Source organism: Bacillus safensis, assembly GCF_039619585.1.
Taxonomy (GTDB): domain Bacteria; phylum Bacillota; class Bacilli; order Bacillales; family Bacillaceae; genus Bacillus; species Bacillus safensis.
Genome location: NZ_CP154909.1, coordinates 57,672 through 115,342 on the forward strand (window position 1 = coordinate 57,672; position 57,671 = coordinate 115,342).

Sequence of the window (57,671 nt, forward strand, 5' to 3'; positions counted from 1 at the left end):
GTATCTTCTTATACCATTGCACCTATTGTTGCAAACGGAGATCCGATTGGCGCCGTCGTCTTATTTTCTAAAGAGCGTTCAATGGGAGAAGTGGAGCATAAAGCGGCAGAGACAGCAGCTGGCTTCTTAGCCCGTCAAATGGAACATTAGGTCTAATAACTCTATATCATTTTGATAAAACGAAAGAATGCCGATGAAATCATTTGATTTTGTCGGTTTTTTATATGGAATGAAACAAAACGAGACATGTGCCGTCTACTCCTTAGAAAGGAACGTCTTTTTCACGTATGATATAATGAGTGCGTTTAACTGTAGATCTATTTTAAAGGAGTCATCCATGAAAAATGCTGTGAATCAGCCGCACTGGCTTTTCCAGGGTGCGGTGATTTTGACCATCGCAGGCTTGTTATCAAAGGTACTAAGTGCCGTTTACCGTGTCCCGTTTCAAAACATCGTAGGGGACACAGGGTTTTATATTTATCAGCAGGTATATCCTTTCCTTGGCATTGCCATCATGCTTGGTACAACAGGTTTTCCTGTCATGGTGTCCAAGCTTTTGAGTGAGCATGGGGAAGAGAATCGACGGATCATTACAAGGGTATCCTTGGTCTATATCACTTTACTGAGCCTGGTCTTATTTCTTTGTCTTTACATAGGAGCAGGCACAATTGCGGGTCTTATGGCAGACAGTCAATTAATTCTGCTCATCCAGATGAGTGCTTTTGTGTTTCTATTTCTGCCGCTCACTGTGATGCTGAGGGGAGTTTTTCAGAGTGACGGTCTGATGCTTCCAACGGCTGTTTCTCAGTTGGTTGAGCAGCTCATCAGGGTAGGTGTCCTGCTTGTTTTATCCTTCTATTTCGTGAGGCACGGCTATTCGCTTTATGAAACAGGGGCGGGTGCGGTGTTCTCTTCTATCGCAGGAAGTGCGGCCTCGCTCATTTTGCTTCTTTTCCTTTGGCTGACCTATCGAAAGCAGCCTGCTGCAAGTATGTCAGGCAAACAGGTGACACTTCGAAAAAAAGATGTTATGAAGAGTTTGGTGCTGTATACATTGACGATTTGTGTCAGCGGTTTGCTCATTTTATGGATGCAAATGATTGATGCTTTTCATCTGTATGCGTTGCTGCGCAGCGAGGGTCTCAGTGAAGCGGCGGCAAAGGCGGCGAAAGGTGTATATGACCGAGGCCAGCCTTTCTTACAGCTCGGAACGGTGTTTGCCATCAGCATCGGAACCTCTCTTGTGCCATTTTTATCGGCAGCCATGAGGAATGGAGAGCATGAAACGATACGGCAAAAAGTTCGGTCATCGGTTAAGACCACGTCGGTATTAGGGATAGGGTCAGCGGTTGGACTGATTTGTATTTTAGAACCAGTCAATACAATGCTTTTTCGTAATGATTTAGGCACTGATGCCTTGCAAATATTCTGTATATCGATCGCCTTTACATCGATTGCCATTACGCAGACGGCTTTACTGCAAGGGCTCGGGCATACTGTGTACCCTGCTGTTGTGGTGGTCCTCAGCGTGCTGGTGAAATGGATTCTAACGATTGCGCTTGTACCGTTATTTGGCATCCAAGGTGCCGCATGGTCAACTGTATGTGGTTTTCTCACAGCAGCCGTGCTCAATGCCGTTTATTTGAAGCATAAAGGATGGATTTCGTTGAGAGAGCTGTTCCCGGTGAAAATTCTTTTATCAGCCGCCTTCATGGCTGTGGTCTTAATAGGATATCAGGCTCTGTTATCATGGGTCATCCCCTTTGAAAAACGTCCGTTTTCCGTTTTAGAGAGCCTGACATCAGTTTTTATTGGTGGTTTCGCCTTTTTATATAGTATTCTTAAGCTAGAAGTATTTACGGACGAGGAATGGAGACTCATTCCATTAGGAGAAAAGATTTTATATTTTAAACAGATGAGAGGGAATCAAAATGGCAGGTAAGATTACCGTCGTCGGTCTCGGGGCAGGCGACATGGATCAGCTGACGCTCGGTGTATATAAGCAGCTGAAGCAGGCGAAAGAAGTATTTATGAGAACGCAGGATCATCCGCTTACCGCAGAGTTGATGCAGGAGGTCCCAGCTCTCACCTTTTTTGATGAAATTTATGAAAAGCACGATCAGTTTGATCAGGTGTATCAGGAAATTACCGAAATATTATTTTCAGAGGCAGCGGAAAAAGACATTGTGTACGCAGTACCTGGTCATCCATTTGTGGCGGAAAAGACCGTACAGCTGCTCGTTTCCGGGCAGAAAGAGCGCGGGATTGAGGTGTCTGTCGCTGGTGGACAAAGCTTTCTAGATGCGACATTCAACTCCTTGCAAATTGATCCCATCGAGGGATTACAATTCGTTGATGCAGGGGATATGAGAGCGGATGATCTGAAATTAACCCAGCACGTCCTGATTTGTCAGGTATATGATCAGATGACAGCTTCGAATGTGAAACTCACACTGATGGAAAAGCTTCCCGACGATTATGAAGTTTATATTGTGACTGCAGCTGGAAGCAGTCAGGAACAGATTACTGCCGTTCCTTTATTTGAACTTGATCGAGATGTGTCGATAAATAACTTAACGAGTGTTTATGTTCCTCCAATTCAAGATGAACAGCTGCTTTATCAACAATTTGACACCTTCCGTGACGTTATACGTACATTAAGAGGTCCGGGCGGCTGTCCATGGGATCAAAAACAAACAAATGAATCACTCAAACCATATTTAATTGAAGAATGCTATGAACTGCTTGAAGCGATAGATGAAGATGACCCAGATCATATGGTGGAAGAGCTTGGCGATGTGCTGCTGCAGGTGCTGCTTCACGCTCAAATTGGCGAAGATGACGGTTATTTCTCAATCGATGACGTCATTCAGCATGTCACAGAAAAAATGATTCGGCGGCACCCCCATGTGTTTGGTGACACGAATGTTTCTGAGGCAGCAGATGTGGTTGCCAACTGGGAAAAAATCAAGCAGCAGGAGAAGCCAGAGCGGACCGGTTCTATTTTGCAATCGATTCCGGCGACACTTCCAGCACTAACAAAGGCATATAAGCTCCAAAAGAAAGCTGCCAAGGTAGGCTTTGATTGGACAGATGTTCAAGATATTTGGAACAAATACGAAGAAGAAAAGCAGGAATTTCTCGATGAAGTGGCAGAGAAGACGGACGATGGTGCAACGAAGCAGATGAAAGATGAATTTGGAGATCTTTTGTTTGTTCTCGTCAATATTGGCCGGTTCTATCACTTAGAGCCTGAAACGGCACTCGCTTCTGCCAACACAAAATTCATACGGCGCTTTCAGCATATCGAACAAAAAGCAAAGGACATAGGCCGTTCATTAGATGACTTAACGCTAGAGGAAATGGACGATCTATGGAACGATGCAAAACGCATAGAAAGAGGTGAAGACACATGAGACTAGATAAATTTTTAAAAGTGTCCCGTTTAATTAAAAGAAGAACATTGGCAAAAGAAGTAGCTGATCAAGGCAGGATTTCTATTAACGGAACACAGGCGAAAGCAAGCTCTGACGTGAAAGAAGGAGATGAGCTGCAAATCCGCTTTGGTCAAAAACTAGTGACTGTTCAAGTCAACGAGTTAAAGGACACAACGAAAAAAGAAGAAGCGGCTGGCATGTATACTGTGCTAAAAGAAGAAAAAACAGCAGAATAGGGCTTGTTCTAAATGACCCTCTTATCACATACAATGCAGTAACATGCAAGTATGAGATATGGGGGATGTATAGATGAATCAATATTATAATCAACCTCAAGGCACGAAGCTGTCATCAGACGCGGAGCATAATGTCACAATGCGAAACAGAAAGCATTTAGATATTACTGGTGTCAAACAAGTGGAAAGTTTTGATAGTGAGGAATTTCTGCTGGAGACGGTCATGGGGATTCTCGCCATCCGCGGAGAAAATCTGCAAATGAAAAACCTAGACGTCGAAAAGGGCGTTGTGTCGATTAAAGGGCGTGTTTTTGATTTAATCTATGTGGATGAGCAGCACGGGGAGAAAGCTAAAGGATTTTTTAGCAAGCTGTTTAAATGACGCTGACAGTCCAGTTTTATACGATGCTTTCCATGGCGGCGATGGGCATCTGGCTGGGCGCATCGCTTGATACGTACAAGCTGTTTGTGAATCGGGAAAAAACAGCAAAATGGCTTTTGGTTATCCACGATCTCCTTTTTTGGATGGTACAGGGTCTCTTATTCTTTTACGTCCTGCTGCTGACAAATGAGGGAGAATTCAGGCTTTATATTTTTCTAGCCGTTGCTCTAGGTTTCTCGATGTATCAGGCATTGATGAAACATCTGTATCTTAAGATTCTCAAGTTTATCATGATGTGTGTATATCAGACCGTTCTCTTCCTGAAAAGGCTGGTCATGTCGATTGTCTTCCAGCCGATCCGCTGGATGATCACATTGGTCATAAGTGCTATACTGTTCTTGCTCCACTCGCTCTTACGTCTAGTTCGTTTTACGTTTCGGCTCGTGTGGAAGGTGCTGTCGATTGTTTGTTATCCGCTCATCTGGTTACTCAATGTGACCATTATTCATCGGATTCCCGAAAAATGGCGAACATCAATGAGATTGTTTTTCTCAAAAGGAGCAGGAATTTTACAAGGGGCCAAGAAATTATCTGGTACCATCAAAACGAAATGGAAACAATTCTGGATAAAGTGAGAGAGGAGGCCTTCAATCTTGAACAAGAGAAAAAGAAATATCGCACAAATTCAAAATGATTACCAAAAACAAATGGAACAGCAAGCGCAGCGCTTAAAACGCAAACGTCGCGGACTCCTTAGAAGGCTTACCGTGTTTGGTGTAATCGTGCTCATGTTTGCTGTCTTGGTGACAAGTGCCCTCTGGTCGCAATCGTCTTCACTAAAGGAAAAAGAAGAGAAGAAGGTTGCGCTCGAAAAAGAGTTGAAGCAATTACAAACAAAGCAGGAAGATATTTCTGATGAAATTAAGAAGCTGAAAAGCAAGGAATACGTACTCGAACTGGCACGACGGGACTATTATATGTCCAAAAAAGGCGAAAAAATATTTGATGTGGGCAATAAGAGCGATTAGCCTTGTTGACACTTAAAATTCAGTTTATGTATAATTGAACAAATGAGATTTTTTTATAAGTCTAAGGAGGAGCACTTTTTTTATGTCGATTGAAGTTGGCAGCAAGTTACAAGGGAAAGTTACGGGCATTACAAATTTTGGAGCTTTTGTGGAGTTGCCAGGCGGTTCAACTGGTCTCGTTCATATCAGTGAGGTAGCCGATAACTATGTAAAAGATATTAATGAGCATTTAAAAGTCGGTGAACAAGTTGAAGTGAAAGTGATTAACGTTGAAAAAGACGGTAAAATCGGCTTGTCCATTAAAAAAGCAAAAGATCGTCCTCAACAACAATCAAGACCAAGCAGAAATGATTTCCGTCCGAAGGAATCGTTTGAACAAAAAATGAACAAATTCTTAAAAGATAGCGAAGATCGCTTAACATCTTTAAAACGTAACACGGAATCAAAACGTGGGGGGCGCGGAGCAAGAAGAGGTTAACTTGTTGCTGCTTTCTATATATTTTCACAACAAAGCATCTGCTGTGTTCAGCAGGTGCTTTTTTTCATGATCCATACGACATTTTTTGAGATTTCGTCATTTAATTTAAAACTTTCTATTGACGGACAAGCGAATCCTTTGTATTATAGTTCTTGTGCTTCTTAGCGCATTTTCATTATGGCGGTGTAGCTCAGCTGGCTAGAGCGTACGGTTCATACCCGTGAGGTCGGGGGTTCGATCCCCTCCGCCGCTATCCTTTTAACTAGAACATAAAGCAAGGCCCGTTGGTCAAGCGGTTAAGACACCGCCCTTTCACGGCGGTAACACGGGTTCGAATCCCGTACGGGTCATCTTCGAAACAGCTTTCTATAGGAAAGCTGTTTTTTTGTGCCTTCGTAAAATTCTGATGAAAGACATCGACTTTCATGAAAGTATGCCTCTTTGACGAATAAAGCGTCGAACGTTTTATGGAAACGACAACTTCTTTTGACAAAATTTCTTTTTCACCTTCGCTATAATGACAAGCAACGAATATCAGGTGGGGGATGAGAAGATGGAAAAACTAGAAAGAAGAACTGATTTAACAGGAGCGGGGTTTGAAAGAATCAGTGCGGGATTAAAAAAGATGAAAAACCTGTTTCTTCATCACACGCATTCTCTTTTTTTCTATAAAGGGTTTATTTATGTTGTTCTAGGCTTTTTATTAGGACGAGCCTTTATATTATCTGAAATTATGCCGTTTGCTCTGCCTTTCTTTGGCTCCATGCTGCTTATTAAAAGAGATAAGGCGATGCTTGCTTGTCTAGCTTTACTCGCAGGGGCGATGACGATATCACCTCAAAATGCATTGTTTGTGTTTGCGTCGCTGCTCATGTTTCTCCTTATGTCAAAGGTGGTTTCTTTCATCATCAAAGACCCAGTGAAAACATTACCGATTGTCATTGTTCTCTCAATGCTGATCACCCGAGGAGCGTTTGTTTACTTAGAGCAAGGTGCTGTGCAAAGCTATGATTACGTCATGGCGGGTGTCGAAGCAGGACTTGCCTTCATTTTGACTCTGATTTTTCTTCAAAGCCTGCCGATTTTTACAGTCAGGAAAATTAAACACTCATTAAAGGTCGAAGAAATTATTTGTTTTATGATTTTAATTGCCTCAGTTTTAACTGGTCTTGCTGGGATCACATTTCAAGGAATGCAGGCAGAGCATATTTTGTCACGTTATGTAGTGCTGACATTTGCCTTTATTGGCGGAGCCAGTATTGGGTGTACGGTCGGTGTTGTGACAGGATTAATTCTCGGTCTCGCTAACATCGGAAACCTTTATCAGATGAGTCTTCTTGCCTTTTCAGGATTATTAGGCGGATTGCTGAAAGAAGGGAAGAAAGCAGGGGCAGCCATCGGCTTAATTGTGGGTTCCTTACTCATTTCACTGTACGGGGAAGGATCAGCAGGTCTCATGACCACACTGTATGAATCACTTATAGCGGTTGCACTCTTTTTGCTCACGCCGCAATCAGTCACCTCCAAGGTAGCGAAATACATTCCTGGTACGGTAGAGCATGTACAAGAGCAGCAGCAATATGCTCGGAAGGTACGAGACGTGACAGCAAAAAAGGTAGATCAGTTCTCTCATGTATTTCATGCGCTGTCTGAGAGTTTTGCGACATTTTACGAATCCATTCCTGAAGAGAAGAAGCAGGAAGAGGATGTAGATCTTTTTTTAAGTACGATCACAGAACGATCCTGTCAAACGTGCTATAAGAAAAATAAATGCTGGGTGCAGAACTTTGATACAACCTATGAACTAATGAAACAAGTTATGCATGAATCTGATGAAAAAACGTATGAGCATAACCGAAAATTGAAAAAGAAATTTAGTCAGCACTGCTCAAAATCAAAACATGTCGAGGAATTGATCGAAGAGGAGATCGCTTACTATAAAGCCAATCAGACATTGAAGAAAAAAGTCCAAGACAGCAGACGTCTTGTGGCTGAACAGCTGATGGGGGTCTCGCAAGTAATGGAGGATTTTTCCCGGGAAATAAAACGAGAAAGAGAACAGCATTTTATTCAGGAAGAGCAGATGATAGAAGCGCTTCAGCACTTTGGCATTGAAATCCAGCAAGTAGAAATCTATAGCTTGGAGCAGGGAAATGTGGATATTGAAATGAGAATCCCATATTGCCAAGGGCATGGGGAATGTGAAAAAATCATTGCTCCAATGCTTTCAGATATTTTAGAAGAACAGATTTTAGTCAAAGCAGAGCAGTGTGCAGAGCATCCAACAGGCTATTGCCACGTTGTATTTGGCTCTGCTAAATCATATCGAGTGGCTACAGGCGTGGCACATGCAGCAAAAGGCGGAGGACTGGTATCTGGAGACAGCTACAGCATGATGGAGCTTGGTGCGGGCAAGTATGCTGCAGCTATTAGTGATGGAATGGGCAACGGAGCACGGGCTCATTTTGAAAGCAATGAAACGATTAAGCTGTTAGAAAAAATATTGGCGTCAGGTATCAATGAAAAAGTGGCGATTAAAACCATTAATAGTATTTTATCTTTAAGAACGACGGACGAGATCTATTCAACATTGGATTTATCGATCATTGATTTACAGGATGCGAGCTGTAAGTTCCTCAAAATTGGTTCAACACCCAGCTTTATTAAACGGGGTGATCAGGTTATGAAGGTACAAGCAAGCAACTTGCCAATCGGTATTATTGATGAATTCGAAGTCGAGGTTGTGAGTGAACAGATGAAGGCAGGAGATCTATTGATTATGATGAGTGACGGCATTTTTGAAGGGCCAAAGCATATTGAAAATCATGATCTGTGGGTGAAACGGAAAATGAAAAGCTTTAAAACAGAAGATCCCCAAGAAATTGCTGATTTATTAATGGAAGAGGTCATTCGAACAAGAGCAGGCCAAATTGATGACGATATGACAGTTGTTGTCATCAGGCTCGACCACAACACACCAAAATGGGCTTCCATTCCGACCGGTACATTCTATCTTGAGAAACAAGAGATTTCTTAAAATATCGTATAATATGAATTTCTTCTGGCGATGATGGGGATATAAGCATTCAGTTACAATCCCAGGAGGAATGAAGATGCGAAAAGGTCACGTCAACCAAATCTTATTGATTACAGATGGCTGCTCAAATCACGGGGAAGATCCGCTTGCGATTGCCTCATTGGCAAAGGAACAAGGGATTACAGTCAATGTCATTGGCATTATGGAAGAAAACAGACACGATCATGAAGCGATGAAGGAAGTAGAGGGGATTGCTCTCGCAGGCGGAGGCATCCATCAAGTTGTCTACGTCCAGCAGTTATCTCAAACAGTACAAATGGTCACAAAAAAAGCGATGACACAAACCCTGCAAGGTGTTGTGAATAAAGAATTGCAGCAAATTCTCGGCAAAGATGCTGAAATTGAAGAACTTCCACCTGATAAGCGCGGGGAAGTAATGGAGGTTGTAGATGAGTTAGGAGAGACGGTTCACCTTCAAGTACTCGTGCTTGTTGATACAAGTGCAAGTATGAAACCGAAGCTGCCGACTGTAAAAGAAGCACTCATCGACCTTTCCATCAGTTTAAATTCAAGAATTGGAGAAAATCAGTTTGGGATGTGTGTATTTCCCGGGAAAAACTCAGATGCTGAAATTGTGTTGAATTGGACGCCTCGATTCGATTCATTATCATCTATTTTCCCAAAACTGACCACTGGAGGAATCACCCCAACGGGACCAGCGCTTCGGGAAGCACTTCAGCATTTCAAATCAGTTCGTTCACGCAAAGGGCTGCTTGAAGCAAAGGAAGAGCATGATGATGAATTCGGCTTCTAACATCCCGTTAGGCACGGTGATTCAAGGGAAATGGCACCACCATCATTACCGTATTGTAAAAGAGCTTGGAAAAGGGGCGAACGGTGTTGTCTATCTGGCCGAATCGCCACATGGGCAAGCGGCCCTTAAAGTGAGTGATGACAGTATGCTTATTGCATCTGAAGTCAATGTATTAAAATCCTTTTCAAAGGCTCCTGTGAAAACCATGGGGCCTTCTTTTTATGATATGGATGATGCGATTTATCCTGGTATGCCTCAAAAACGCTCTTTTTATGTGATGGAATATGTCAGAGGCCCATTACTGCTTGAATTTGTGAAACAAAAGGGTGATGAGTGGATTGTGGTTTTAATGATTCAGCTTTTATCTAGCTTGGCTCATTTACATCAGGAAGGCTGGATTTTTGGTGATTTAAAGCCGGATAATCTCATTGTTTCTGGGCCCCCGGCCACGATCCGGTGCATTGATGTGGGAGGAACGACGAAAGCGGGCAGGGCAATTAAGGAGTATACCGAGTTTTTTGATCGAGGCTATTGGGGATTCGGTACACGAAAAGCTGAACCAACTTATGATTTATTTGCTCTGACGATGGTGATGGTGAACTGTGCGTATAAGAAAGAATTCAAAAAAGGAGCAGAACCAGAAAAGCAGCTTTATCGAGCTATTGAAGGACATCCTTTATTAAAGCGATATGAAAGGGTGTTAAAGGCTGCTCTACAAGGTAAATATCAATCAGCAGCAGACATGAAAAGTGCGATGCTGAAAGAAGGACAGCTGATTGCATCAAGGAAATCGCGCCAGAAGAAGCAGCAAAAAAACGCGCCAAAACCTGCTGTTAATCAAAATCAACAAGTGACCTCACGATCGCGGGCTGCAGCAGCAAAAAGAACGTCAGTGCGTAAAAAATCAGGCGGACTTTTTGAAACCATTCTTATCGTGTGCAGTGTACTCGCTCTTTACTGTGCATATGTGGTTTTGTTCCTGTTGTAGAGCCGGAAAAAAGCAGGCTTCTTCTTTGCTTGGAGCTACTGAAAGTGATAGGATATGTATATCTTTAAATTACCTGCTCTTTTGTGAGGAGGAAGTTGTGAGTAGAATTGAATCTTTTTTGAAAAAACATGATGTTTACCTTGAAAATACGACAGTCATTGTCGGGGTTTCCGGCGGACCGGATTCCATGCTCTTACTGCATGAACTTAACAAACGTCGCAAAGGTTCCTATCAGCTGATTGCAGCCCATGTAGATCACATGTTCAGAGGAGAAGAGTCCTTCGCTGATTTGGCATTTGTTGAGGCTTACTGTAAGGAGCACGAGATCCCTTTTGAATCGTCCCGCATACAGGTCACCCAATATGCAAAAGAAAACCGCTTAAACAAACAGGCAGCTGCAAGGGAGTGCAGATATGCTTTCTTTCGTCAATTGATGGAGCAATACAACGCTCAATTTATAGCGCTTGCACATCATGGAGACGACCAAGTAGAAACAATGATGATGAGACTTGTGAGAGGGACTGTTGGTATTGGACTCGCGGGTATCCAAGCAAAACGTCCTTTTCAAGGCGGATGGCTGATTCGTCCGCTCATTGGATACTCTAAAGACGACGTGCTAAAAGTTTGTGAAAAAGAACATGTCCCCTATGTCATTGATCAAAGCAATCATACGGATGACTACTTGAGAAACCGGGTAAGAAGACATATTCTTCCCGTGTTAAAAGAAGAGGCACCTCATGTACATGAAAGCTTTCAGTTTGTAAGTGACATGCTGACTGAGGATGAGCAATACTTGCAGGCTTTAACAAAGGAACAAATGAACCAAGTGATAACGAGTCAATCGCCTAAGCAAATTGAGATCAAAACGAAGCCTTTGCTTGACCTGCCTTTGCCTTTACAAAGAAGAGGCATTCAACTAATATTAAACTATCTTTATGAAAACACTCAATCAGCGTTTTCAAACCAGCATATTCTAGGGACTTTAGACTGGTTATCTCATACAGATCAACCGTCTGGATCATTAGATTTGCCAAAAGGTTTACAAGCTGTCAAGTCTTATGATCACTGTATGTTTACCTTTGAACGATCGCATGTATTAGACCAGTCTTATGCTCTTCACTTAAAGGCTGAGCTCGGAGAAGAGCTTTTTCTCCCAAATGGACAGTCTATCGTCGTATCAAATCATGTTCCGAAGGATGCACGGAACGGAAACCATTTTTTCTTGCTTCAAAAAGATCATGTTCGTCTCCCTTTGATCATTCGCTCACGAAAAAATGGTGATCGAATCAAACTTAAAGGGATGAATGGATCAAAAAAGGTGAAGGATATATTTATTGATAAAAAAGTGCCTCTTGCAGAAAGAGACAGCTGGCCGATCGTCACTGACTCGGATCATCAAATCATCTGGATCCCAGGTCTGAAAAAATCCGTTTTTGAAGAAATTGATATGACAAACAGCGATCTCATTGTATTACAATATAGACAGCACGAAAATTTGTAGGGGGCAAGCAAAAGCATGAAACAAGATATTGAAAAGATTTTGATCTCAGAAGAAGAGATCCAGCAAAAAGTGAAGGAACTGGGTGCAACATTAACCAGCGATTATGATGGTAAATTTCCCCTGGCTATTGGTGTTTTGAAAGGGGCTCTTCCATTCATGGCAGACCTGATCAAACACATTGATACATATTTAGAACTTGATTTTATGGATGTATCTAGCTACGGAAAGTCTACCGTATCTTCTGGAGAAGTAAAGATCATTAAGGATCTAGATACTTCTGTTGAAGGAAGAGATATTTTGATTATGGAAGATATCATCGACAGTGGGTTAACTTTGAGCTATCTGGTAGAGCTTTTCCGATACCGTAAAGCAAATTCCATTAAAATTGTGACATTGCTTGATAAACCAAGCGGCCGCAAAGCAGACATCAAAGCAGATTATGTTGGATTTGAAGTGCCAGATGCATTTGTTGTCGGCTATGGATTGGATTTCGCTGAACGTTACCGAAACCTCCCGTATATTGGAGTGTTAAAACCATCTGTTTACGAAGGCTGATCAGCATACGTATACATGAGGTTATTGGTTGTGTTGGAATGATTTTCTATGATACTATTGAACATAGTTGTGCTTACTGTGGGAGGAGGTAAGGAATGAATCGGGTTTTTCGTAATACGATTTTTTATATACTTATTTTATTACTTGTGATAGGGGTCGTCAGTTGGTTAGGATCCCCAAATCAAAAGCCTGAGAACATGTCTTACAGCAAATTTTCGCAAAATCTAAGTGCGGGAAAAGTGGAGAGTATCTCCATTCAGCCTGTAAGAGGGGTTTATGAAATTCGTGGTCAATTAGATGGCGCGAAGAAAGATCAATACTTCATTACCCATGTTCCAGATGGTCAAGGTGTTGACCAAATTTACAGTGCACTGAAGAATACAGATGTAAAAGTAGAACCAGCACCTGAAACAAATGGATGGCTGCAAGTTCTGACAACCATCATTCCGTTTATCATCATCTTTATCCTGTTCTTCTTCTTATTGAACCAAGCTCAGGGCGGCGGAAGCCGAGTCATGAACTTTGGTAAGAGTAAGGCGAAGCTTTACACAGAAGAGAAGAAACGTGTGAAATTTAAAGATGTTGCCGGTGCAGATGAAGAGAAGCAAGAGCTTGTAGAAGTGGTTGAATTCCTGAAGGATCCACGTAAATTTGCGGAGCTTGGCGCAAGAATCCCTAAAGGGGTTTTACTAGTAGGACCTCCAGGTACAGGTAAAACATTGCTTGCGAGAGCATCTGCAGGAGAAGCAGGCGTTCCTTTCTTCAGCATCAGTGGTTCTGACTTCGTCGAGATGTTCGTCGGTGTCGGTGCATCACGTGTACGTGATTTATTCGAAAATGCGAAAAAGAATGCACCTTGCTTAATCTTTATTGATGAGATTGATGCAGTGGGTCGTCAGCGTGGAGCCGGTCTTGGCGGCGGTCATGACGAGCGTGAACAAACGCTTAACCAGCTTCTTGTTGAAATGGATGGTTTTAGTGCCAACGAAGGTATTATTATCATTGCTGCGACGAACCGTGCAGATATTCTAGACCCTGCATTGCTGCGTCCGGGACGTTTTGACCGTCAAATTACGGTTGACCGCCCAGATGTTATTGGCCGTGAAGAAGTACTGAAAGTTCATGCGAAAAACAAACCGCTTGACGAGTCAGTCAACTTAAAAGCCATTGCAAGCAGAACACCAGGGTTCTCTGGAGCAGATCTTGAGAACTTACTAAACGAAGCAGCACTTGTTGCTGCCCGTCAAAACAAAAAGAAAATCGATATGCGTGATATCGATGAAGCGACTGACCGTGTCATCGCTGGGCCGGCGAAGAAAAGCCGCGTCATTTCGAAGAAAGAACGTAATATCGTGGCTTACCATGAAGCAGGTCATACCGTCATTGGTCTTATCCTAGACGAAGCGGACATGGTGCATAAAGTAACGATCGTTCCTCGTGGTCAGGCAGGCGGATATGCGGTCATGCTTCCAAGAGAAGACCGTTATTTCCAAACGAAGCCAGAGCTTCTTGATAAAATTGTCGGCTTGCTCGGCGGTCGTGTTGCAGAGGAAATTACGTTTGGCGAAGTAAGTACAGGCGCTCACAACGACTTCCAGCGTGCAACAGGCATTGCAAGAAGAATGGTTACAGAGTTCGGTATGTCTGATAAACTTGGTCCGCTTCAATTCGGTCAATCACAAGGAGGTCAAGTATTCCTTGGCCGTGATTTCAACAATGAGCCGAATTACAGTGAAGCGATCGCTTACGAAATTGACCAAGAAGTTCAGCGTTTCATTAAGGAGAGCTACGAACGTGCGAAGCAAATTCTCACTGAGAATAAAGATAAGCTAGAAATCATCGCACAGGCCCTTCTAGAAGTTGAAACATTAGATGCTGAGCAAATTAAATCTCTTTACGAAACTGGAAAGCTTCCAGAGCGTGTATACGCAGATGACGAAGAGAAAAACGATGATGTGAAAGTAAACATCAAGAAAAAAGAAGATGAGGAGATCTAATCTCCTTCTGTGAAAGCTGCCGGGATCACCGGCAGCTTTTTTTATTTCGATTCATGAATGGATCGGTTTCGAATTGTTTACAAATGGAACTCAATTCGTGTATGGTATGATAGAAAGTCGAAAAATGCTCTTTTTGAGAAACTATTCAAAGTGGTGATGAAGTTGTTACTCGTGATAGATGTAGGAAACACAAATACCGTTTTAGGTGTTTATCATAATGGCGATCTAAACTACCATTGGCGAATTGAAACAAGCCGTCATAAAACAGAAGATGAATTTGGTATGTCCATCAGGGCTTTATTCGATTATGTGGGGCTGATGTTTGACCAAATAGAAGGGATTATCATCTCGTCTGTTGTCCCGCCTATGATGTTCGCACTTGAAAGAATGTGCGAAAAGTATTTTCACATAACACCCCAAATTGTAGGGCCTGGAATGAAGACTGGTTTAAACATTATGTGTGACAATCCAAAGGAAGTCGGGGCAGATCGAATTGTCAATGCAGTAGCAGCCATTCACCTATATGGGGCGCCTCTTATTGTGGTAGACTTTGGAACAGCAACAACCTACTGTTATATCAATGAACAAAAACAATACATGGGTGGAGCGATTGCACCGGGTATTACCATTTCAACTGAGGCTTTATATACAAGAGCGGCGAAGCTGCCGAGAATTGAAATTGTCCGTCCAGATCACATTGTTGGAAAAAACACCATCAGTGCGATGCAATCCGGCATCCTTTATGGATATGTTGGCCAAGTCGAGGGAATAGTGAAACGGATGAAGCAGCAAGCCAAACAAACACCGAAAGTCATTGCAACAGGCGGTTTGTCTACATTGATAGGAAATGAATCAGACTGTATTGATATTGTCGATCCGTTCCTCACATTAAAAGGATTGCAGCTCATTTATGAACGTAATCGTGTCGGTGTATTATAGGAGGTTCAAATCAAATGGATTACTTAGTTAAAGCGTTAGCATATGACGGAAAAGTCCGTGCATATGCTGCAAACACAACAGATACAATCAACGAAGCACAAAGAAGACATCATACGTGGCCGACTGCATCAGCAGCCATCGGCAGAACGATGACAGCAACAGTCATGATGGGTGCTATGCTGAAAGGTGAGAATAAGCTAACGGTCAAAATAGAAGGCGGTGGACCAATCGGCGCCATTATTGCTGATGGAAATGCAAAAGGCCAGGTACGAGGATATGTCTCAAACCCACAAGTTCACTTTGACTTAAATGAACATGGCAAGCTGGATGTGAGACGTGCAGTCGGAACATCTGGAACGTTAAGTGTTGTCAAAGATATCGGGCTGAAGGACCACTTTACAGGACAAACGGAAATCGTCTCAGGTGAAATTGGAGATGACTTCACTTATTATCTTGTTTCTTCTGAGCAAGTGCCTTCCTCTGTAGGCGTAGGTGTCCTTGTCAATCCAGATAATTCGATCCTCGCAGCAGGCGGTTTCATTATTCAATTGCTGCCTGGTACAGACGATGCTGTCATTGAAAGACTAGAAAAGCGCCTGTCAACCATTGAACCAATCTCTAAACTCATTGAAAAAGGGATGACACCAGAACAAATATTAGAAGAAGTACTCGGTGAAAAGCCTCAAATTTTAGAAACTGTACCCGTCGAATTTTCTTGTAACTGCTCAAAAGAACGGTTTGCAAATGGCATTATCAGCCTAGGAAAAGCCGAAATTGATGATATGATTGAACAAGACGGACAAGCAGAAGCTCAATGCCATTTTTGTAACGAAACGTATGTATTTACAAAAGAAGAGCTAGAAGAGCTACGTGAAGAATTAACCCGCTAAGCTCTAAGCAGCGGGTTTTCTTTTTAGAATGGAAAGGAGACGAAAGATGAGACTAAAAGCAAGAGTGGTATGGACATTTATCCTCGTGTTGCTCATGATTAATACCGTTGTCATTGCATATGTATTAACAAAGTCACAAATGTCACAGGCTTCTTCTAACGGAAAGAGCGGTGAAGAAATTGCGTCAATTGGAAAAGAGAAGGTGACGCGTCAAGAATGGCTAAAGAAAATGGAAGACCGCTACGGAAAGGCGACACTTGAGCAAATGATCAATCAAAAGGTGGTCAATCAGCTTGCCAAGCAAAACAAGCTGGAAGTGTCTTCAAAAGAGATCAATCGTGAATTGCTTATGCTCAAAGCGGTGTCTAATAATTTCTATGAAGATGGACATACAAGTGAGAAGGAATGGAAAGAACAGATTCGTTATCAAATTTTATTAGAGCAGCTTTTAACAAGAGATGCCGTCGTTTCTGAAAAAGAAGCGAAATCGTTTTATGAAAAAAACAAGGACTTATATCAATATGATGATTCATACCGCATTCGCCATATCGTCGTGAAGACAAAGAGCGAGGCTGAAAATGTATTAAAAGATTTAAAAGGTGGGTCTAGCTTCGAAGCCGTAGCAGCTGAACGTTCAATCGACCGTTACACCTCACCATACGGCGGAGATCTTGGATTTGTGACAGAAGAGCAGGAAAGTATCCCGGCCCTATACATACAAGAAGCTCAAAAGCTTCAGCCAGATGAATGGACGAAAGAACCGATTCAGACCAAAAACGGGTATGCCATTATTCAGTTAAAAGAAAAATTAAATGGCCGCTCTTTCTCCTACGAAGAAGTCAAAGATCAGATTAAAAGGCAGATCGCTATGGAAGATCTAGGTGAAAAGGCGAATGTCAAAACCCTGTGGAAAGAAGCAAAAGTCACATGGTTTTACGATGGCGAGCAGGACTAAAAGCATTGACAAAATTTTTTGAAATTGATAATTTAATATTAATACAATAAAATTACTCGGAGATAGAGGTGTTAGTGATGGCTCGTATTGCAAATTCAGTTTTTGAACTAATAGGAAATACACCAGTCGTTAAATTAAACCGTTTAGTAGATGAAGACAGTGCGGATGTCTACTTGAAACTTGAATATATGAACCCGGGCAGCAGTGTCAAAGATCGTATTGCTTTAGCGATGATCGAAGATGCTGAAGCAAAAGGAACATTAAAAGCCGGCGATACGCTTATTGAACCAACAAGCGGAAACACAGGAATCGGCCTTGCAATGGTAGCGGCTGCTAAAGGAATTAACGCGATTTTGGTTATGCCGGACACAATGAGTCAGGAGCGCCGCAACCTTTTACGCGCTTATGGTGCGGAGCTTGTCTTAACACCAGGTGCAGAAGGAATGAAAGGTGCCATCAAAAAAGCAGAAGAATTGGCAGAGGAGCATGGTTACTTCATGCCTCAGCAATTTAGCAACGAAGCCAATGCGGAGATTCACCGTCGTACAACTGGGAAAGAAATCCTTGAACAATTTGACGGCGAGCTTGATGCATTTATTGCAGGTGTTGGTACGGGCGGTACGATTACAGGTGCTGGTGAAGTCCTAAAAGAAGCCATCCCATCCATCCAGCTTTATGCAGTAGAGCCGACAGATTCCCCTGTATTGTCAGGCGGGAAGCCGGGTCCGCATAAAATTCAAGGAATTGGAGCAGGTTTCGTTCCTTCAATCTTGAACACAGAAATATATGACGGCATCATCCAAGTGAAAAACGAAGATGCATTTGAGCTTGCAAGAAAAGCAGCGAAAGAAGAAGGAATTCTTGGCGGTATTTCTTCAGGAGCAGCTATTTACGCAGCGCTTCAAACAGCGAAGAAGCTTGGTAAAGGGAAAAAGGTTCTCGCCATCATCCCAAGTAATGGAGAGCGTTACCTCAGTACACCTCTTTATCAATTCGATTAAACCAATCACCCCAGCATTTGCTGGGGTTTTTTCATGAATTCTGAAGATGGAAAGCAAATACTGTTTTCTAAATAAATTGGATTGCATTACAATAAGATTAATGAAAATGAAAAAGGATGATAACATGACACAACGCAGGCCGATGGGCATCAAAATTCCTTTTACGAAAGATGCATTCTTGAAAAGATACGAACAATTAACTGCTCGTGAAACACATCATGTGCTTCTTGAAAGTGCGCGCGGCGGTTCATATAGCATCGCTGGTATTCACCCGATTGCTAAAGCGAAGGGGAAAGATGGGATGACGACCATCCATTATCAAGATGAGGTGCTGTTCAAAGAAGGTGATCCATTCAGAGCGTTTACGGATTGGTTTCAAACCCTTCAAACTGAAACGAACGACGAATACCCCGACTTTCAAGGCGGAGCGATTGGGTTTTTAAGCTACGATTATGCTAGATACATCGAGCATTTTAAGATGCTGGCAATTGATGATCTACAAACACCAGACCTTTATTTCCTCGTGTTTAATGATGTTGCAGTTTTTGATCATGAAGAAAACGCGCTGTGGCTGATTACGCACATAGAGGAAGCGGAATCAGGGAGTGAAGCGAACCAAAGGCTTGAGGAATGGAAGCAAAAATGGACAAGCTCTTCAGAAGAATCAGCACAATCACCTGTCAATGAATCTTCCACAGAATTTGTACCAGCAGCACCTTTCACTGAAGAAACCTTTGGGGAAGCAGTAGAGAAAATTAAGCAATATATCGCAAACGGTGATGTGTTCCAAGTGAACTTATCCATCAGACAAGATGAACAGCTTCACACTCATCCGTATGATTTATACAAAACGTTACGTCAAGTCAATCCATCTCCTTATATGTCTTACCTGCATACGCCTGACTTCCAGATTGTTTGTGGATCTCCAGAGCTTCTTATTAAGAAAAAAGGAACTCAGCTAGAAACAAGACCAATTGCCGGAACAAGATCACGAGGCAAAGACGACGCTGAGGATCAAGCGTTGGCAAAAGAGCTCATTGAAAATGAAAAAGAACGCGCAGAGCATGTGATGCTCGTTGATCTTGAGCGGAATGATCTTGGACGCGTATCCACTTATGGATCCGTAAAAGTGAACGAATTTATGGCGATTGAGAAATATTCGCACGTGATGCATATTGTATCCAATGTACAAGGAGAGCTGCGTGATGAATGTGACGCGGTAGATGTCATGAGAGCTGTATTCCCAGGTGGAACGATTACAGGTGCTCCAAAAGTGAGGACGATGGAAATCATAGAAGAACTTGAGCCAACAAGACGTGGGCTTTATACTGGATCTATAGGCTGGTTTGGATTCAATCAAGATATGCACTTTAATATCGTCATTCGTACTGCGTATTGTACAGAAGGAAAAGCCTTTATGCAGTCAGGTGCGGGGATCGTCATAGATTCTGTCCCTAAACACGAATATAAAGAATCGATTAAAAAAGCCTATGCAGTGAAAAAAGCATTACAGCTGAGCAAAGAAGAGACTATTTTGAGTTAGAGGTGAGCAGAGTATGATTTTAATGATTGATAATTATGATTCATTTACGTACAACCTGGTCCAGTATTTAGGTGAGCTTGGAGAAGAATTGATCGTGAAACGGAATGATCAAGTAACCATTCAAGAAATTGAAGAGCTCAAGCCGGATTTTCTCATGATTTCTCCAGGACCATGCAGTCCTGATGAAGCGGGAATTAGTATGGAGGCGATCAAGCACTTTGCAGGAAGCATTCCAATCTTCGGTGTGTGTCTAGGTCACCAATCCATCGCGCAAGTCTTTGGCGGGGATGTCGTTCGAGCAGAGCGCCTAATGCACGGTAAAACGTCAGAGATTAAACATGATGGAAAAGGTGTTTTCACAGGACTTCAAAATCCGCTCGTCGCAACGAGATATCATTCATTAATTGTCAAAAACGAGACGCTGCCAGAGTGCTTTGACGCAACAGCCAGCACAAAGGAAGGCGAGCTCATGGCGATTCGTCATAAAGAACTGCCGATTGAAAGTGTGCAATTCCATCCTGAATCGATTATGACGTCCTTCGGCAAAGAAATGCTGAAAAATTTCATTGAAACCTATCGTAAAAAGGGGCATGAAGTAAACGCATGATCATTTATCTGAACGGTCAGTATATAGAGGAGAAAGACGCGACTCTTTCTCCTTTTGATCATGGTTTTCTATATGGCATCGGTGTATTCGAAACATTTACCAGCCTGGCAGGACAAGTCTTCCTGTTAGATTGGCATCTTGAAAGGCTCAATCAATCATTACGTGACCTTTGCATCGAATCCACAATAGAGAAACCATTTGTACTCGACATCATTCATACTTTACTAAATAAAAACCAAATAGCCGGCGGCCATGCGAGAATTCGCTTGAATGTTTCTGCGGGCAGAGGCAATGGGTTTTCTGCAGACCCTTATGAAGAGCCTGTCGTTTTTGTCATGATCTCTCCATTCCGTCCAGAAATTATTTTGGATGAGAAAAAGGGATTCGTTCTTCAAACAAGAAGGAACACACCGGAAGGGCCAAGGCGCCTCAAGTCTCATCACTATATGAACAACCTGCTCGCGAAAAGAGAAGTGGGGAACGACCCGGCGTTAGAAGGCATCTTTTTAACAAAAGAAGATGATGTGGCAGAAGGCATTACCTCGAATGTATTTTGGCGAAAAGATGATGTGGTCTATACACCGTCACTTGATACAGGCATTTTAAATGGGGTCACTCGTCGATACTGTATGGAAACGCTCCACGCGATGGGGGTCTCGCTAAAGGAAGGACGATACCCAGTCTCACATTTGCTCTCAGCTGATGAGGCATGGATGACCAATTCTGTTCAGGGAGTTGTACCTTTCGGGTGTATAGGAGACATCCACTTGCCCACAAACAGCCGGATCATCTCAACAAAGTTAAGAATGCAATACACAAAAGAACGTCAAGACCATAAAGAGTAGGTGGACACAATGACACAACAATTGATAAAACAGCCTAAAATCATTCAGGCCAAGCATCACACCCTTAGTTATGAAGAAAAGACATTGGTCATGGGCATTTTAAATGTCACTCCTGACTCTTTTTCAGATGGAGGAAAGTTTAATCAAGTAGATAAAGCGCTGGCTCATGCAGCGCAGCTGATAGAAGACGGGGCGCATATTATTGATATTGGCGGAGAATCGACTCGCCCGGGAGCGGCACTTGTCTCGGAAGAAGAGGAGCTTTCAAGGGTCATTCCTGTCATTGAGAAAATCACAAAAGAATTAGATATCCCTATCTCTATTGATACGTATAAAGCCCGTGTTGCAGATGAAGCGGTGAAAGCTGGAGCCTCCATCATTAATGATGTATGGGGAGCGAAGGCAGATCCCCAAATGGCACATGTGGCGGCGAAGCACAATGTCCCAATCATTTTAATGCACAATCGGCCAGAACGAAACTACACACATCTGATTTCAGATATGATCGCCGATTTGAAAGAAAGTGTCCAAATTGCCCAGCAAGCGTGTGTCCGTGATGACATGATCATATTAGATCCAGGTGTAGGATTTGCGAAAAATAAAGAGGACAACCTGAAGGTCATGAATGAACTCGAACATTTTTGTCACCTTGGGTATCCACTGCTGCTGGCTACATCTCGAAAACGATTCATTGGTGCTGTCTTAGACCTGCCGCCTGAAGAACGTACTGAAGGAACAGGTGCGACGGTCTGCCTTGGGATTCAAAAGGGCAGTGCGATGGTCCGTGTACATGATGTCAAAGAAATAGCAAGAATGGCAAAAATGATGGATGCCATGCTGAATAAGGGAGGCGCTTATCATCGATAAAGTATATGTAAGCGGAATGGAATTTTACGGGTACCACGGTGTATTTGCAGAAGAAAATAAACTGGGGCAGCGATTCCGCGTGGACTTAACAGCTTCACTTGATTTAAGTAAAGCCGGACAAACTGATGACCTCAATGAGACCATCAACTATGCTGAGCTTTACCAAATCTGCAAAAGCATTGTAGAAGGCGAGCCGGTCAATCTTGTTGAAACACTGACAGAAAGAATTGCAAACCAAGTGTTAAAGGACTTTCCGACAGTTCAGGAATGTACAGTGAAGGTGATCAAACCAGATCCCCCAATTCCAGGACATTATCAGTCCGTTGCAATTGAAATGACGAGATCGCGCACATGAACAATACAGCATACATCGCATTAGGCTCAAACATAGGTAAAAAAGAAACCTATTTAAAAGAAGCCGTCAAAAAACTGCATGAACATCCAGAGGTTCAAGTGGAATTAATCTCATCGATATATGAAACAGCACCTGTAGGCTATGAAAACCAAGATGACTTTTTAAACATGGCCGTGAAAATTACCACTTCACTTCGTCCGGAGGAACTACTGTCTCTTACTCAGAAAATCGAGCAGGAGTTAGGCAGAACAAGAGAAGTGAGATGGGGACCGCGAACGGCTGACCTTGACATTTTACTTTATAATCGTGAAAATATTGAAACAGAACAACTTGTAGTGCCGCATCCCAGAATGTACGAACGTTTATTCGTTCTTGTCCCGATGAGTGAGATTTGCCCAGAAATCGGCGAAGTACAAATAAATGCCGTAACAGACCAAGAAGGTGTAAGCATATGGAAAAAGACATGTGGGGTAGAAGAATTCGTGCATACCGAAAGCTAAAAGGGTATACTCAGGAAGGGTTCGCGAAAAGACTAGGCATCTCTGTCTCTGTTTTAGGAGAAATTGAGCGAGGCAATCGATTACCAACAAACCAATTGGTTGGTCAAATAGCAGATGCTTTAAATATAACGGTGGAAGAACTTTCGCCAATTCTTGAAGAAGAAAGGAGGGGGAAAAATGTTTAAAATCGGGGATATCGAGATTAAAAACAAAGTAGTGCTCGCACCAATGGCTGGTGTGTGCAACTCTGCCTTCAGACTGACGGTGAAAGAGTTTGGAGCGGGCTTAGTCTGCGCTGAAATGGTCAGTGACAAAGCGATCCTGATCAACAACGCGAGAACAATGGGTATGCTATACATTGATGAACGGGAAAAGCCTTTGAGCCTTCAGATATTTGGAGGGGAAAAAGATACACTCGTCGAAGCGGCAAAGTTCGTAGACCAGAATACCACAGCTGATATTATTGATATCAACATGGGCTGTCCTGTACCAAAGATTACGAAATGTGATGCAGGAGCGAAATGGCTCCTTGATCCAAACAAGATTTATGAAATGGTCTCTGCTGTCGTAGAAGCTGTAGACAAACCAGTTACAGTGAAAATGAGAATGGGCTGGGACGAAGACCATATCTTTGCTATCGACAATGCCCGTGCTGTTGAACGAGCTGGTGGACAAGCGGTTGCGCTTCACGGACGGACACGCGTGCAAATGTACGAAGGAACAGCGAATTGGGATATTATTAAAGAGGTTAAACAATCTGTTTCAATTCCTGTCATCGGCAATGGCGATGTCAAAACCCCTCAAGATGCAAAACGTATGCTTGATGAAACAGGTGTGGACGCTGTTATGATCGGAAGAGCCGCACTTGGAAACCCGTGGATGATTTATCGAACGGTTCATTATTTAGAAACGGGTGAACTGAAAGAAGAGCCAAACGTGCGTGAGAAAATGTCAGTGTGCAAACTTCACTTAGACAGACTCATTGACCTGAAAGGCGAGCATGTCGCTGTTAGAGAAATGAGAAAGCATGCAGCATGGTACTTAAAAGGGGTCCGCGGCAACGCTGACGTAAGAAACCAAATCAATCAAAGTGAAACGAGAGCGGAGCTTGTACAAGTTCTTGATGACTTTACGATCGAAGCCGAGGCAAAAGAGCTTCAAAGTATAAAAGTAGGATAAGACTATCTTTCTTTTTGTAGCTCACTGCTAGTGCATGTACTGGCAGTTTTTCTGCTTTTCTCTGCAAAATACATTATTGGAGTGATATAAATGAGTAATGAAGGGCTTAATAACGAAGAATTAAATGACCAATTCCAGGTCAGACGTGACAAAATGAATAAAATGAGAGAAGAGGGTATCGATCCATTCGGTGAACGATATGACCGTTCTCATCAATCTGCGCAAATTATCGCTGAATATGACGAGTTTTCTAAAGAAGACTTAGAAGGAAAAGCGGCTCAAGTAACAATCGCTGGTCGTATGATGACAAAGCGCGGAAAAGGAAAAGCTGGCTTTGCGCATATTCAAGACCTAGAAGGACAAATTCAAATCTATGTTCGTAAAGATAGTGTAGGGGAAGAAGCTTATGAATTATTCAAAAGCTCAGACCTAGGCGATATCATTGGTGTAACAGGAACTGTTTTTAAAACTAATGTAGGAGAACTTTCTATTAAAGCGACTAGCTTTGAGGTTCTGACAAAAGCACTTCGCCCGCTTCCTGATAAATATCATGGATTAAAAGATGTTGAACAACGCTATCGTCAGCGCTACCTGGACCTCATTGTAAATCCAGAAAGTAAGCAGACGTTTATTATGCGAAGCAAAATCATTCAATCCATGAGAAGATACTTAGATTCTAAAGGATACTTAGAAGTTGAAACACCAACAATGCACAGCATTCCTGGTGGTGCATCGGCGCGTCCTTTCATTACTCATCACAATGCACTTGATATGCCGCTTTATATGCGTATTGCGATCGAGCTGCACTTAAAACGCCTAATTGTCGGTGGTCTAGAGAAAGTATACGAGATTGGCCGCGTTTTCCGTAACGAAGGTGTATCAACTCGCCACAACCCAGAATTCACTATGATTGAGCTGTATGAAGCATACGCAGACTACAAAGACATTATGAATCTGACTGAAAACTTGATTGCTCATATTGCCCAAGAGGTGCTGGGAACAACAACCATTCAATATGGAGAAGATGAAATTGATCTCAAACCTGAATGGAAGAGACTGCATATGGTTGAAGCGGTCAAAGAAGCAACAGGTGTAGACTTCTGGCAGGAGATGTCTGTAGAAGAAGCAAAACAGCATGCTGCCGATCATGGTGTTGAAATCACGAAAAATATGACAGTAGGTCATATTATCAATGAGTTCTTCGAGCAAAAAGTAGAAGAAACATTGGTTCAGCCTACATTCATTTACGGACATCCAGTGGAGATTTCTCCATTAGCTAAGAAAAATCCTGAAGACCCTCGCTTCACAGATCGCTTTGAGCTGTTTATCGTACGCCGTGAGCATGCAAATGCATTCACAGAGCTAAACGATCCAATCGATCAAAGAGAACGCTTTGAAGCTCAATTAAAAGAACGTGAAGAAGGAAATGACGAAGCACACCTAATGGATGACGATTTTGTTGAAGCATTAGAATACGGCATGCCTCCAACAGGTGGTTTAGGAATCGGGATCGACCGATTAATCATGCTTTTAACAAATTCTCCGTCAATTAGAGATGTACTGCTTTTCCCGCAAATGAGAAACCGCTAATACATCAATCAAAGCGCCATTTTATCTATGGCGCTTTTTATTTTTCATAAAATGAAACTTTTTTTAAAAAAACTATTGCAAGGAAAGAATACAGATGGTATATTATTATTCGTTGCCGCAAAACAGCAACGAGGTTAAAAAAAGAAATTGAAAAAAGTTCTTGACTTTAACCGACGCAAAATGTTAAGATATTAAAGTCGCTTACGAGCGATAACGAAAATGATCTTTGAAAACTAAACAAGACAAAACGTACCTGTTAATTCGAGTTTTTATAAAAAAATCCTATGAAACTTCATAGGTAGTCAGTCAAACTGGCGAAAAGCAAAACTTCGGTTTTGTATTTTTTCGGAGAGTTTGATCCTGGCTCAGGACGAACGCTGGCGGCGTGCCTAATACATGCAAGTCGAGCGGACAGAAGGGAGCTTGCTCCCGGATGTTAGCGGCGGACGGGTGAGTAACACGTGGGTAACCTGCCTGTAAGACTGGGATAACTCCGGGAAACCGGAGCTAATACCGGATAGTTCCTTGAACCGCATGGTTCAAGGATGAAAGACGGTTTCGGCTGTCACTTACAGATGGACCCGCGGCGCATTAGCTAGTTGGTGGGGTAATGGCTCACCAAGGCGACGATGCGTAGCCGACCTGAGAGGGTGATCGGCCACACTGGGACTGAGACACGGCCCAGACTCCTACGGGAGGCAGCAGTAGGGAATCTTCCGCAATGGACGAAAGTCTGACGGAGCAACGCCGCGTGAGTGATGAAGGTTTTCGGATCGTAAAGCTCTGTTGTTAGGGAAGAACAAGTGCGAGAGTAACTGCTCGCACCTTGACGGTACCTAACCAGAAAGCCACGGCTAACTACGTGCCAGCAGCCGCGGTAATACGTAGGTGGCAAGCGTTGTCCGGAATTATTGGGCGTAAAGGGCTCGCAGGCGGTTTCTTAAGTCTGATGTGAAAGCCCCCGGCTCAACCGGGGAGGGTCATTGGAAACTGGGAAACTTGAGTGCAGAAGAGGAGAGTGGAATTCCACGTGTAGCGGTGAAATGCGTAGAGATGTGGAGGAACACCAGTGGCGAAGGCGACTCTCTGGTCTGTAACTGACGCTGAGGAGCGAAAGCGTGGGGAGCGAACAGGATTAGATACCCTGGTAGTCCACGCCGTAAACGATGAGTGCTAAGTGTTAGGGGGTTTCCGCCCCTTAGTGCTGCAGCTAACGCATTAAGCACTCCGCCTGGGGAGTACGGTCGCAAGACTGAAACTCAAAGGAATTGACGGGGGCCCGCACAAGCGGTGGAGCATGTGGTTTAATTCGAAGCAACGCGAAGAACCTTACCAGGTCTTGACATCCTCTGACAACCCTAGAGATAGGGCTTTCCCTTCGGGGACAGAGTGACAGGTGGTGCATGGTTGTCGTCAGCTCGTGTCGTGAGATGTTGGGTTAAGTCCCGCAACGAGCGCAACCCTTGATCTTAGTTGCCAGCATTCAGTTGGGCACTCTAAGGTGACTGCCGGTGACAAACCGGAGGAAGGTGGGGATGACGTCAAATCATCATGCCCCTTATGACCTGGGCTACACACGTGCTACAATGGACAGAACAAAGGGCTGCAAGACCGCAAGGTTTAGCCAATCCCATAAATCTGTTCTCAGTTCGGATCGCAGTCTGCAACTCGACTGCGTGAAGCTGGAATCGCTAGTAATCGCGGATCAGCATGCCGCGGTGAATACGTTCCCGGGCCTTGTACACACCGCCCGTCACACCACGAGAGTTTGCAACACCCGAAGTCGGTGAGGTAACCTTTATGGAGCCAGCCGCCGAAGGTGGGGCAGATGATTGGGGTGAAGTCGTAACAAGGTAGCCGTATCGGAAGGTGCGGCTGGATCACCTCCTTTCTAAGGATATATGGAGCAGCGTACGTTTTCGTCTTGTTTAGTTTTGAAGGATCATTCCTTCAAAACATGTCTCTAGCGAGACAGGATTGTTCTTTGAAAACTAGATAACAATAAGTAATACATTCACATTGAATGCAATGCAAAGTTCATCACACATAGTGATTCTTTCTAAAGTAAGAAATGGTTAAGTTAGAAAGGGCGCACGGTGGATGCCTTGGCACTAGGAGCCGATGAAGGACGGGACGAACACCGATATGCTTCGGGGAGCTGTAAGCAAGCTTTGATCCGGAGATTTCCGAATGGGGAAACCCACTGCTCGTAATGGAGTAGTATCCATACTTGAATACATAGAGTATGAGAAGGCATACCCGGGGAACTGAAACATCTAAGTACCCGGAGGAAGAGAAAGCAAATGCGATTCCCTGAGTAGCGGCGAGCGAAACGGGAACAGCCCAAACCAAGAGGCTTGCCTCTTGGGGTTGTAGGACACTCTATACGGAGTTACAAAGGAACGATATAAGCGAAGAGGTCTGGAAAGGCCCGCCAAAGAAGGTAACAGCCCTGTAACTGAAATGTTGTTCTCTCCAGAGTGGATCCTGAGTACGGCGGAACACGTGAAATTCCGTCGGAATCCGGGAGGACCATCTCCCAAGGCTAAATACTCCCTAGTGACCGATAGTGAACCAGTACCGTGAGGGAAAGGTGAAAAGCACCCCGGAAGGGGAGTGAAATAGATCCTGAAACCGTGTGCCTACAAGTAGTCAGAGCCCGTTAACGGGTGATGGCGTGCCTTTTGTAGAATGAACCGGCGAGTTACGATCCCGTGCAAGGTTAAGCAGAAGATGCGGAGCCGCAGCGAAAGCGAGTCTGAATAGGGCGCATGAGTACGTGGTCGTAGACCCGAAACCAGGTGATCTACCCATGTCCAGGGTGAAGTTCAGGTAACACTGAATGGAGGCCCGAACCCACGCACGTTGAAAAGTGCGGGGATGAGGTGTGGGTAGGGGTGAAATGCCAATCGAACCTGGAGATAGCTGGTTCTCTCCGAAATAGCTTTAGGGCTAGCCTCAAGGTAAGAGTCTCGGAGGTAGAGCACTGATTGGACTAGGGGCCCCTACCGGGTTACCGAATTCAGTCAAACTCCGAATGCCGATGACTTATCCTTGGGAGTCAGACTGCGAGTGATAAGATCCGTAGTCGAAAGGGAAACAGCCCAGACCGCCAGCTAAGGTCCCAAAGTATACGTTAAGTGGAAAAGGATGTGGAGTTGCTTAGACAACCAGGATGTTGGCTTAGAAGCAGCCACCATTTAAAGAGTGCGTAATAGCTCACTGGTCGAGTGACTCTGCGCCGAAAATGTACCGGGGCTAAACGTATCACCGAAGCTGCGGACTGTTCTTACGAACAGTGGTAGGAGAGCGTTCTAAGGGCTGTGAAGCCAGACCGGAAGGACTGGTGGAGCGCTTAGAAGTGAGAATGCCGGTATGAGTAGCGAAAGACGGGTGAGAATCCCGTCCACCGAATGCCTAAGGTTTCCTGAGGAAGGCTCGTCCGCTCAGGGTTAGTCGGGACCTAAGCCGAGGCCGAAAGGCGTAGGCGATGGACAACAGGTTGATATTCCTGTACCACCTCCTCACCATTTGAGCAATGGGGGGACGCAGGAGGATAGGGTAAGCGCGGTATTGGATATCCGCGTCCAAGCAGTTAGGCTGGGAAATAGGCAAATCCGTTTCCCGTAAAGGCTGAGCTGTGATGGCGAGCGAAATTTAGTAGCGAAGTTCCTGATTCCACACTGCCAAGAAAAGCCTCTAGCGAGGTGAGAGGTGCCCGTACCGCAAACCGACACAGGTAGGCGAGGAGAGAATCCTAAGGTGATCGAGAGAACTCTCGTTAAGGAACTCGGCAAAATGACCCCGTAACTTCGGGAGAAGGGGTGCTTCTTAGGGTGTTAAAGCCCCGAGAAGCCGCAGTGAATAGGCCCAGGCGACTGTTTAGCAAAAACACAGGTCTCTGCGAAGCCGTAAGGCGAAGTATAGGGGCTGACGCCTGCCCGGTGCTGGAAGGTTAAGAGGAGCGCTTAGCGTAAGCGAAGGTGCGAATTGAAGCCCCAGTAAACGGCGGCCGTAACTATAACGGTCCTAAGGTAGCGAAATTCCTTGTCGGGTAAGTTCCGACCCGCACGAAAGGCGCAACGATCTGGGCACTGTCTCAACGAGAGACTCGGTGAAATTATAGTACCTGTGAAGATGCAGGTTACCCGCGACAGGACGGAAAGACCCCGTGGAGCTTTACTGCAGCCTGATATTGAATGTTGGTACAGCTTGTACAGGATAGGTAGGAGCCTTGGAAACCGGAGCGCTAGCTTCGGTGGAGGCATCGGTGGGATACTACCCTGGCTGTATTGACCTTCTAACCCGCTGCCCTTATCGGGCAGGGAGACAGTGTCAGGTGGGCAGTTTGACTGGGGCGGTCGCCTCCTAAAATGTAACGGAGGCGCCCAAAGGTTCCCTCAGAATGGTTGGAAATCATTCGCAGAGTGTAAAGGCACAAGGGAGCTTGACTGCGAGACCTACAAGTCGAGCAGGGACGAAAGTCGGGCTTAGTGATCCGGTGGTTCCGCATGGAAGGGCCATCGCTCAACGGATAAAAGCTACCCCGGGGATAACAGGCTTATCTCCCCCAAGAGTCCACATCGACGGGGAGGTTTGGCACCTCGATGTCGGCTCATCGCATCCTGGGGCTGTAGTCGGTCCCAAGGGTTGGGCTGTTCGCCCATTAAAGCGGTACGCGAGCTGGGTTCAGAACGTCGTGAGACAGTTCGGTCCCTATCCGTCGCGGGCGCAGGAAATTTGAGAGGAGCTGTCCTTAGTACGAGAGGACCGGGATGGACGCACCGCTGGTGTACCAGTTGTTCTGCCAAGGGCATCGCTGGGTAGCTATGTGCGGACGGGATAAGTGCTGAAAGCATCTAAGCATGAAGCCCCCCTCAAGATGAGATTTCCCATTCCGCAAGGAAGTAAGATCCCTGAAAGATGATCAGGTTGATAGGTCTGAGGTGGAAGCGTGGTGACACGTGGAGCTGACAGATACTAATAGATCGAGGACTTAACCTATATTCTAATGTGAAGTTTGAACATTGTTATTTAGTTTTGAGAGAACATTCTCTCCATCAGGTTTGGTGGCGATAGCGAAGAGGTCACACCCGTTCCCATACCGAACACGGAAGTTAAGCTCTTCAGCGCCGATGGTAGTTGGGGGTTTCCCCCTGTGAGAGTAGGACGCCGCCAAGCTTCTATTAGGATCAGTTCCAGTCGGAACTGGTCTTTTTTGTGTTTTTGAATGACTTGCTTCTATATAATAGGTTCGTAAAGTGAGAATACGTTGTTCCTTCAATTTAACACTTCAGTCATCATATGAACCAGCAGCTCAAATTATCAAGGGTCATTAAAAGCATAGAAAACCTCTCCTTGGACTAAATAGACGTAAAGAGGTGATGTACAGGGTCACGAGATAGAAAGGCACCCTCACCCCAAAGGGGATAGTCAGCTATTGCTAAATTTTTAACTTAAAAGGAGAAAGAAACAATACTAATATTAATTCTCCTGGTAAAACTTTATATCGATGATAAGACTGTTGAGTGTTTGAAGCAGCAGAAAAATTAATGTGAAACGATTTGTTGAAAAATAGTAAAGACCAGTAATTATTTTTACACTTTTTTAGGCAAAAAAGATTTCTCAGAAAAATAAAATAATAATAGAATTTCTTTTTTGGATGTTTTTTATCCAGAGATATATGAAATAAAACAAGGATATGAAAGCTTCGAAATTGCTGTATTTGCAATGATAGAGCCATATAAGCGCTCTTTTTAACAAAAAAACATAAAAAAATGAAAAAAAGGCTTTTAAAATGATGAGACAAGTGGTAAAATTCTTTAGGTGCCTTAACGAAAAGGTGAAAAAACAGCTTTAAAATAAATTCAAAAATTATTTTAAAAAAGTCTTTACAAACAATATCTTATCGTTATATAATACTATTTGTCAGATCGAGAGACACTTCGAAACGACACAATATGGAGGATTAGCTCAGCTGGGAGAGCATCTGCCTTACAAGCAGAGGGTCGGCGGTTCGAGCCCGTCATCCTCCACCATATTTATTCTTACATAATGTTAGGATAGATAAAGCCGGTGTAGCTCAACTGGTAGAGCAACTGACTTGTAATCAGTAGGTTGGGGGTTCAAGTCCTCTTGCCGGCACCACTTTCATATGGTAAGATAGACAAGTCGTTTTTAAAGCGAGCCATTAGCTCAGTTGGTAGAGCATCTGACTTTTAATCAGAGGGTCGAAGGTTCGAGTCCTTCATGGCTCACCATGTTTCATGCGGGTGTGGCGGAATTGGCAGACGCGCTAGACTTAGGATCTAGTGTCTTTATGACGTGGGGGTTCAAGTCCCTTCACCCGCATTGCCAAATAAAATAAAGAAATCCTGTAATGCGGAAGTAGTTCAGTGGTAGAACACCACCTTGCCAAGGTGGGGGTCGCGGGTTCGAATCCCGTCTTCCGCTTATACCATCCACGCCGGGGTGGTGGAATTGGCAGACACACAGGACTTAAAATCCTGCGGTAGGTGACTACCGTGCCGGTTCAAGTCCGGCCCTCGGCATTATAAATAAGCGCCCGTAGCTCAATTGGATAGAGCGTTTGACTACGGATCAAAAGGTTAGGGGTTCGACTCCTCTCGGGCGCGCCATTAAGATCGGGAAGTAGCTCAGCTTGGTAGAGCACTTGGTTTGGGACCAAGGGGTCGCAGGTTCGAATCCTGTCTTCCCGACCATCTTTTATGGGGCCTTAGCTCAGCTGGGAGAGCGCCTGCCTTGCACGCAGGAGGTCAGCGGTTCGATCCCGCTAGGCTCCACCAATATGATCTTTGAAAACTAAACAAGACAAAACGTACCTGTTAATTCGAGTTTTTATAAAAAAATCCTATGAAACTTCATAGGTAGTCAGTCAAACTGGCGAAAAGCAAAACTTCGGTTTTGTATTTTTTCGGAGAGTTTGATCCTGGCTCAGGACGAACGCTGGCGGCGTGCCTAATACATGCAAGTCGAGCGGACAGAAGGGAGCTTGCTCCCGGATGTTAGCGGCGGACGGGTGAGTAACACGTGGGTAACCTGCCTGTAAGACTGGGATAACTCCGGGAAACCGGAGCTAATACCGGATAGTTCCTTGAACCGCATGGTTCAAGGATGAAAGACGGTTTCGGCTGTCACTTACAGATGGACCCGCGGCGCATTAGCTAGTTGGTGGGGTAATGGCTCACCAAGGCGACGATGCGTAGCCGACCTGAGAGGGTGATCGGCCACACTGGGACTGAGACACGGCCCAGACTCCTACGGGAGGCAGCAGTAGGGAATCTTCCGCAATGGACGAAAGTCTGACGGAGCAACGCCGCGTGAGTGATGAAGGTTTTCGGATCGTAAAGCTCTGTTGTTAGGGAAGAACAAGTGCCAGAGTAACTGCTCGCACCTTGACGGTACCTAACCAGAAAGCCACGGCTAACTACGTGCCAGCAGCCGCGGTAATACGTAGGTGGCAAGCGTTGTCCGGAATTATTGGGCGTAAAGGGCTCGCAGGCGGTTTCTTAAGTCTGATGTGAAAGCCCCCGGCTCAACCGGGGAGGGTCATTGGAAACTGGGAAACTTGAGTGCAGAAGAGGAGAGTGGAATTCCACGTGTAGCGGTGAAATGCGTAGAGATGTGGAGGAACACCAGTGGCGAAGGCGACTCTCTGGTCTGTAACTGACGCTGAGGAGCGAAAGCGTGGGGAGCGAACAGGATTAGATACCCTGGTAGTCCACGCCGTAAACGATGAGTGCTAAGTGTTAGGGGGTTTCCGCCCCTTAGTGCTGCAGCTAACGCATTAAGCACTCCGCCTGGGGAGTACGGTCGCAAGACTGAAACTCAAAGGAATTGACGGGGGCCCGCACAAGCGGTGGAGCATGTGGTTTAATTCGAAGCAACGCGAAGAACCTTACCAGGTCTTGACATCCTCTGACAACCCTAGAGATAGGGCTTTCCCTTCGGGGACAGAGTGACAGGTGGTGCATGGTTGTCGTCAGCTCGTGTCGTGAGATGTTGGGTTAAGTCCCGCAACGAGCGCAACCCTTGATCTTAGTTGCCAGCATTCAGTTGGGCACTCTAAGGTGACTGCCGGTGACAAACCGGAGGAAGGTGGGGATGACGTCAAATCATCATGCCCCTTATGACCTGGGCTACACACGTGCTACAATGGACAGAACAAAGGGCTGCAAGACCGCAAGGTTTAGCCAATCCCATAAATCTGTTCTCAGTTCGGATCGCAGTCTGCAACTCGACTGCGTGAAGCTGGAATCGCTAGTAATCGCGGATCAGCATGCCGCGGTGAATACGTTCCCGGGCCTTGTACACACCGCCCGTCACACCACGAGAGTTTGCAACACCCGAAGTCGGTGAGGTAACCTTTATGGAGCCAGCCGCCGAAGGTGGGGCAGATGATTGGGGTGAAGTCGTAACAAGGTAGCCGTATCGGAAGGTGCGGCTGGATCACCTCCTTTCTAAGGATATATGGAGCAGCGTACGTTTTCGTCTTGTTTAGTTTTGAAGGATCATTCCTTCAAAACATGTCTCTAGCGAGACAGGATTGTTCTTTGAAAACTAGATAACAATAAGTAATACATTCACATTGAATGCAATGCAAAGTTCATCACACATAGTGATTCTTTCTAAAGTAAGAAATGGTTAAGTTAGAAAGGGCGCACGGTGGATGCCTTGGCACTAGGAGCCGATGAAGGACGGGACGAACACCGATATGCTTCGGGGAGCTGTAAGCAAGCTTTGATCCGGAGATTTCCGAATGGGGAAACCCACTGCTCGTAATGGAGTAGTATCCATACTTGAATACATAGAGTATGAGAAGGCATACCCGGGGAACTGAAACATCTAAGTACCCGGAGGAAGAGAAAGCAAATGCGATTCCCTGAGTAGCGGCGAGCGAAACGGGAACAGCCCAAACCAAGAGGCTTGCCTCTTGGGGTTGTAGGACACTCTATACGGAGTTACAAAGGAACGATATAAGCGAAGAGGTCTGGAAAGGCCCGCCAAAGAAGGTAACAGCCCTGTAACTGAAATGTTGTTCTCTCCAGAGTGGATCCTGAGTACGGCGGAACACGTGAAATTCCGTCGGAATCCGGGAGGACCATCTCCCAAGGCTAAATACTCCCTAGTGACCGATAGTGAACCAGTACCGTGAGGGAAAGGTGAAAAGCACCCCGGAAGGGGAGTGAAATAGATCCTGAAACCGTGTGCCTACAAGTAGTCAGAGCCCGTTAACGGGTGATGGCGTGCCTTTTGTAGAATGAACCGGCGAGTTACGATCCCGTGCAAGGTTAAGCAGAAGATGCGGAGCCGCAGCGAAAGCGAGTCTGAATAGGGCGCATGAGTACGTGGTCGTAGACCCGAAACCAGGTGATCTACCCATGTCCAGGGTGAAGTTCAGGTAACACTGAATGGAGGCCCGAACCCACGCACGTTGAAAAGTGCGGGGATGAGGTGTGGGTAGGGGTGAAATGCCAATCGAACCTGGAGATAGCTGGTTCTCTCCGAAATAGCTTTAGGGCTAGCCTCAAGGTAAGAGTCTCGGAGGTAGAGCACTGATTGGACTAGGGGCCCCTACCGGGTTACCGAATTCAGTCAAACTCCGAATGCCGATGACTTATCCTTGGGAGTCAGACTGCGAGTGATAAGATCCGTAGTCGAAAGGGAAACAGCCCAGACCGCCAGCTAAGGTCCCAAAGTATACGTTAAGTGGAAAAGGATGTGGAGTTGCTTAGACAACCAGGATGTTGGCTTAGAAGCAGCCACCATTTAAAGAGTGCGTAATAGCTCACTGGTCGAGTGACTCTGCGCCGAAAATGTACCGGGGCTAAACGTATCACCGAAGCTGCGGACTGTTCTTACGAACAGTGGTAGGAGAGCGTTCTAAGGGCTGTGAAGCCAGACCGGAAGGACTGGTGGAGCGCTTAGAAGTGAGAATGCCGGTATGAGTAGCGAAAGACGGGTGAGAATCCCGTCCACCGAATGCCTAAGGTTTCCTGAGGAAGGCTCGTCCGCTCAGGGTTAGTCGGGACCTAAGCCGAGGCCGAAAGGCGTAGGCGATGGACAACAGGTTGATATTCCTGTACCACCTCCTCACCATTTGAGCAATGGGGGGACGCAGGAGGATAGGGTAAGCGCGGTATTGGATATCCGCGTCCAAGCAGTTAGGCTGGGAAATAGGCAAATCCGTTTCCCGTAAAGGCTGAGCTGTGATGGCGAGCGAAATTTAGTAGCGAAGTTCCTGATTCCACACTGCCAAGAAAAGCCTCTAGCGAGGTGAGAGGTGCCCGTACCGCAAACCGACACAGGTAGGCGAGGAGAGAATCCTAAGGTGATCGAGAGAACTCTCGTTAAGGAACTCGGCAAAATGACCCCGTAACTTCGGGAGAAGGGGTGCTTCTTAGGGTGTTAAAGCCCCGAGAAGCCGCAGTGAATAGGCCCAGGCGACTGTTTAGCAAAAACACAGGTCTCTGCGAAGCCGTAAGGCGAAGTATAGGGGCTGACGCCTGCCCGGTGCTGGAAGGTTAAGAGGAGCGCTTAGCGTAAGCGAAGGTGCGAATTGAAGCCCCAGTAAACGGCGGCCGTAACTATAACGGTCCTAAGGTAGCGAAATTCCTTGTCGGGTAAGTTCCGACCCGCACGAAAGGCGCAACGATCTGGGCACTGTCTCAACGAGAGACTCGGTGAAATTATAGTACCTGTGAAGATGCAGGTTACCCGCGACAGGACGGAAAGACCCCGTGGAGCTTTACTGCAGCCTGATATTGAATGTTGGTACAGCTTGTACAGGATAGGTAGGAGCCTTGGAAACCGGAGCGCTAGCTTCGGTGGAGGCATCGGTGGGATACTACCCTGGCTGTATTGACCTTCTAACCCGCTGCCCTTATCGGGCAGGGAGACAGTGTCAGGTGGGCAGTTTGACTGGGGCGGTCGCCTCCTAAAATGTAACGGAGGCGCCCAAAGGTTCCCTCAGAATGGTTGGAAATCATTCGCAGAGTGTAAAGGCACAAGGGAGCTTGACTGCGAGACCTACAAGTCGAGCAGGGACGAAAGTCGGGCTTAGTGATCCGGTGGTTCCGCATGGAAGGGCCATCGCTCAACGGATAAAAGCTACCCCGGGGATAACAGGCTTATCTCCCCCAAGAGTCCACATCGACGGGGAGGTTTGGCACCTCGATGTCGGCTCATCGCATCCTGGGGCTGTAGTCGGTCCCAAGGGTTGGGCTGTTCGCCCATTAAAGCGGTACGCGAGCTGGGTTCAGAACGTCGTGAGACAGTTCGGTCCCTATCCGTCGCGGGCGCAGGAAATTTGAGAGGAGCTGTCCTTAGTACGAGAGGACCGGGATGGACGCACCGCTGGTGTACCAGTTGTTCTGCCAAGGGCATCGCTGGGTAGCTATGTGCGGACGGGATAAGTGCTGAAAGCATCTAAGCATGAAGCCCCCCTCAAGATGAGATTTCCCATTCCGCAAGGAAGTAAGATCCCTGAAAGATGATCAGGTTGATAGGTCTGAGGTGGAAGCGTGGTGACACGTGGAGCTGACAGATACTAATAGATCGAGGACTTAACCTATATTCTAATGTGAAGCATGAACATTGTTATCTAGTTTTGAGAGAACATTCTCTCCATCAGGTTTGGTGGCGATAGCGAAGAGGTCACACCCGTTCCCATACCGAACACGGAAGTTAAGCTCTTCAGCGCCGATGGTAGTTGGGGGTTTCCCCCTGTGAGAGTAGGACGCCGCCAAGCTTCTATTAGGATCAGTTCCAGTCGGAACTGGTCTTTTTTGTGTTTTTGGGAGGTTTGACACCATATAAATGTGGAAATAATATTGTTAGTTGAGCGATTATCTTGAAAAATTGATCGAAAAAATTTATAGTAAGATTAAAGTCAAATATAGTCAAAGTCAATGGAGGAGGAGGAGGAGTGGCACAAAATATTTCTGATATCATCGAGCAGTATTTGAAGGAAGTCTTGGATCAGAACGGTCGAGAAATATTAGAAATTAAACGCAATGAAATTGCAGATAAGTTTCAATGCGTACCTTCACAAATAAACTATGTTATCAATACACGCTTTACGAGCGAGAGAGGCTATATCGTTGAAAGTAAGCGTGGCGGCGGTGGCTATATCCGCATCATTAAAGTCAAAATGAATGATGAAGTCGACTTATTGAACAATATTATTTCCCAAATATATCATCGTTTATCACAGGCTGCATCTGATCATATCATCATGCGTCTTGTTGAAAATAACATTTTATCTGAAAGAGAAGCTAAGATGATGATTAGTGTCATGGACCGTTCTGTATTGCATATTGATTTACCTGAACGTGATGAACTGCGTGCTCGGATGATGAAAGCGATGTTAAATGCTTTGAAATTAAAGTAAAGCGGGTGAAAAGATTGATTTGTCAAGAATGTAATGAGAGACCAGCCACTTTTCACTTTACGAAAGTTATAAATGGAGAAAAACAAGAAATGCACATATGTGAACAATGTGCAAAAGAAAACAGTGATTCATATGCTATGAGTGGAAACCAAGGTTTCTCGATTCACAACCTATTATCAGGCTTATTGAATATTGATCCTAGCTTCACCACAAGTGCGAACAAGGGCTCGTCTATTTTTCAAGAAGCGAAAGAAGTGGATCAATGTCCTAAGTGTGGCTTAACCTTTCAGCAGTTCAGAAAAACAGGCCGATTTGGCTGTGCAGAATGCTATCGTACATTTGATCAGTATCTGAACCCTGTTTTACGGAAAGTCCATAGTGGGAATACAGTCCATAATGGAAAAGTACCAAAACGAATTGCCGGCAGCCTGCATGTTCGCCGGAAACTTGAGTTAATGCAGCAAGAGCTGAAGCAGCTGATTGAACAGGAAGAGTTCGAAAAGGCAGCGGAAGTTCGAGATCAAATTCGTGCATTAGAGCATGAGCAATCTCAGCAGAGGGAGGGAGATTAACGTCATGTCGCTCCAGCATTTTATTCAAGACGCTCTTAGTCAGTGGATGAAACAAAAAGGACCAGAAAGTGACATTGTTCTAAGCAGTCGTATCCGGCTAGCTCGCAATCTAGAGCATGTTCGTTTCCCAACTCAGTTTTCTCAAGCTGAAGCTGAAGCTGTTCTCCAGCAATTCGAGCAAAAGTTTGCTAGCCAGGAAGTGAAGGACATTGGAAACTTTGTTCTGATTCGAATGAATGAAACGCAGCCTTTAGCAAAGAGGGTACTTGTTGAAAAGCATTTGATTAGCCCCAATTTAGCTGAATCAAGATTTGGCGGCTGTTTGCTTTCTGAAAATGAAGAAATCAGTGTGATGCTGAATGAAGAAGACCATATTCGAATCCAGTGCTTATTCCCAGGTTTTCAGCTAGCCAATGCACTAAAAGCGGCTAATCAGGTAGATGACTGGATTGATGAGCAAGTGGATTACGCGTTTTCTGAAAAGCGAGGATACTTAACAAGCTGTCCGACCAATGTAGGTACAGGTATTAGGGCTTCGGTCATGATGCATTTACCAGCATTAGCGCTCACAAGACAAATGAATCGGATTATTCCGGCCATTAATCAATTAGGTCTTGTGGTCAGAGGAATTTATGGTGAGGGCAGCGAAGCAATAGGGAACATCTTTCAAATTTCAAATCAAATGACACTTGGTCAATCAGAAGAAGACATTGTAGATGACTTGAATAGTGTGACCGCTCAGCTCATTGAACAAGAGCGATCTGCACGAAAAGCGTTATATCAAACATCTAAAATTGAACTTGAGGACAGAGTGTACCGTTCCTTAGGAATTTTGGCCAATTGTCGTATGATTGAATCAAAGGAAACAGCGAAGTGTTTGTCAGATGTGCGGCTTGGAATTGATTTAGGTATCATTAAGGGACTTTCAAGTAATATACTGAATGAACTCATGATTTTGACTCAGCCCGGCTTCCTTCAACAATATTCAGGAGGAGCCTTAGAGCCAAATGAACGAGATATAAAACGAGCAGCGATTATTAGAGAAAGGCTGCGCTTAGAAATGCATAGGAATGGACAGGAGGATGAAACGATATGATGTTTGGAAGATTCACTGAAAGAGCTCAAAAGGTATTAGCACTTGCACAAGAAGAAGCCATTCGCCTAGGCCATAAGAATATTGGTACTGAGCACATTTTACTTGGCCTTGTACGTGAAGGTGAGGGCATCGCTGCCAAAGCGTTAGAAGCACTGGGCCTTGTTTCAGATAAAATCCAAAAAGAAGTCGAAAGCTTGATTGGAAGAGGGCAAGAGGTGTCTCAAGCTATTCCTCATTATACGCCTAGAGCGAAGAAGGTCACTGAGCTTTCAATGGATGAAGCAAGAAAGCTAGGTCATTCCTATGTAGGGACAGAACATATTCTATTAGGTCTTATTCGTGAGGGAGAGGGTGTCGCTGCCCGTGTCTTAAATAACCTCGGAGTGAGCTTAAATAAAGCACGCCAGCAAGTCCTGCAGCTGCTTGGAAGCAATGAAACAGGTGCATCTGCAGCTGGCTCTAATAGCAATGCAAATACACCAACACTTGATAGCCTGGCAAGAGATTTAACAGCTATCGCAAAAGAGGACAGCTTGGACCCTGTCATTGGCCGAAGCAAAGAAATTCAACGTGTCATTGAGGTCCTAAGTAGAAGAACAAAAAATAACCCTGTGCTGATTGGTGAGCCTGGTGTTGGTAAAACAGCCATCGCAGAAGGTCTTGCACAGCAAATTATTCATAATGAAGTGCCTGAAATCCTGCGTGATAAACGAGTAATGACCCTGGATATGGGAACTGTTGTAGCTGGTACGAAATATCGTGGTGAATTCGAGGATCGTTTGAAAAAAGTGATGGACGAAATTCGCCAGGCAGGAAATATCATTCTCTTTATCGACGAGCTTCATACACTTATTGGTGCTGGTGGAGCAGAGGGCGCGATTGATGCGTCTAATATCTTGAAGCCATCCCTAGCACGTGGAGAGCTTCAATGTATTGGGGCGACAACGTTAGATGAGTACCGTAAATATATTGAAAAGGATGCTGCGCTTGAACGACGTTTCCAGCCAATTCAAGTAGATCAGCCGTCTGTTGATGAAAGTATTCAAATCTTAAGAGGGCTTAGAGACCGGTATGAAGCACATCACCGTGTGTCTATTACAGATGAAGCCATTGAGGCGGCGGTGAAGCTGTCTGACCGTTATATTTCTGACCGATTCCTTCCAGATAAGGCGATTGATTTAATTGATGAGGCAGGTTCGAAAGTCCGTTTACGTTCGTTCACAACACCGCCTAACCTAAAAGAATTAGAGCAAAAGCTGGATGAAGTACGCAAGGAAAAGGATGCGGCAGTTCAAAGTCAAGAATTTGAAAAAGCAGCTTCTCTTCGAGATACAGAACAGCGTTTGCGTGAAAAAGTAGAAGTTACAAAGAAATCATGGAAAGAAAAGCAGGGACAAGAGAATTCAGAGGTATCTGTAGATGATATCGCAATGGTCGTTTCCAGCTGGACGGGAGTGCCTGTTTCGAAAATTGCTCAAACGGAGACAGATAAGCTTCTGAATATGGAACAATTGCTCCACTCTCGCGTGATCGGACAGGATGAAGCGGTTGTCGCTGTAGCAAAAGCGGTGAGACGTGCGCGTGCTGGCCTGAAAGATCCGAAGCGCCCAATCGGCTCCTTTATCTTCTTAGGTCCAACAGGGGTTGGTAAAACGGAGCTTGCAAGAGCACTTGCTGAGTCTATTTTCGGTGATGAAGAAGCAATGATCCGTATTGATATGTCTGAATACATGGAGAAGCACTCTACATCCAGACTTGTTGGGTCACCTCCAGGCTATGTGGGCTATGATGAAGGTGGACAGCTGACTGAAAAAGTGAGAAGAAAACCTTATTCTGTCGTTCTTTTAGACGAGATTGAAAAGGCGCATCCAGATGTATTTAATATCTTACTGCAAGTGTTAGAAGATGGTCGTCTGACTGATTCTAAAGGGCGTACCGTTGACTTTAGAAATACGATTTTGATTATGACATCAAACGTTGGAGCTAGTGAGCTGAAGCGCAATAAATATGTTGGCTTTAACGTGCAGGATGAAAGTCAAAATTACAAGGATATGAAAGGCAAAGTGATGGGCGAGTTGAAACGTGCGTTTAGACCTGAGTTTATCAACCGTATTGATGAAATCATTGTCTTCCACTCGCTTGAGAAGAAACATCTAAAAGAGATCGTGTCTCTCATGTCTGATCAATTGACAAAACGATTAAAAGAACAAGACCTATCAATTGAATTGACGGAAGCAGCAAAAGCGAAGATTGCCGACGAAGGAGTAGATCTTGAGTACGGTGCGCGTCCGTTAAGAAGAGCGATTCAAAAGCATGTAGAAGATCGACTTTCTGAAGAGCTTCTGAAGGGGAATATTGAAAAAGGTCAACATATCGTATTAGATGTGGAAGATGGAGAGATTGTCGTAAAAGCGACGGCTGCTACGAACTAATATAGTAAGAAAAAAGTGTGAGGCATACCAGTAAGGTGTATGCCTCCCTTTACTTATTTTCTGACCAGTATAAGGAGTTGTATTCTTCAATCTATGGCTAAGACAAAATCAAAATTTATATGCCAATCGTGCGGTTATGAGTCAGCCAAATGGATGGGGAAATGTCCAGGCTGCGGCACGTGGAACAGTATGACAGAAGAGGTCGTTCGCAAAGAGCCGGCAAACCGTCGAAGTGCTTTTAATCATTCTGTTCAAACCATTCAAAAACCTTCACCTATATCTGCAATTGAAACATCCGAAGAACCCCGAATTAAAACAAATTTAGAAGAATTTAACCGAGTATTAGGAAGTGGAATTGTCAAAGGTTCTCTTGTTCTCATCGGCGGAGATCCTGGGATTGGGAAGTCCACATTATTATTACAAGTATCAGCACAGCTCTCAGACAAAAATCAGAATGTGTTATACATATCTGGTGAGGAGTCCATTAAACAAACGAAGCTAAGAGCGGACCGCCTTGGCATTGAAAGCGCCTCTTTACATGTTTTGGCTGAAACCGATATGGAGTATATAACGTCTGCTATACAGGAGATGAAACCTGCTTTTGTTGTGGTGGATTCGATTCAAACCGTTTACCAAAGCGATATCACGTCAGCTCCCGGCTCTGTATCTCAAGTTAGAGAATGTACAGCGCAGCTGATGAAGATTGCCAAGACAAATGGTATTCCTATTTTTATCGTTGGTCACGTGACCAAAGAAGGCTCGATCGCAGGTCCACGCCTTTTAGAGCATATGGTGGACACAGTTCTTTATTTTGAAGGCGAGCGTCATCATACGTTTCGTATCTTACGGGCGGTCAAAAACCGATTTGGTTCAACGAATGAATTGGGAATTTTTGAAATGAGAGAGGAAGGGCTCACGGAAGTATTAAACCCATCAGAAATCTTTCTAGAAGAGCGGTCGGCAGGTGTATCTGGTTCGTGTGTTGTTGCCTCAATGGAAGGAACAAGACCTGTACTTGTCGAGATACAGGCATTAATTTCCCCGACAAGCTTTGGGAATCCGCGAAGAATGGCCACTGGCCTTGATCATAATCGAGTATCGCTGCTCATGGCAGTTTTAGAAAAACGCGTGGGGCTGCTGCTGCAAAACCAAGATGCGTATTTAAAGGTCGCAGGCGGTGTGAAGCTTGACGAACCGGCGATTGACTTAGCTATTGCCGTCAGTATTGCATCAAGCTTTAAAGATGCAGCGCCGCATCAAGCGGATTGCTTTATAGGAGAGGTCGGTCTGACGGGAGAAGTCAGAAGAGTATCAAGAATTGAACAGCGAGTGCAGGAAGCTGCAAAACTAGGATTTAAGCGAATGTTTATTCCTCAGGCGAATATAGACGGATGGAAAAAGCCGAGAGGGATTGAGTTAGTTGGTGTAGAAAATGTAGCGGAGGCACTTCGAATTTCACTAGGGGGATCATAGAAATGGAAAAAGAGAAAAAAGGAGCGAGAGAACTCGATCTCTTAGATATTGTACAGTTTGTGGCACCAGGAACACCTCTGCGGGCAGGGATTGAAAACGTCCTGAGAGCCAATACTGGCGGGCTCATTGTTGTTGGTTATAATGACAAAGTAAAGAGTGTGGTAGATGGAGGATTTCACATTAATTCAGCCTTCTCCCCAGCACATTTATATGAATTGGCGAAGATGGACGGGGCCATTATTCTTAGCGATTCTGGTCAAAAAATCTTGTATGCGAATACACAGCTGATGCCAGATGCAACCATTCATTCATCGGAAACAGGCATGAGGCACCGGACGGCTGAACGTGTAGCAAAGCAGACAGGCTGCTTAATCATTGCCATTTCTGAACGGAGGAACGTCATTACCTTATACCAAGGGAATCGTCGTTATACGCTGAAAGATATTGGCTTTATTTTAACAAAGGCCAATCAAGCCATTCAAACACTTGAGAAATATAAAACGATTTTAGATCACGCCATTTCTGCGTTAAGCGCCCTAGAATTTGAAGAGCTTGTGACCTTTGGTGATGTATTATCCGTGCTACACCGCTACGAAATGGTACTCAGGATCAAAAATGAAATCAATATGTATATCAAAGAGCTCGGAACAGAGGGACACTTGATCCGTCTGCAAGTCAATGAATTGATTACAGATATGGAGCAGGAAGCAGCTTTATTTATTAAAGATTACGTGAAAGAAAAGATCAAAGATCCGTATGTGCTGCTTAAACAACTTCAAGATATGTCGAGCTTTGAGCTTTTAGATGATTCCATTCTGTACAAGTTACTTGGATATCCAGCTTCTACAAATATTGACGAATATGTGTACACAAGAGGATATAGATTGCTCCATAAAATCCCTAGACTGCCAATGCCAATCGTCGAAAATGTGGTTGAAGCATTCGGTGTGCTAGATCGAATTATGGAAGCGGATGTACAAGAATTGGATGAAGTAGAAGGAATTGGAGAAGTAAGAGCGAAAAAGATAAAAAAAGGATTAAAAAGGTTACAAGAAAAACATTACATTGACCGTCAGCTTTAAGAAGAGAAATTTTTCTCTATTACGGTTAAAAATGGATGAATATGGGTATATTAATGATGGTTTTGTTTTCTGTTGCTCATGATAGGAAACTTAAACATATATTAATGTCAGATGAAGGTGGATTGACAGATGAAAAATAAAGGAGGTGAAGGTATGTTAAAAAGAATCGTTCAGGCGTTTTTTATCATTTTGGGTGCAGTTGTAGGGATTTTTATCATTCCAGAGTTATTTCTGCTTTTAAATGTAAAGGACATACCTTTCATAACAAATGCTTACTCATCAGCACTAATAGGGGCCGTTGTGTTCTTCATCATTGGTAAATGGTGCACAGGTTATGTGGTAAATTGGGTGAAATGGATCGAGGATTCTCTATTGAAGGCGCCTCTTCCTGATCTTATATCTGGAAGTTTCGGATTAGTATTTGGACTTATTCTAGCATATCTTATTGTAAACGTGATCCCGCTAAACAATATCCCATATCATATTTTTGGTACCATTATTCCGATTTTCCTGGCTTTCTTTTTAGGATACCTTGGATTTCAGGTAGGATTTAAGAAGAAGGATGAAATGATAGGGCTGTTCTCCCGATCTGCAAAGGTCACAAAGAAAAAGGGAGCAGCTGATGATGAACCTGAAATAGAAGATAAAAAGCTGAAAATTTTAGACACAAGTGTTATCATTGATGGAAGAATCGCAGATATTTGTCAAACTGGATTCTTAGAAGGCGTCATGGTCATTCCTCAATTTGTACTCGAGGAATTACAGCATATTGCAGACTCTTCAGATGTATTAAAGAGAAATAGAGGCCGAAGAGGTCTAGATATTTTAAATCGTATTCAAAAAGAATTGGATATCAAAGTTGAAATTTACGAAGGTGACTTCGAAGACATTCAAGAGGTTGATAGCAAGCTTGTGAAGCTGGCGAAATTAACTTCAGGTGTTGTTGTGACCAATGATTTTAATTTAAATAAAGTATGCGAACTTCAAAAAGTAGCAGTGTTAAACATCAATGATCTAGCCAATGCCGTTAAACCGGTTGTACTGCCTGGGGAAGAAATGAAGGTACAGGTCATTAAAGACGGGAAAGAGCATAACCAAGGTGTTGCTTACTTAGATGACGGTACAATGATTGTGGTAGAAGAAGGACGCAATTACATTGGAAAAGACATCGATGTGCTCGTCACTAGTGTGCTGCAGACTGCTGCTGGAAGAATGATTTTTGCGAAGCCAAAACTTCTGGAGAAGGCGCTCTAAAGGGAGAACGAACATGTATTATGAAGTAGTTATTCCGGCTGCGGGGCAGGGGAAACGAATGAAGGCCGGCCGCAATAAGCTTTTTATTGAGCTGAAAAGAATGCCGGTCATCATTCATACACTAAAGGTGTTTGACGCTCATGCGCAATGCAAACGCATGATCCTAGCGATCAATGAAGAGGAGCGTCAAGACTTTGAAAGGCTACTCAAGGTACACGCTTTTCAAACGCCTGTTTCACTTGTCACTGGCGGTGAAGAACGTCAGCAAAGTGTATACGAAGGATTAAAGGCTGTGAAAGATGCGGACATCGTGCTTGTTCATGATGGAGCAAGGCCTTTTATTAAGCATACACAGATTGACTTGCTCGTTAAAGCAGCGATTGAAAAAGGCTCCGCAGTTGTAGCGGTACCAGTGAAAGACACAATCAAACGCGTTCAAGAAGGCAAAGTGGAACAAACCATTGAACGTCAGAGCTTGTGGGCAGTCCAGACCCCACAAGCTTTTCGTCATTCTATTTTAAAAGAGGCGCATGAATATGCGGAGCGGACAGGCTTCTTTGGAACAGACGACGCCAGTCTTGTTGAACAATTACATGGCGAGAATGTGTATATTGTCCAAGGAGACTATACCAATATTAAGCTGACAACACCGGATGATTTATTGGTTGCCAAGGCAATTATGGATGCGGAAAGAGGGTACTAGATCATGTTGAGAATAGGACAAGGTTTTGATGTACATCAATTAACAGAGGGGAGACCTCTGATTATTGGCGGGGTCACCATCCCTTATGAAAAGGGACTGCTAGGTCATTCAGACGCTGACGTACTGCTTCACACAGTGGCAGATGCATGCCTGGGTGCGATTGCTGAAGGAGATATCGGCAGACATTTCCCAGACACAGATCCTGAGTTTAAGGATGCAGATTCTTTTAAATTATTGCAGCATGTGTGGGCACTTGTGAAAGAAAAGGGCTACACACTTGTGAATATTGACTGCACCATCATGGCGCAAAAGCCAAAAATGGCACCTTACATTCAACCAATGTGTGAGAAAATTGCAGAAGCGCTTGAGGCAGATGTCACACAGGTGAATGTCAAAGCAACAACGACAGAGAAACTTGGATTTACAGGAAGAGGCGAAGGAATTGCCTCTCAGGCAACAGTGCTTCTTCAGAAAAAGTAAAATCCATTTTGATGAGAATGGGTTTTGATGATAAAATACGTTTATAAAAAATTGGTGTCAGACAACATGATGCAGATGAAAGGAAGTTAAACTCATGGGAAATGAAGTGCGTGTTCGTTATGCACCGAGTCCAACTGGTCATTTACATATTGGGAATGCTAGAACGGCTCTTTTCAACTATTTGTTCGCACGCAGCCAAGGCGGCAAATTTATTATTCGAATCGAGGATACGGATCAAAAGCGTAATGTAGAGGGCGGGGAGGAAAGCCAGCTTCGTCACCTGCAATGGCTCGGTATTGATTGGGATGAGAGCATTGATAAAGATGGCGGCTACGGTCCTTACAGACAATCAGAGCGTAATGATATTTATAAAAAATATTATGATGAGCTGCTAGAGAAGGACTTGGCGTATAAGTGCTATTGTACGGCAGAAGAGCTAGAGGCAGAGCGTGAAGCACAAATCGCCCGCAGCGAAATGCCTCGATATTCTGGTAAATGCAGTCATTTATCAAAAGAAGAAGAGGACAAGCTGATTGCTGAAGGAAGAGAGCCAAGCATCCGCTTCCGAGTACCAAAAGGAGAAATCATCAAATTTGACGACATGGTCAAAGGTGATATTTCATTTGAAACAGACGGCATTGGTGACTTTGTTATTGTGAAGAAAGATGGCACGCCAACTTATAACTTTGCAGTTGCCGTGGATGATCATTTGATGAAAATGACTCACGTTCTTCGCGGAGAGGATCATATTTCAAATACCCCTAAACAAATCATGATTTTTCATGCATTTGGCTGGGATGTTCCGCTATTCGGACATATGACGCTGATTGTGAACGAGAACCGCAAGAAATTAAGTAAACGTGATGAATCGATTATTCAATTCATCGAGCAATATAAGAATTTAGGCTATTTACCTGAAGCCCTGTTTAACTTCATTGCATTACTTGGATGGTCTCCAGTAGGCGAAGAAGAACTGTTTACAAAAGAGCAATTCATCGACATTTTTGATGTGAACCGACTTTCTAAGTCACCAGCTCTATTCGATATGCATAAACTAAAATGGGTGAACAACCAATACGTGAAAGCTCTTGATCTTGATCAGGTTGTGGCACTAACACTTCCACATCTTCAAAAGGCAGGCAAGGTAAGTGAGCAGCTGACTGAAGAAGAAAACACGTGGGTACGCAAGCTTATTTCTCTGTATCACGAACAATTAAGCTACGGAGCAGAAATTGTTGAGTTGACAGAGTTGTTCTTTAAGGAGCAAATTGAGTATAATCAAGAGGCAAAGGAAGTTCTAGCAGAGGAGCAAGTACCAGAAGTCATGGCATCTTTTGCAGGTCAACTTGAACAGCTTAAGTCTTTCACACCTGATGAAATCAAGGCTGCCATTAAAGCGGTACAAAAAGAAACAGGGCATAAAGGCAAGAAACTATTCATGCCGATTCGTGTGGCTGTCACAGGACAAACGCATGGCCCAGAACTTCCGCAAAGTATTGAATTACTAGGTAAAGAAACGGTATTAAACCGCATTAAACAAATATAAAGAAATCGTTGCGAGGGAGAAGTACAATGTACTCGTCCATCACAGAAAGAGTCTCCACCGGCTGAAAGAGACTTATGGGCAGATGTTGGAAATGCACCCTCAAGACCCTTGAGGAACACGTACGTTAGTATGCAAGGGCGGTACCCTCCGTTATGGGATTAAGTTGAGAAGGCTTCAAGATAAGTGGCTTTCTAAACAGAGTGGAACCGCGTTTTCAAAACGTCTCTGTCATTTGGCAGAGGCGTTTTTTATTTGTCCAAAAAAGAGAGCAAGTCCTAAGAGAGATTCATGGGGAAGAACGGGGGGAGCATGTGTTTTTCAAAATGCTGAAAGAAGATATTGATACTGTGTTTGATCAAGATCCTGCTGCTAGAAGCTATATTGAAGTAGTGCTAACCTATTCAGGGCTTCATGCGATTTGGGCTCACCGTATTGCGCACGCATTTTATAAGCGGAAGCTGTATTTTATTGCGCGGATCATTTCTCAGGTCAGCCGTTTTTTCACAGGGGTGGAAATTCATCCGGCGGCAACCATTGGCAGGCGGTTCTTTATTGATCACGGCATGGGCGTCGTGATCGGGGAAACATGTGAAATTGGAGACAACGTCACTGTTTTCCAAGGCGTGACATTAGGGGGAACAGGGAAAGAAAAGGGAAAGCGGCATCCGACCATTTTAGACGATGCCCTCATTGCGACAGGTGCCAAGGTGCTTGGTTCCATTACAGTTGGAAAAGGAGCCAAGATTGGAGCGGGGTCGGTCGTGTTAAAGGACGTACCCGACCATTCCACCGTTGTCGGTATACCTGGGCGAGTCGTCGTTCAAAATGGAAAGAAAATCAATCGTGATCTCAATCATCAAGATTTGCCAGATCCAATTTCCGATCGTTTCAAAGAATTGGAACGAGAAATGGAAAAGCTAAAAGGTGAGCTGGCTTCATTGAGCAGAAAGGAAGAACAATCATGACAATCAATATTTATAATACATTGACACGTAAGAAGGAAGAATTTGTCCCGCTTGAGCCAGGAAAGGTCAAGATGTATGTGTGCGGACCAACCGTTTATAACTACATTCATATCGGGAATGCTAGACCTGCTATTGTTTATGACACTGTACGTAAGTATTTAGAATACAGCGGTTACGATGTGAACTTTGTATCAAACTTTACAGATGTGGATGATAAACTCATCAAAGCAGCCAACGAACTCGGAGAAGATGTGCCGACAATTGCTGACCGGTTTATCCAGGCCTACTTCGAAGACGTCAGTGCACTCGGCTGCAAAAAAGCAGACCTTCACCCGCGAGTGACGGAAAACATGGATGATATCATTGCGTTTATTGCCACATTGATTGAAAAAGGCTACGCCTATGAAGCAGATGGCGACGTGTATTACAGCACACGCTCATTTGAAGGCTATGGAAAGCTTTCTCACCAATCAATTGATGAACTGAAGACAGGTGCCCGTATTCGAGTAGGTGAAAAGAAACGAGATGCACTGGACTTTGCTCTTTGGAAGGCTGCAAAGGATCAGGAAATCTCTTGGGATAGCCCGTGGGGCGAAGGACGCCCAGGCTGGCACATTGAATGCTCGGCAATGGTCAAAAAATATTTAGGTGATACGATCGATATTCATGCTGGCGGACAGGATTTAACATTCCCTCACCATGAGAATGAAATTGCCCAATCTGAGGCTTTGACAGGGAAGCCTTTTGCGAAGTATTGGATGCATAACGGGTATATTAATATCGATAATGAAAAAATGTCAAAATCACTTGGCAACTTTGTGCTGGTGCATGACATTGTGAAAGAACAAGATCCTGATGTGCTTCGCTTCTTTATGTTGTCGGTTCACTATCGCCACCCAATTAATTACTCAATGGATTTATTAGAAAGTACAAAGAGTGCGTTTAACCGACTCAAAACATCGTATGCGAATTTACATCACCGTCTAGAGAGCAGCACAAATATCACGGAAGACAATGCTGAATGGCTGGCAAAAATTGAAGAGCAGCGTGCAACATTTATTTCCGAAATGAATGATGACTTCAATACGGCAAATGCGATCTCTGTTTTATTCGAATTAGCGAAACAGGCGAATTATTATATGGAAAATGATCATACTTCGGAGGAAGTGATCAAGGCATTTATCGGCTTGTTCCAAGAAATTACGTCTGTTCTCGGCTTCTCATTAGAAGAAAAGCACACGCTTGACGAAGAGGTAGAAGCGTTAATTGAAAAACGCAATGAAGCTAGAAGAAATCGTGACTTTGCCCTATCTGATCAAATTCGTGATCAATTAAAGAACATGAATATTGTGTTGGAGGACACTCCTCAAGGTACTCGCTGGAAAAGAGGAGAATAGGCAATGTTGAATTTTGAAAAGCTGAAAGACGGTAAACAGCTGAACGGACTTGCGCTGGCTTATATGGGTGATGCCATTTTTGAAGTATATGTGAGGCATCACCTCCTCCAAACGGGGGCGACAAAACCAAATGAGCTGCACAAACGAGCAAGCAAAATTGTTTCAGCTAAATCACAGGCTGCTATTTTATTTACGCTTCAGCAGCAAGGCTTTTTCACTGAAGCAGAAGAAGCGGTGCTGAAAAGAGGAAGAAACGCAAAATCAGGCACAGTGCCTAAAAACACAGACGTTCAAACGTATCGTTATAGTACAGCGTTTGAAGCGCTCATGGGTTATTTATTTATCGAAAAGCAGGACGAACGCTTAGAAGAGCTGATTGGTCAGGCGATTGAAATCGGAACGTCAGGGAGGAAGACAAATGAGTCAGCAACATGATTATGTCATTGGGAAAAATGCAGTGATTGAGACACTGAAGTCAGATCGGGAGTTATACAAGCTCTGGATGGCAGAAAACACTGTAAAAGGACAAGCCCAGCAGGTCATTGAACTCGCTAAAAAGCAAAATATCACCATTCAGTATGTTCCGAGGAAAAAGCTTGATCAAATGGTTACAGGTCAGCACCAGGGAATCGTTGCACAAGTAGCAGCATATGAATATGCAGAATTGGACGACCTGTATCAAATCGCTGAAAAGCGTAATGAACAGCCTTTCTTTCTGATTTTAGATGAGATTGAAGACCCGCATAATTTAGGATCTATTATGAGAACGGCAGATGCTGTAGGTGCACACGGGATTGTCATTCCGAAAAGGAGAGCGGTCGGTCTAACAACAACAGTTGCTAAGGCATCCACTGGAGCAATTGAGCATATTCCTGTCGCAAAAGTGACCAATCTTTCAAGAGCCCTTGATGAAATGAAAGAAAGAGGAATCTGGGTTGCGGGAACAGATGCGTCTGCTAAACAGGATTACAGACAATTTGATGGCACGATGCCGCTGGCTCTTGTGATTGGCAGCGAGGGAAAAGGAATTGGCCGATTGATTAAGGAAAAGTGTGATTTTCTGATTAAACTGCCTATGGCCGGGAAGGTTACTTCGTTAAACGCATCAGTTGCCGCTGGTTTATTGATGTATGAAGTGTATCGAAAACGTTATCCGTTAGGAGAATAGAGATGGATATCCTCTTAGTCGATGGATACAACATGATAGGTGCATGGCCTCAGCTGCAGCACTTAAAGGAAAACAGCTTTGAAGAAGCCAGAGACGTACTGATTCAACATTTAGCAGAATATCAAGCATACACAGGGTATCGAGTCATTGTCGTATTCGATGCCCATATGGTCAAAGGAATTGAAAAGAAGCGGACCAACCACCGAGTAGAGGTCATCTTTACGAGAGAGAATGAAACGGCGGATGAGCGGATTGAAAAGCTGGCGCAGGATTTGAATAATATACGGACGCAAATTCATGTGGCAACCTCAGATTTTACGGAACAATGGGCTATTTTTGGACAAGGAGCTCTTCGGAAGTCGGCTCGTGAGCTTTTAAGAGAGATTGAAGTGATAGAACGAAAGATTGAAACGAGGGTCAAAAAGATTACTTCTGATAAACCAGCATCTAAGATTGAATTGTCAGAAGATGTATTGAAAACGTTTGAAAAATGGCGGCGCGGGAATCTGGAATAGCTTGACGATATTTCAACCATTAATGTATAATATTTCTATCTAGGTGCGGTCGGGGGGATCGAAGTGAATCTAAACAACAGCAAGGGTAAGTCCATCAGAGAGCAATTTTGCCAGTTGGAAGATGAACAAGTCATTGAAAGGGTTCATGTCGGAGATAGTGATGCGCTAGATTATTTAATAACGAAATACCGCAATTTTGTACGTGCGAAAGCAAGATCTTATTTCTTGATAGGAGCGGATCGAGAGGACATTGTCCAAGAGGGAATGATCGGACTTTATAAGTCTATTCGCGATTTCAGAGAGGACAAGCTTACTTCATTTAAGGCTTTTGCAGAATTATGTATTACCCGCCAAATTATCACCGCAATTAAAACAGCTACTCGCCAAAAACATATCCCGTTAAATTCCTATGTATCATTAGACAAGCCGATCTACGACGAAGAATCGGACAGAACATTATTGGATGTCATTTCCGGTGCTAAAGCGCTTAACCCAGAAGACTTAATTATTAGCAAAGAAGAATTTGATGATATCGAAATGAAGATGGGTGAACTGCTAAGCGAGCTGGAAAGAAAGGTACTTGTGCTTTATCTTGATGGCAGATCCTATCAAGAGATTTCTGAAGATTTAAACCGTCATGTGAAATCAATTGATAACGCACTCCAAAGAGTAAAGAGAAAATTAGAGAAATATTTAGAGCTTCGCGAGATTAGTCTCTAATCAAACCTATATTGACAGCTTTTTCGACACTGTGATAAGGTACTAATGAAATGATGTCGAGAAAATAGGTGTAAATATGAGGAAAAAGATTACTCTAGCCTGTAAAGACTGCGGAAGCCGCAATTATACGACAATGAAAAGTGTTGCTTCAGCAGCTGAAAGATTAGAAGTTAAGAAATATTGCAAGACTTGTAATTCACATAAAACACATTTAGAAACGAAGTAAGATTTGCGTTCTTTAATCTGTGGAGGTCTTTTACATGCGTATTATCAGTTTCTTAAAAAGTGTCGGAAAAGAAATGAAAAAGGTCAGCTGGCCAAAGAAGAACGAAATGGTCCGCTACACAATCACTGTTATTTTAACAGTCGTATTCTTTGCCATCTTTTTCTCTTTTCTTGATATAGGAATCTCACAATTAATCGAATTAATTCATTAATACTTGAATAATGGTCTGCTGAACGTGCTATAATAGATCATAATATGACTTGCCAAAAAACCCGTTTTACGGGTTTTTTCAATTGCTTGAAAATATTTACCGGTACTCGAGATTCGTCAAATAGACATTATGAAATGTGGGGAGGGAAGGACTAAATAGTCCTGAACGAAAATGGAAAAGAATTGGTATGTTGTGCATACGTACTCTGGCTATGAAAACAAAGTAAAAGCGAACTTGGAAAAGCGTGTTGAATCAATGGGCATGCAGGATAAAATCTTCCGCGTCGTCGTACCAGAAGAAGAAGAAACGGATATTAAAAATGGTAAGAAAAAAGTCGTCAAAAAGAAAGTATTCCCTGGCTATGTCCTAGTGGAAATCGTGATGACTGACGACTCTTGGTATGTTGTTCGTAATACACCAGGTGTCACTGGATTCGTTGGATCAGCTGGTTCAGGATCAAAGCCGACTGCGCTGCTGCCAGGCGAAGCTGAAACCATTCTGAAGAGAATGGGTCTTGAAGAACGCAAAACAGAAATCGACTTTGAACTGAAAGAAACAGTTAAGGTCATCGATGGACCATTTGCTAACTTCACTGGCTCTATTGAAGAAATTGACTACGATAAAAGCAAAGTCAAAGTATTCGTTAATATGTTTGGTAGAGAAACACCTGTTGAACTTGAGTTCACGCAGATCGATAAATTGTAATTTAAAAGAGCTTGAAATGAGTGTATAGAAGTGGTAATATAGCAAAGGTACGTCTTGAGTTCACTCAAGATCGCTAGCTAGTTATTTCGTCATTCATATAAAGAATGAAGTTGTTGAGTGGGAGGGGGATTCCCCTATTACCACATCACGGACTTTAAGGAGGTGTGTCTCGTGGCTAAAAAAGTAGTTAAAGTTGTTAAATTGCAAATTCCTGCTGGAAAAGCTAACCCAGCTCCACCAGTTGGACCTGCACTAGGTCAAGCCGGTGTTAATATCATGGGATTCTGTAAGGAGTTTAACGCTCGTACAGCTGACCAAGCTGGTCTTATCATTCCTGTTGAAATTTCGGTTTTTGAAGACCGTTCATTTACATTTATTACTAAAACTCCACCTGCTGCAGTTTTACTTAAAAAAGCAGCTGGTATTGAGTCTGGTTCTGGTGAACCTAACCGTAATAAAGTGGCAACTGTTAAGCGTGATAAAGTACGCGAAATCGCGGAAACAAAAATGCCTGACTTAAACGCTGCTAGCGTTGAATCAGCTATGCGCATGGTTGAAGGTACTGCACGCAGTATGGGTATTGTCATCGAAGATTAATTTTTTGTCTTGTTGGGTTGCGAGTTTGGTTTTGACAAGTTCGCAACCCTTATTCGTGGGAGGTTATTCCGCTAAAACCACATAAGGAGGATTTTTATAATGGCTAAAAAAGGTAAAAAGTATGTAGAAGCTGCTAAGCTGATCGATCGTACTAAAGCGTATGATGTAGCTGAAGCTGTTTCTCTTACAAAAAAAGCAAATACAGCTAAATTTGATGCGACTGTAGAAGTTGCTTTTCGTTTGGGCGTAGACCCTCGTAAAAACGATCAACAAATCCGCGGTGCAGTTGTACTTCCTAACGGAACTGGTAAAACTCAACGCGTTCTTGTGTTCGCTAAAGGCGAAAAAGCAAAAGAAGCAGAAGCTGCTGGAGCAGATTACGTTGGAGATTCTGATTACATCACTAAAATCCAACAAGGCTGGTTCGAATTCGATGTAATCGTTGCGACACCTGACATGATGGGTGAAGTTGGTAAGATCGGTCGTGTACTTGGACCAAAAGGTCTTATGCCAAACCCTAAAACAGGAACTGTAACGTTCGAAGTTGAAAAAGCAATCAATGAAATCAAAGCTGGTAAAGTAGAATACCGCGTTGATAAAGCTGGTAACATCCACGCGCCAATCGGAAAGGTTTCTTTCGAGGACGAAAAGCTTGTTGAGAACTTTGCAACAATCTATGACACAATCCTTAAAGCAAAACCTGCAGCGGCTAAAGGTGTATACGTGAAAAACGTTTCTGTTACATCTACTATGGGCCCTGGCGTGAAAGTGGATCCATCTTCTTTCTCTGCAAAATAATTCTTGACTTATGACAACCATTTTGATAATATCAAAATGTTGTAAAATAGAATAATGTCCATTTATACCGTAGACAGCAGGGGCCTTATGGCTTAAATAACCCGCCGAGGTGTATATGTCACAGTCTTACGTTAACGTATGCTTGTATATACAGCCTCCATGTCTTAATGGAGGCTTTTTATATGGAGAACCGTTCGTTAGGAACGTGATGGCCTGATCGGTATAAGTGTTACACAAAGAATGTACAGGAGGTGTAACCATGAGCAATGCAATCGATACTAAAAAAGTTGTCGTTGATGAAATTACTTCTAAATTTAAAGATAGTATGTCTACTGTCATTGTAGATTACCGCGGTCTTTCTGTTTCTGAAGTGACTGAACTTCGTAAACAGCTTCGTGAAGCTGGCGTAGAATTCAAAGTTTACAAAAACACTTTGACTCGCCGTGCAGTTGAACAAGTTGAACTAACGGGTTTAAACGATTTCTTAACAGGTCCAAACGCTATCGCATTCAGTAACGAAGATGTTATCGCACCTGCGAAAATCATCAACGAATTTGCGAAAAGCCACGAAGCTTTAGAAATCAAAGCTGGTGTCATCGAAGGAAACGTAGCGACTGTAGAAGAAGTGAAGGCTCTTGCGGAACTTCCGTCTCGCGAAGGCTTACTTTCTATGTTGCTTAGCGTTCTTCAAGCTCCAGTTCGTAATCTTGCTCTTGCTACTAAAGCAGTTGCAGATCAAAAAGAAGAACAAGGCGCTTAATGCGTACTTTACGTTTACGTAAAAAAACTTAAAATGGAGGAATTACAAATGGCTTTAAATATCGAAGAAATCATTGCTTCAGTTAAAGAAGCAACTGTACTTGAGTTAAACGACTTAGTAAAAGCAATCGAAGAAGAATTTGGCGTAACTGCTGCTGCTCCTGTAGCTGTAGCTGCTGGTGGCGGTGCTGCTGCTGAAGAAAAAACTGATTTTGATCTAGTACTTGCTGGTGCTGGAGACCAAAAAATCAAAGTTATCAAAGTGGTTCGTGAAATCACTGGTCTTGGCTTGAAAGAAGCTAAAGAACTTGTTGACAACACTCCAAAACCACTTAAAGAAGGTATTGCTAAAGAAGAAGCTGAAGAACTTAAAGCTAAGCTTGAAGAAGTTGGCGCTTCTGTAGAAGTTAAGTAATCTTCGCCTAATCTTTTGGGAAAGCTCGCTTTTACTGGCGGGCTTTTTCTTTTCTAATCTCCTGAAACGATTGAATCCAGAGGAGGTCCATTCACCATGAGTGACCACTATTATACGGAAAAGCCATCAGTGAAAAGCAATAAACAGACATGGGACTTCACCTTGAGAAACCGTACCTTTACTTTTACAAGTGACAGTGGAGTGTTTTCTAAGAAAGAAGTCGACTTTGGTTCAAGGCTTTTAATTGAAGCTTTCGAAGAACCTGATTTGGATGGCGATGTCTTAGATGTCGGTTGCGGTTATGGACCGATTGGCTTATCGTTAGCAAACGAAATGACTAGCCGTACCATTCATATGATTGATGTGAACGAAAGAGCAGTCGAACTTTCAAAGGAAAACGCTAAACATAATCGCATTGATA

At 43.9% G+C, this 57,671-nt stretch carries 50 protein-coding genes, 11 tRNA genes, 6 rRNA genes, 1 pseudogene and 2 other annotated features (2 of these 70 cut by a window edge); all 68 genes and pseudogenes read left to right on the forward strand.

Annotated elements, in window-relative coordinates; all coding sequences use genetic code 11:
* Positions 1–150 carry the 3' end of a stage V sporulation protein T gene (spoVT, locus tag AAYR28_RS00315; RefSeq protein WP_034284159.1) on the forward strand. It extends 387 nt beyond the left edge of the window, so only the last 150 of its 537 coding nucleotides appear in the window; its start codon lies beyond the left edge, outside the window; it ends in the stop codon at positions 148–150.
* 187 nt (positions 151–337) lie between these two features.
* Entirely contained in the window at positions 338–1,942 is a 1,605-nt protein-coding gene (locus AAYR28_RS00320) for a putative polysaccharide biosynthesis protein (protein ID WP_120206878.1), read from the forward strand.
* Positions 1,932–3,416 (forward strand): nucleoside triphosphate pyrophosphohydrolase, encoded by a 1,485-nt coding sequence (mazG, locus tag AAYR28_RS00325; RefSeq protein WP_120206877.1) that lies wholly within the window; start codon positions 1,932–1,934, stop codon positions 3,414–3,416. Before AAYR28_RS00320 ends, mazG begins: the two co-directional genes overlap by 11 nt.
* Positions 3,413–3,673 carry an RNA-binding S4 domain-containing protein gene (locus AAYR28_RS00330; protein ID WP_008341839.1) on the forward strand — a complete coding sequence of 87 codons (261 nt, stop codon included), beginning with the start codon at positions 3,413–3,415 and terminating at the stop codon, positions 3,671–3,673. Before mazG ends, AAYR28_RS00330 begins: the two co-directional genes overlap by 4 nt.
* Before the next feature lie 73 nt (positions 3,674–3,746).
* Entirely contained in the window at positions 3,747–4,055 is a 309-nt protein-coding gene (gene yabP, locus AAYR28_RS00335) for a sporulation protein YabP (protein WP_024425646.1), read from the forward strand.
* The gene (gene yabQ, locus AAYR28_RS00340) at positions 4,052–4,690 is read left to right on the forward strand and encodes a spore cortex biosynthesis protein YabQ (protein ID WP_120206876.1); all 639 of its coding nucleotides are present in this window, start codon (positions 4,052–4,054) and stop codon (positions 4,688–4,690) included. Before yabP ends, yabQ begins: the two co-directional genes overlap by 4 nt.
* 18 nt (positions 4,691–4,708) lie before the next feature.
* Entirely contained in the window at positions 4,709–5,083 is a 375-nt protein-coding gene (locus AAYR28_RS00345) for an FtsB family cell division protein (protein ID WP_003217952.1), read from the forward strand.
* A gap of 82 nt (positions 5,084–5,165) precedes the next feature.
* Positions 5,166–5,561, forward strand: coding sequence for a S1 domain-containing RNA-binding protein (locus tag AAYR28_RS00350; protein WP_008357409.1), 396 nt, complete (start codon positions 5,166–5,168; stop codon positions 5,559–5,561).
* Between the two features lie 179 nt (positions 5,562–5,740).
* A tRNA-Met gene (locus AAYR28_RS00355) sits at positions 5,741–5,814 on the forward strand.
* Between the two features lie 25 nt (positions 5,815–5,839).
* Positions 5,840–5,911, forward strand: a tRNA-Glu gene (locus AAYR28_RS00360).
* Positions 5,912–6,114: 203 nt separating this feature from the next.
* Positions 6,115–8,598 (forward strand): stage II sporulation protein E, encoded by a 2,484-nt coding sequence (gene spoIIE / locus AAYR28_RS00365; RefSeq protein WP_120206875.1) that lies wholly within the window; start codon positions 6,115–6,117, stop codon positions 8,596–8,598.
* A 76-nt stretch (positions 8,599–8,674) separates the two neighbouring features.
* Entirely contained in the window at positions 8,675–9,412 is a 738-nt protein-coding gene (locus tag AAYR28_RS00370) for a vWA domain-containing protein (RefSeq protein WP_034284249.1), read from the forward strand.
* Entirely contained in the window at positions 9,396–10,400 is a 1,005-nt protein-coding gene (locus AAYR28_RS00375; protein WP_120206893.1) for a protein kinase domain-containing protein, read from the forward strand. Before AAYR28_RS00370 ends, AAYR28_RS00375 begins: the two co-directional genes overlap by 17 nt.
* Positions 10,401–10,497: 97 nt before the next feature.
* Positions 10,498–11,920: pseudogene (tilS, locus tag AAYR28_RS00380) on the forward strand (tRNA lysidine(34) synthetase TilS).
* Positions 11,917–12,456 carry a hypoxanthine phosphoribosyltransferase gene (gene hpt, locus AAYR28_RS00385; RefSeq protein ID WP_008357399.1) on the forward strand — a complete coding sequence of 180 codons (540 nt, stop codon included), beginning with the start codon at positions 11,917–11,919 and terminating at the stop codon, positions 12,454–12,456. The pseudogene tilS and the gene hpt overlap by 4 nt, the downstream one beginning before the upstream one ends.
* Before the next feature lie 95 nt (positions 12,457–12,551).
* Complete coding sequence (gene ftsH, locus AAYR28_RS00390; protein WP_034284252.1) at positions 12,552–14,453, forward strand: ATP-dependent zinc metalloprotease FtsH; 1,902 nt, start codon at positions 12,552–12,554, stop codon at positions 14,451–14,453.
* A 162-nt stretch (positions 14,454–14,615) separates the two neighbouring features.
* Entirely contained in the window at positions 14,616–15,392 is a 777-nt protein-coding gene (locus AAYR28_RS00395; RefSeq protein ID WP_024427185.1) for a type III pantothenate kinase, read from the forward strand.
* A gap of 14 nt (positions 15,393–15,406) precedes the next feature.
* Entirely contained in the window at positions 15,407–16,282 is an 876-nt protein-coding gene (gene hslO, locus AAYR28_RS00400) for an Hsp33 family molecular chaperone HslO (RefSeq protein WP_061109549.1), read from the forward strand.
* 46 nt (positions 16,283–16,328) lie between these two features.
* Positions 16,329–17,237, forward strand: a complete 909-nt coding sequence (locus AAYR28_RS00405; protein ID WP_061109550.1) for a peptidyl-prolyl cis-trans isomerase — start codon at positions 16,329–16,331, stop codon at positions 17,235–17,237.
* Between the two features lie 77 nt (positions 17,238–17,314).
* Positions 17,315–18,238, forward strand: coding sequence for a cysteine synthase A (cysK, locus tag AAYR28_RS00410; protein WP_024425655.1), 924 nt, complete (start codon positions 17,315–17,317; stop codon positions 18,236–18,238).
* A 124-nt stretch (positions 18,239–18,362) separates the two neighbouring features.
* Positions 18,363–19,781: an anthranilate synthase component I family protein gene (locus tag AAYR28_RS00415; RefSeq protein ID WP_070326891.1), complete on the forward strand. Its 1,419-nt coding sequence runs from the start codon at positions 18,363–18,365 to the stop codon at positions 19,779–19,781.
* Between the two features lie 13 nt (positions 19,782–19,794).
* Positions 19,795–20,388, forward strand: a complete 594-nt coding sequence (pabA, locus tag AAYR28_RS00420; RefSeq protein WP_024425656.1) for an aminodeoxychorismate/anthranilate synthase component II — start codon at positions 19,795–19,797, stop codon at positions 20,386–20,388.
* Positions 20,385–21,233, forward strand: coding sequence for an aminodeoxychorismate lyase (pabC, locus tag AAYR28_RS00425; protein ID WP_120206874.1), 849 nt, complete (start codon positions 20,385–20,387; stop codon positions 21,231–21,233). Before pabA ends, pabC begins: the two co-directional genes overlap by 4 nt.
* Positions 21,234–21,242: 9 nt before the next feature.
* Complete coding sequence (gene folP / locus AAYR28_RS00430) at positions 21,243–22,100, forward strand: dihydropteroate synthase (protein ID WP_120206873.1); 858 nt, start codon at positions 21,243–21,245, stop codon at positions 22,098–22,100.
* Positions 22,093–22,455 (forward strand): dihydroneopterin aldolase, encoded by a 363-nt coding sequence (folB, locus tag AAYR28_RS00435; protein WP_111926617.1) that lies wholly within the window; start codon positions 22,093–22,095, stop codon positions 22,453–22,455. Before folP ends, folB begins: the two co-directional genes overlap by 8 nt.
* The gene (gene folK, locus AAYR28_RS00440; RefSeq protein ID WP_024425660.1) at positions 22,452–22,955 is read left to right on the forward strand and encodes a 2-amino-4-hydroxy-6-hydroxymethyldihydropteridine diphosphokinase; all 504 of its coding nucleotides are present in this window, start codon (positions 22,452–22,454) and stop codon (positions 22,953–22,955) included. The genes folB and folK overlap by 4 nt, the downstream gene beginning before the upstream one ends.
* Positions 22,907–23,140: a helix-turn-helix domain-containing protein gene (locus AAYR28_RS00445; protein ID WP_024425661.1), complete on the forward strand. Its 234-nt coding sequence runs from the start codon at positions 22,907–22,909 to the stop codon at positions 23,138–23,140. The genes folK and AAYR28_RS00445 overlap by 49 nt, the downstream gene beginning before the upstream one ends.
* A complete protein-coding gene (dusB, locus tag AAYR28_RS00450; RefSeq protein WP_024425662.1) occupies positions 23,133–24,134 on the forward strand; it encodes a tRNA dihydrouridine synthase DusB in 1,002 nt (333 codons plus the stop codon). The genes AAYR28_RS00445 and dusB overlap by 8 nt, the downstream gene beginning before the upstream one ends.
* Positions 24,135–24,224: 90 nt before the next feature.
* A complete protein-coding gene (lysS, locus tag AAYR28_RS00455; protein WP_034284259.1) occupies positions 24,225–25,724 on the forward strand; it encodes a lysine--tRNA ligase in 1,500 nt (499 codons plus the stop codon).
* Positions 25,725–26,066: 342 nt separating this feature from the next.
* Positions 26,067–27,615: ribosomal RNA gene (locus AAYR28_RS00460) — 16S ribosomal RNA — on the forward strand.
* A 182-nt stretch (positions 27,616–27,797) separates the two neighbouring features.
* Positions 27,798–30,728 (forward strand): 23S ribosomal RNA (locus AAYR28_RS00465).
* Positions 30,729–30,789: 61 nt separating this feature from the next.
* A 5S ribosomal RNA gene (gene rrf / locus AAYR28_RS00470) occupies positions 30,790–30,905 on the forward strand.
* A gap of 781 nt (positions 30,906–31,686) precedes the next feature.
* Positions 31,687–31,762, forward strand: a tRNA-Val gene (locus AAYR28_RS00475).
* Positions 31,763–31,795: 33 nt separating this feature from the next.
* Positions 31,796–31,871: transfer RNA gene (locus AAYR28_RS00480), tRNA-Thr, on the forward strand.
* Between the two features lie 37 nt (positions 31,872–31,908).
* Positions 31,909–31,984 (forward strand) — tRNA-Lys (locus tag AAYR28_RS00485).
* An 8-nt stretch (positions 31,985–31,992) separates the two neighbouring features.
* Positions 31,993–32,075 (forward strand) — tRNA-Leu (locus tag AAYR28_RS00490).
* 30 nt (positions 32,076–32,105) lie between these two features.
* A tRNA-Gly gene (locus AAYR28_RS00495) sits at positions 32,106–32,177 on the forward strand.
* Between the two features lie 12 nt (positions 32,178–32,189).
* A tRNA-Leu gene (locus AAYR28_RS00500) sits at positions 32,190–32,275 on the forward strand.
* A gap of 10 nt (positions 32,276–32,285) precedes the next feature.
* Positions 32,286–32,362: transfer RNA gene (locus tag AAYR28_RS00505), tRNA-Arg, on the forward strand.
* Positions 32,363–32,369: 7 nt separating this feature from the next.
* Positions 32,370–32,446 (forward strand) — tRNA-Pro (locus AAYR28_RS00510).
* A gap of 8 nt (positions 32,447–32,454) precedes the next feature.
* Positions 32,455–32,530: transfer RNA gene (locus tag AAYR28_RS00515), tRNA-Ala, on the forward strand.
* 125 nt (positions 32,531–32,655) lie between these two features.
* A 16S ribosomal RNA gene (locus AAYR28_RS00520) occupies positions 32,656–34,204 on the forward strand.
* Between the two features lie 182 nt (positions 34,205–34,386).
* Positions 34,387–37,317 (forward strand): 23S ribosomal RNA (locus tag AAYR28_RS00525).
* Positions 37,318–37,378: 61 nt separating this feature from the next.
* Positions 37,379–37,494: ribosomal RNA gene (gene rrf, locus AAYR28_RS00530) — 5S ribosomal RNA — on the forward strand.
* Together the 16S, 23S and 5S rRNA genes with 9 tRNA genes alongside form the textbook arrangement of a ribosomal RNA operon.
* A gap of 177 nt (positions 37,495–37,671) precedes the next feature.
* Entirely contained in the window at positions 37,672–38,136 is a 465-nt protein-coding gene (locus tag AAYR28_RS00535) for a CtsR family transcriptional regulator (RefSeq protein ID WP_003217184.1), read from the forward strand.
* Positions 38,137–38,150: 14 nt separating this feature from the next.
* Positions 38,151–38,708 carry a UvrB/UvrC motif-containing protein gene (locus AAYR28_RS00540; RefSeq protein WP_024425862.1) on the forward strand — a complete coding sequence of 186 codons (558 nt, stop codon included), beginning with the start codon at positions 38,151–38,153 and terminating at the stop codon, positions 38,706–38,708.
* Positions 38,709–38,712: 4 nt separating this feature from the next.
* On the forward strand, positions 38,713–39,804 hold the full coding sequence (locus AAYR28_RS00545; RefSeq protein ID WP_120209047.1) for a protein arginine kinase: 1,092 nt from the start codon (positions 38,713–38,715) through the stop codon (positions 39,802–39,804).
* Complete coding sequence (clpC, locus tag AAYR28_RS00550) at positions 39,801–42,236, forward strand: ATP-dependent protease ATP-binding subunit ClpC (RefSeq protein WP_007496263.1); 2,436 nt, start codon at positions 39,801–39,803, stop codon at positions 42,234–42,236. The genes AAYR28_RS00545 and clpC overlap by 4 nt, the downstream gene beginning before the upstream one ends.
* Before the next feature lie 93 nt (positions 42,237–42,329).
* Entirely contained in the window at positions 42,330–43,709 is a 1,380-nt protein-coding gene (radA, locus tag AAYR28_RS00555) for a DNA repair protein RadA (RefSeq protein ID WP_025092231.1), read from the forward strand.
* 2 nt (positions 43,710–43,711) lie between these two features.
* Positions 43,712–44,791, forward strand: coding sequence for a DNA integrity scanning diadenylate cyclase DisA (gene disA, locus AAYR28_RS00560; RefSeq protein ID WP_024425581.1), 1,080 nt, complete (start codon positions 43,712–43,714; stop codon positions 44,789–44,791).
* 153 nt (positions 44,792–44,944) lie between these two features.
* A complete protein-coding gene (locus AAYR28_RS00565; protein ID WP_024425582.1) occupies positions 44,945–46,045 on the forward strand; it encodes a PIN/TRAM domain-containing protein in 1,101 nt (366 codons plus the stop codon).
* Between the two features lie 13 nt (positions 46,046–46,058).
* Positions 46,059–46,748 (forward strand): 2-C-methyl-D-erythritol 4-phosphate cytidylyltransferase, encoded by a 690-nt coding sequence (gene ispD / locus AAYR28_RS00570; protein WP_034283907.1) that lies wholly within the window; start codon positions 46,059–46,061, stop codon positions 46,746–46,748.
* A 3-nt stretch (positions 46,749–46,751) separates the two neighbouring features.
* Positions 46,752–47,228 (forward strand): 2-C-methyl-D-erythritol 2,4-cyclodiphosphate synthase, encoded by a 477-nt coding sequence (ispF, locus tag AAYR28_RS00575; protein WP_003216928.1) that lies wholly within the window; start codon positions 46,752–46,754, stop codon positions 47,226–47,228.
* A 94-nt stretch (positions 47,229–47,322) separates the two neighbouring features.
* Complete coding sequence (gltX, locus tag AAYR28_RS00580; protein ID WP_070326870.1) at positions 47,323–48,774, forward strand: glutamate--tRNA ligase; 1,452 nt, start codon at positions 47,323–47,325, stop codon at positions 48,772–48,774.
* Positions 48,774–49,004: a binding site (T-box leader), on the forward strand. (Overlaps the previous gene by 1 nt.)
* An 81-nt stretch (positions 49,005–49,085) precedes the next feature.
* Positions 49,086–49,739, forward strand: coding sequence for a serine O-acetyltransferase (cysE, locus tag AAYR28_RS00585; RefSeq protein WP_034283914.1), 654 nt, complete (start codon positions 49,086–49,088; stop codon positions 49,737–49,739).
* Entirely contained in the window at positions 49,736–51,136 is a 1,401-nt protein-coding gene (gene cysS / locus AAYR28_RS00590) for a cysteine--tRNA ligase (protein WP_034283904.1), read from the forward strand. The genes cysE and cysS overlap by 4 nt, the downstream gene beginning before the upstream one ends.
* A gap of 3 nt (positions 51,137–51,139) precedes the next feature.
* On the forward strand, positions 51,140–51,571 hold the full coding sequence (locus tag AAYR28_RS00595; protein WP_024425587.1) for a Mini-ribonuclease 3: 432 nt from the start codon (positions 51,140–51,142) through the stop codon (positions 51,569–51,571).
* Positions 51,555–52,304 carry a 23S rRNA (guanosine(2251)-2'-O)-methyltransferase RlmB gene (gene rlmB, locus AAYR28_RS00600; protein WP_024425588.1) on the forward strand — a complete coding sequence of 250 codons (750 nt, stop codon included), beginning with the start codon at positions 51,555–51,557 and terminating at the stop codon, positions 52,302–52,304. The genes AAYR28_RS00595 and rlmB overlap by 17 nt, the downstream gene beginning before the upstream one ends.
* Before the next feature lie 2 nt (positions 52,305–52,306).
* On the forward strand, positions 52,307–52,819 hold the full coding sequence (gene rae1, locus AAYR28_RS00605) for a ribosome-dependent mRNA decay endonuclease Rae1/YacP (RefSeq protein ID WP_024425589.1): 513 nt from the start codon (positions 52,307–52,309) through the stop codon (positions 52,817–52,819).
* Positions 52,820–52,882: 63 nt separating this feature from the next.
* Positions 52,883–53,539 (forward strand): RNA polymerase sporulation sigma factor SigH, encoded by a 657-nt coding sequence (sigH, locus tag AAYR28_RS00610; RefSeq protein WP_008345424.1) that lies wholly within the window; start codon positions 52,883–52,885, stop codon positions 53,537–53,539.
* A gap of 76 nt (positions 53,540–53,615) precedes the next feature.
* Positions 53,616–53,765 carry a 50S ribosomal protein L33 gene (gene rpmG, locus AAYR28_RS00615; protein ID WP_008356502.1) on the forward strand — a complete coding sequence of 50 codons (150 nt, stop codon included), beginning with the start codon at positions 53,616–53,618 and terminating at the stop codon, positions 53,763–53,765.
* A 34-nt stretch (positions 53,766–53,799) separates the two neighbouring features.
* Entirely contained in the window at positions 53,800–53,976 is a 177-nt protein-coding gene (gene secE / locus AAYR28_RS00620; protein WP_008345422.1) for a preprotein translocase subunit SecE, read from the forward strand.
* Between the two features lie 171 nt (positions 53,977–54,147).
* Positions 54,148–54,681, forward strand: a complete 534-nt coding sequence (gene nusG / locus AAYR28_RS00625; protein ID WP_003217197.1) for a transcription termination/antitermination protein NusG — start codon at positions 54,148–54,150, stop codon at positions 54,679–54,681.
* 171 nt (positions 54,682–54,852) lie between these two features.
* Positions 54,853–55,278: a 50S ribosomal protein L11 gene (gene rplK / locus AAYR28_RS00630; RefSeq protein WP_003216956.1), complete on the forward strand. Its 426-nt coding sequence runs from the start codon at positions 54,853–54,855 to the stop codon at positions 55,276–55,278.
* A 99-nt stretch (positions 55,279–55,377) separates the two neighbouring features.
* Positions 55,378–56,076: a 50S ribosomal protein L1 gene (gene rplA / locus AAYR28_RS00635; protein WP_017359164.1), complete on the forward strand. Its 699-nt coding sequence runs from the start codon at positions 55,378–55,380 to the stop codon at positions 56,074–56,076.
* Between the two features lie 49 nt (positions 56,077–56,125).
* Positions 56,126–56,266: a sequence feature (ribosomal protein L10 leader region), on the forward strand.
* A 69-nt stretch (positions 56,267–56,335) separates the two neighbouring features.
* The gene (gene rplJ, locus AAYR28_RS00640) at positions 56,336–56,836 is read left to right on the forward strand and encodes a 50S ribosomal protein L10 (protein ID WP_024425590.1); all 501 of its coding nucleotides are present in this window, start codon (positions 56,336–56,338) and stop codon (positions 56,834–56,836) included.
* Positions 56,837–56,884: 48 nt separating this feature from the next.
* A complete protein-coding gene (gene rplL / locus AAYR28_RS00645) occupies positions 56,885–57,250 on the forward strand; it encodes a 50S ribosomal protein L7/L12 (RefSeq protein WP_008345418.1) in 366 nt (121 codons plus the stop codon).
* A 96-nt stretch (positions 57,251–57,346) separates the two neighbouring features.
* Positions 57,347–57,671: the 5' portion of a class I SAM-dependent methyltransferase gene (locus tag AAYR28_RS00650; protein ID WP_034283897.1), read on the forward strand. The gene runs 281 nt beyond the window's last position; the window shows 325 of its 606 coding nt (coding positions 1–325); it begins with the start codon at positions 57,347–57,349; the stop codon falls past the right edge of the window.

What these genes read in the sequence shown, in the direction of transcription:
- radA (WP_025092231.1), top strand. Translation starts at nt 42,330, where the DNA reads ATGGCTAAGACAAAATCAAAATTTATATGCCAATCGTGCGGTTATGAG.
- spoIIE (WP_120206875.1), top strand. Translation starts at nt 6,115, where the DNA reads ATGGAAAAACTAGAAAGAAGAACTGATTTAACAGGAGCGGGGTTTGAA.
- AAYR28_RS00330 (WP_008341839.1), top strand. Translation starts at nt 3,413, where the DNA reads ATGAGACTAGATAAATTTTTAAAAGTGTCCCGTTTAATTAAAAGAAGA.
- pabC (WP_120206874.1), top strand. Translation starts at nt 20,385, where the DNA reads ATGATCATTTATCTGAACGGTCAGTATATAGAGGAGAAAGACGCGACT.
- cysS (WP_034283904.1), top strand. Translation starts at nt 49,736, where the DNA reads ATGACAATCAATATTTATAATACATTGACACGTAAGAAGGAAGAATTT.
- dusB (WP_024425662.1), top strand. Translation starts at nt 23,133, where the DNA reads ATGTTTAAAATCGGGGATATCGAGATTAAAAACAAAGTAGTGCTCGCA.
- lysS (WP_034284259.1), top strand. Translation starts at nt 24,225, where the DNA reads ATGAGTAATGAAGGGCTTAATAACGAAGAATTAAATGACCAATTCCAG.
- clpC (WP_007496263.1), top strand. Translation starts at nt 39,801, where the DNA reads ATGATGTTTGGAAGATTCACTGAAAGAGCTCAAAAGGTATTAGCACTT.
- hpt (WP_008357399.1), top strand. Translation starts at nt 11,917, where the DNA reads ATGAAACAAGATATTGAAAAGATTTTGATCTCAGAAGAAGAGATCCAG.
- rplJ (WP_024425590.1), top strand. Translation starts at nt 56,336, where the DNA reads ATGAGCAATGCAATCGATACTAAAAAAGTTGTCGTTGATGAAATTACT.
- cysK (WP_024425655.1), top strand. Translation starts at nt 17,315, where the DNA reads ATGGCTCGTATTGCAAATTCAGTTTTTGAACTAATAGGAAATACACCA.
- AAYR28_RS00370 (WP_034284249.1), top strand. Translation starts at nt 8,675, where the DNA reads ATGCGAAAAGGTCACGTCAACCAAATCTTATTGATTACAGATGGCTGC.
- disA (WP_024425581.1), top strand. Translation starts at nt 43,712, where the DNA reads ATGGAAAAAGAGAAAAAAGGAGCGAGAGAACTCGATCTCTTAGATATT.
- AAYR28_RS00320 (WP_120206878.1), top strand. Translation starts at nt 338, where the DNA reads ATGAAAAATGCTGTGAATCAGCCGCACTGGCTTTTCCAGGGTGCGGTG.
- secE (WP_008345422.1), top strand. Translation starts at nt 53,800, where the DNA reads ATGCGTATTATCAGTTTCTTAAAAAGTGTCGGAAAAGAAATGAAAAAG.
- ispF (WP_003216928.1), top strand. Translation starts at nt 46,752, where the DNA reads ATGTTGAGAATAGGACAAGGTTTTGATGTACATCAATTAACAGAGGGG.
- AAYR28_RS00565 (WP_024425582.1), top strand. Translation starts at nt 44,945, where the DNA reads ATGTTAAAAAGAATCGTTCAGGCGTTTTTTATCATTTTGGGTGCAGTT.
- yabQ (WP_120206876.1), top strand. Translation starts at nt 4,052, where the DNA reads ATGACGCTGACAGTCCAGTTTTATACGATGCTTTCCATGGCGGCGATG.
- pabA (WP_024425656.1), top strand. Translation starts at nt 19,795, where the DNA reads ATGATTTTAATGATTGATAATTATGATTCATTTACGTACAACCTGGTC.
- gltX (WP_070326870.1), top strand. Translation starts at nt 47,323, where the DNA reads ATGGGAAATGAAGTGCGTGTTCGTTATGCACCGAGTCCAACTGGTCAT.
- AAYR28_RS00375 (WP_120206893.1), top strand. Translation starts at nt 9,396, where the DNA reads ATGAATTCGGCTTCTAACATCCCGTTAGGCACGGTGATTCAAGGGAAA.
- AAYR28_RS00545 (WP_120209047.1), top strand. Translation starts at nt 38,713, where the DNA reads ATGTCGCTCCAGCATTTTATTCAAGACGCTCTTAGTCAGTGGATGAAA.
- nusG (WP_003217197.1), top strand. Translation starts at nt 54,148, where the DNA reads ATGGAAAAGAATTGGTATGTTGTGCATACGTACTCTGGCTATGAAAAC.
- AAYR28_RS00350 (WP_008357409.1), top strand. Translation starts at nt 5,166, where the DNA reads ATGTCGATTGAAGTTGGCAGCAAGTTACAAGGGAAAGTTACGGGCATT.
- rlmB (WP_024425588.1), top strand. Translation starts at nt 51,555, where the DNA reads ATGAGTCAGCAACATGATTATGTCATTGGGAAAAATGCAGTGATTGAG.
- AAYR28_RS00415 (WP_070326891.1), top strand. Translation starts at nt 18,363, where the DNA reads ATGACACAACGCAGGCCGATGGGCATCAAAATTCCTTTTACGAAAGAT.
- mazG (WP_120206877.1), top strand. Translation starts at nt 1,932, where the DNA reads ATGGCAGGTAAGATTACCGTCGTCGGTCTCGGGGCAGGCGACATGGAT.
- AAYR28_RS00445 (WP_024425661.1), top strand. Translation starts at nt 22,907, where the DNA reads ATGGAAAAAGACATGTGGGGTAGAAGAATTCGTGCATACCGAAAGCTA.
- folK (WP_024425660.1), top strand. Translation starts at nt 22,452, where the DNA reads ATGAACAATACAGCATACATCGCATTAGGCTCAAACATAGGTAAAAAA.
- hslO (WP_061109549.1), top strand. Translation starts at nt 15,407, where the DNA reads ATGGATTACTTAGTTAAAGCGTTAGCATATGACGGAAAAGTCCGTGCA.
- ispD (WP_034283907.1), top strand. Translation starts at nt 46,059, where the DNA reads ATGTATTATGAAGTAGTTATTCCGGCTGCGGGGCAGGGGAAACGAATG.
- AAYR28_RS00405 (WP_061109550.1), top strand. Translation starts at nt 16,329, where the DNA reads ATGAGACTAAAAGCAAGAGTGGTATGGACATTTATCCTCGTGTTGCTC.
- rae1 (WP_024425589.1), top strand. Translation starts at nt 52,307, where the DNA reads ATGGATATCCTCTTAGTCGATGGATACAACATGATAGGTGCATGGCCT.
- folP (WP_120206873.1), top strand. Translation starts at nt 21,243, where the DNA reads ATGACACAACAATTGATAAAACAGCCTAAAATCATTCAGGCCAAGCAT.
- AAYR28_RS00595 (WP_024425587.1), top strand. Translation starts at nt 51,140, where the DNA reads ATGTTGAATTTTGAAAAGCTGAAAGACGGTAAACAGCTGAACGGACTT.
- yabP (WP_024425646.1), top strand. Translation starts at nt 3,747, where the DNA reads ATGAATCAATATTATAATCAACCTCAAGGCACGAAGCTGTCATCAGAC.
- rpmG (WP_008356502.1), top strand. Translation starts at nt 53,616, where the DNA reads ATGAGGAAAAAGATTACTCTAGCCTGTAAAGACTGCGGAAGCCGCAAT.
- ftsH (WP_034284252.1), top strand. Translation starts at nt 12,552, where the DNA reads ATGAATCGGGTTTTTCGTAATACGATTTTTTATATACTTATTTTATTA.
- rplA (WP_017359164.1), top strand. Translation starts at nt 55,378, where the DNA reads ATGGCTAAAAAAGGTAAAAAGTATGTAGAAGCTGCTAAGCTGATCGAT.
- rplL (WP_008345418.1), top strand. Translation starts at nt 56,885, where the DNA reads ATGGCTTTAAATATCGAAGAAATCATTGCTTCAGTTAAAGAAGCAACT.